The organism is Parabacteroides sp. APC149_11_2_Y6, assembly GCF_054506995.1.
Genome location: NZ_CP173709.1, coordinates 692,057 through 749,727 on the forward strand (window position 1 = coordinate 692,057; position 57,671 = coordinate 749,727).

Sequence of the window (57,671 nt, forward strand, 5' to 3'; positions counted from 1 at the left end):
CAGCATGAGCAGGATGTACGCATACTATCGGATCAGGAATATCTGGATCGTCAGGATATGTACACCATTCTCCTTTATCTTGACGGCAATCGTTGGTTCGATAGCTTGATTATCATAAATGGCTGGGCATTGCGTCCCGGTTCCGTAGATTTGTAAGCGTATGGAAAAGTTTCGATATAGATTGCTTCGTTTGTTACCAGCAGGATTCATATGCCTCTTGCTGTCATGTTCCAACGAGGTCCCTATGGAAGAAGAGGATAATCATAGCAGTCTTGTTCCCGAAGGCAAGGTCATGTTGACAATGGCGGTACGGGCAGCTACACCTTTCGGTTCCGGCGATTCCAGTTTGGGAACCGAAGCGGAAAGAACTATCAATTCGCTCTATGTTTTTGTTTTCAATATCGGTACCAGCCAATATTGCGAAGCGAAAAGGTTTAGTACCTACGACATGGAACAAAAAGAGGACGGAAGTTATACGTTTAGCATGCAGGTTACTCCTGGAAATAAACGTTTTTACCTGGTGGCGAATCCCCTGATTTCTTTTCGTGATGATCTGGCTGGTTATACACAGGCAGAATTGCAGGATCTGAAAACGATAACACTTGATAATCATGCGGATGGTGTGACAGAATATAATCCTTCTTTTTCTTCCGGACATCTTCCTGACCAGATGGAGCAAGCCCTTAATACCGGGAAAGGTATTCCGATGTCGATGAGTGTGACCGGGAGAATAGAACTGGATAAAAGTAAGCCACAGGGAGCCTCAGGCTATCAGGGAAATCTGACATTGGATGACGGCTCGGCAAATTTCAATCTGGTACGTGCTGTAGCTAAAATAAAATTGGTTTGTCATGTTCAAAATTATTTGTATGGTTCTAATTTTTCTTTGGAAACACTTGAAATAATACGAAGTAACAGGAGTACTTTTTTGTTTCCCAAATATGATGTGCAAGCGGGTAAATGGGTGATTGATTTTCCTTTTATGATGGAAGGATGTCTGCTGAATAGGACTGTCGGTTTTGAGTCTGGCAAACTGGTGTATGCTAATGATGGGCAATGGAGAGAGTTTGAGCGTGGAACTCATTACTTTTACGAAAATTATTTTGGTCCTACTTTGCCGGATGATACGTTGCAAGGATTGATAGATGAAACGAAGTATACCCAAATACATGTTGTGTGTAGTGACGGGCGCGACAAAATATTCACTCTTCCATACCTGAAACGGAATGACTTCTTGATCGTTACGATAAATATTACTCCCTCTATGATTATTTGTGATGTTAGTCCTTGGGAGGAAGAATCTATTTATCCGGATTATAAAGATGAAATTACAGGAGAATAAGTATGAAGAATCGGATACGATATAAGTTAAGTTTATGTTTGGCAATCTCTTTATTGGTGGTCGGGTGTACAAAAGAGTTGACGGGTGATATTGATTCTGATAAAAATGATGGCTTCATCCGGATTGTATTTGCTTCTTCTGGCTTTACGAAAGCGGATACTGATTTGCGTGCTCCTACGGCCGGTAATGAAGACGGCATACAGTCGTTGGAGCTTTATGGGTTTGCCTGGGGGCCAAGTTATATTTCCGGAGGTGGTATGGCAATCATAAATATATTCCATATACCTGGTAAAAGTCCGATAAATCCATCTGAGGATTGGGGAGTGATTAAAGGGGATACCGCTATTGTGATGAGTACTCTTTTTAGATTGAATGACAGGGGTGAAAATATTAAATATGTAAATTTGTATGCAATAGCCAATATTGCTCAAGTAACTTCGGTCGATGAAACTGCGTTTGCTTCTTTTAAGGCATATAATGATCAGATAACAACAGCAGTGCAGGGCTATATGAGAAAAAGCCAGCCCATCAGCCCGGACGTTGAAAATAAACTGAAGAACTTGGTTGTACAAGTTTCCGGCCTTTCAGCTCCTCTTGAGTATCCGGTAATGGTGCGGACGATGAAAGTGGAAGGAGGCGCTTCTTATATGCAGATGCCATTAGAAAGGGTCTATTGCCGCATCGGATTTTCATTCTTGTTTACCGGAAATTCAGCAGATCAAATTAAAATCAATACGATTACTATCGATAAGACCAGTGAGCAGGGGTATTTGTTTCTGGAAGAAAATGTTTCGGATACTCCTCCTGCGGGAGTTCTTAGATGGTCTGCCGAAAAGGAGATGGTCTCAGGTGTATTCAAAACTGCTAAAGGAGCTGTCTATACGAATGGGGAGCAGCCTACGGGAGGAACCATGCTTACTCTCTATGCAAATCAGGAAAGTAAGGCTCCTCTTTATTTCCGTACTTGCCAGTATCTTTGTGACAGTGAGGAGAACGCGCCTTCCATCACTCTGGAAATAGTTGTTACGAGCGGGGGAAAAACAATCACCCGCGAGTTGACAGCTCCTCTGTATAATTTTGAAGGAGTTGGCAATAAGAAACATTACGGTTTCCTGCGTAATCATTCCTATCAGGTAATCTCCACAATCAATACAAGTACGCTTCGACTGGAAGACGTGACGGTTGAGACGCATGACTGGAACGATCGGCCACCGGTTGATTTTCCCGATTTTAAATGAACATAACGTAATTCTCAGGCAATGAAATACAGCAATATCCCTATTTTATCGGTTCTCCTTCCGTGTCTTTTCTTTTTTGTTTCGTGCCGTGACGATATGTTGGGCCATGGCGCCGGTATGTCCATCGAGGTAGAAGAGGGGATTCCCGGTATATTGACGCTATCGGTGGGTTCCGACGAGCCGGTTTCGCATGTTGTGACACGGGCTACCGAAAAAGAGGAAAAGAATATCTCGTCGCTTTATGTTTTTGTCATAGACGTAACCGGTGAAGGGAATCCGGCAAACTGTCGGATACTATCAAAAAAATGGTTTCCCGACACTCAGAATTTATCTCGTGATGCATCCGGTAAGCTACAGGTCAGTATTCCGGCGGTTTCTTGCAATTCTGTCCGGATATTTGCTGTTGCGAACCTGAATACAGCCAACCAGTTGGCAAACAATGAAGATATGCTTGACCAGTTCCATAATGTAACTACTGAAGCGGAACTGGAAGATGTAACGGCTGAATTGGATTTGATGCGTAATACGGAAAATGCTTTGGTCGATCGTGTACAGGGTAGCCTGCTTTCTTCCGGCCACTTCTATTGTGTGCACCAGAATACATCATCGGCCGGAGAAAATCAATACCCACTTTATACAGACGGGGTAAAATTAGCATTGGAAGAAGATGCCGGCAGATTAATCTTAAAACATAAAGAAGGAGGCAGTAATGCTAAAGGTGAGAACTGGGTTGCAGGTGAGGCGGTTAACGGCAGTATCTGGCTCCATCATCTTGATGCTAAGGTGACTTTTCATGTGAAGCTGGCGAAAGATATGCCTGAAGGGGCTTATTTCAAACTGAAATCCTGGAAAGTGAAGAATCTGCGCAAGCGTTCTTTTGTACATTGGCAGGCAAATGATCCGGTAGGCTCCGGAGATGAACTGGCAGGGACGTCCGACTTGAAAGGAGATTATATCGTTGAGGAAGCCTCTGCTGAAAATAACGATATCGTCAGCAGCTTTTCATTTTATGCTCTGGAAAGCAGGAAGGGAACAAGTACTATTCCTTTTCCGGACATAGAGGCTGTAAAGAGTGCGATGGGAATCTCGGATTTTACAAATGCGGACCAGGCTTTTGCCTTGCGTGAAAAGAAGAAGGGAGACGGCTCTTTCCTTTATGCTCCTTCTGATGCCGCTTATGTGGTGTTAAAAGGCGAATACTATAATCCGGAAGAAAAACTGGAAGATGAAGGCGGATTGATACAACAACGTGCTGCAAATGTCACTTACCTGATTCACTTAGGGTATATCGGCAGGGAAAATATGGAAGATATCTCCTCTGCATCCGGCAGTGATGCCTTGAATAAATTGAACGATTTCCGAATTTTACGTAATTCGTCTTATGTTTATAATGTTACGGTGAGTGGTGCCGATAATATCCGGGTGGAGGCAATGAACGGATTAGAAAACCAGCCGGCTGCCGAAGGGACTGTTGTAGATTCGGAATTTGATCTGCAGGCGGATGCGCATTATGAACAACGTCTGATCGTATTAAATCTCCAGACAGTGGCAGAACATATAGAAACGACGAAAGCACAGTATCTTTATACGGTGAATACACCTTTTACCGGGGGAGCGGTGGAAGTTAAGTTGTTCGATGACGGCAATGATAACCGTTCGTCTACATTGGATGATGGTTGGGTTCATTTTGCATATCTGGGTAACGGTTCCCCCGGAGCTATGACGGAGGTTATGTTGGGGCGCATAGCAGAGGGCGCAGGTTATGGACTGCCTTATACGTATACCTATGATGTAAACCCGGAGGAAAGCTCAGCCCGCAATCCTGTACAGTTGTGGGGGCCTCTTACCTTATTGAAAAACCTGCAGTTGTGGGTGAAGACATATAATGATGCAATTGAAGCCGGAAAGTCTATAAATACAACGAACTCTGAAAATCCGTATATCGAGCTGGACGGAGGTCAGAAATTCTATCTGAACCGTTATTTTACTGTTTATGTGGATGAGTACTATTATACCCAAAATCCGGTAACGGGCACGACCTCCAATACTTTGTGGACGCGTTTTTGTAACACGGACGACCGTACGATGAGTATTTTCCAGGAGAATTATTCAAGCTCTGATACGCATAGTTCTTTCAGCCGTTCGGGGTTGAATATCAGGCAGCGTTCTATCCAGACAATTTATTCCCCTTTGCAGTCTGGCCAGCAATTGGCTATGAAGGCTTATGGGATAGAACATACGGATGAATATGGGGGAAATTACAATGTAGATAAGGAAAAAAAGCATCCTTTTACTCAAAATGATCTAAAAGGAGATATCGACGGATTGGATAATACGTTGCGGGGGCTTTGGGTAAATTCTGTTGCGTCGTCTGTTATCGGTAGTGATTTTGCCTGGAAAGGAGCAAGCCTTCTTTTCCCGTATGACGACCGTACTTCTAACGGGGGAAAAGGGGAAAAGAATAAATGGAGCAGCCGCTATATTACGGTAGCTGCACTTTCCCGTAATCGTGATAATAATCGTAACGGGATTATCGATAAAGAGGAAATCTTGTGGTATGTTCCCGCCCGTTTCCAGTTGATGAATCTTTATATGGGAACATTTCTGATGGATGACCCGCTTTATCAGAGTAAACTTTTGAAAAAAACGAAACAATGCTATGTGACCAGTACGGGCACTAATACAAAATGGCAGTGTTTCCTGATGGCGGATGAAGGTCCTTCTGTGAAATGGTTGAAACAGGACAACACTTTGTTGACGCAGGAGTTTTTGCACGGGAGTTATATCCGGTGTGCCCGTAATCTGGGAATTCCTCCGGTTTTGAGGAATACTCCCCCTTATACAGGTTCGGTTAGCGACTATGCGCATGAGGATATGACAATTACCAGCCCTCAACCGGATGCGGCGAATGTGAATTATACCATTACTTTTAATAAGTACAATACAGCCGGTATGCGTTCATATATCGGTGTAGGAGGTTTGGGCAGCCATACCTTGTTTCAGGCTGCCGCCCGTCCGTTCCATGGTTTTGTTACAGCAAAAAGTCTTTTGGCAACGGATGGCGTTACTTGGGAGGAGGCTTCCCGTTTATGCCGTACTTATTCCGAGCGGGAAGACCGTTCGGATAAGGAAACATGGCGTTTGCCGAACGCGAGCGAAGCTCTGGCGATGTTGCAGAATCTGACCCCTTCTTCAATATGGCTTTCCTCCTCGGATTTAAAGATGTGGACATGTACATTGAGCCTTCATAGTACATCTGTAAACCCTGAATATTTTTGTGTCGATTATGGTGAAAAGAATATGTTCAGTGTGTCATTCCGGGAAAAGGGCTATGTAAGATGTGTCCGGGATACGAATAGCTAATAGAATTAAAAAGAGTATGATTCAAATTGAAACTGTTGGTTTGCAAATGAAAAGCTGTTATCTTTGAAAATCAAAAGATAAGCATCTGCTTTATGAAGGGAAAATGCATATATATGAGAGGGTTGCTTTTGTTCTTATACCTGTTTTTATTGGGGACAAACGCCTATGGCTTGGAAGAGATATCCATTGAAAGTCAAAGTAAGTCAAGGATGGATAGTCTGTCGGTTGTTCTTCGGAATGCAACCGATGTGGATACAAAATTAAAGTCTTTGTACAAACTGTCCATGTTGTCTTGGGAAACTTCTTCCGAACCGGCTTATTTGATACAATTGGCGCAGTTGGCGGAAAAAAACGATTCTATGTCTTATTTTTATCATGCTGTTTCTTCTTTGGGACGCTATTATTGTAATAGAAATATACAGGATAGCTTGTTGTATTGGGGAGGTGTTTTGGATTCGGTCATAAAAAAACATGGAGAAATACCCACAGCCTCTTTTGACTTCCTTAATTATTATTGTCGTTTCTATTTGGTAAGCGGAGAATATGAGTTGGCAATGAATGAAGCTGTTCGTCTTCAGATGTTGGCGGATGAAACCGGTAATCAGCAAGGGGCTGTTTCCAGTAATGAATATTTGGGAATGATTTATTTGATAATAGGTCGTGACCGTGACGCTGTTTCTGCTTTTGAAAAAGGTCTTGCCCTTTTAAAAGAAATGGGAGGACAACCTGATTATGAAATTCAGATAATGTCTTATCTGTTAATTTCTTATTTAAGGCTGAATGAATTGGATAAAAGCCGTTCCACGCTTGAATATTTCAAATATTTATTGGGAAAAATGGAAAAAGAAAAAGATTCCAGTTGGATGAATTATCCGTTCCGGACTAAATATTGTATTTTATATTCCAATTATATGGATTTGTATGTGGCTGAACACAATCGCGCTAAAGCGGAAGAAGCCATGAGAAAGGCAAACGCTTATTTGCATGAAAAAAACAGGAATGATGGTTATTTGATTTCTATTCATAATCTATCATTGGCACGGTATTATTTTTATATAAAAGATTATCCGAGGGCTATCAGAGAAATCGACAAGGTATTGGAAGTCGATTATTCCACGGATCCCCTTAAATTGAAGGTGGAGATATTGAAAGGTGCCGGAAAAAAAGACGAGGCTCTGGCAATAAGTGCTGATTTATTGTCCTTTATCGAGCAATCCAATATTATGTCTTTTACCCGCCAGTTGAATCAACTTCAAACGTTGCATAATTTGAATGAGAAGAAGATGCAGGAACAGAAGTTGTTGTATCAAAATGAAAAGTTGTCTCAAAAACAACGCCAGTTGACAGGCTCTCTTATTTTTTCTTTACTTTTATTGGTTCTGCTTTATTTTTTGTTCCGTTATGTCCATCATGTCCGTCGGTTGAAAGATGATTTGCAAAAGGAGCGGGAGGTTCTGATAGACACATCCGATAAATTGCGTGTAGCGAAGGAACATGCGGAAGAGTCGAACCGGCTTAAAACAACCTTTGTTGCAAATATCAGCCATGAAATACGGACGCCTTTAAATGCGATCGTCGGTTTCTCCGCCTTGCTGCCGGAAGCGGATGACGAAGAGAAAAAAGAATATATCCGGATTATCAGTGATAATACAAGCTTGTTGTTGGATTTGGTAAATGATGTACTCGATTTGTCGCGGATTGAGTCGGAATCATTTACTCTTATACTGCAAGAGTCTTCTATTTATGATTGTTGCCGGAAGGCACAAGATAGTATGCGGCAGAGAGTAAAGCCGGGTGTGAACCTGACGCTGACATTTTCAGATAAGGATTTTATTATGAAGACCGATGTTTTGCGGTTGCAACAATTGTTATTGAATCTGCTGACCAACGCAGCCAAATATACGGAAAAAGGAGAGATTAATCTCGATTATCGAGTAGACCGTGCGAAAAAACAGGTCGTCTTTTCCGTGACCGATACGGGAAGCGGTGTTCCTTTGGACAAGCAGGAGAGCATATTCGATCGTTTCGAAAAGGTCGATGAATTTAAGCAGGGGGCCGGATTGGGATTGGCTATTTGCCGTACGATTGCTGCCTGTTTTGGCGGGACGCTTAGTATCGACTCTGCTTATTCCTCGGGAGCGCGGTTTGTGTTTATACATCCGTTTGGAGAGTGAACAAGGATTTGCTATCTTTGTTTATATGAAGCAAAGTAAAGATTGGTTGAAAAAGATACGTATCCGTTGGATTATCCAGGCTGTTTTACTGGTTGCAATCTGGGTTGTGATGAGGTCTCCGGTTTTAGGAGAATGGTATGCCCGGAAGATATATCCTTTTTTCTCGGCGGTATTGTCCCGTTTTTCTTCTCTATTCCCCTTCTCCGTGGGGGATTGTTTTATTTATGGGAGTGTAGCCGGATTATTGATTTATCTTGTCTATGCCGCTGTAAGGCGACGTTCGTGGAAAACAACAACCGGACGTATGTTGGAATATTTGTTATGGGTATATATATGGTTTTATCTGGCATGGGGATTGAATTATTTCCGGATGGATTTTTATGCCCGCACGCAAATACCTTATGCGGCATATTCTGAAGAAGATTTCCATGCTTTTCTTACTGCTTATACGGATTCGTTGAATAAATCGTATCTTTCGTTTGAAGAAATAGCTCCGGAAACAGTGGCGGAAGAAGTAAAAAAAGAATATAAGGAAATCGCGCCGTTTTTTGCCTTGAACCAACCAGGCGGGCATTTACGGATGAAACCAATGTTGATTTCTTCGTTGATGAGCAAAGTGGGAGTGTTAGGGTATATGGGGCCGTTCCTGAATGAGTTTAATATGAATCGTGACTTGCTGCCGGTCCAGTACCCGTTTACTTACGCCCACGAAATGGCACATGTATTGGGCATAGCCAGTGAAGCGGAAGCAAATTTGTATGGTTATCTGGTTTGTGTCGGTTCGGATATCCCGGAAATACGTTTTTCCGGTTATTTCGGATTATTCCCTTATGTGTTGAGTAATGCCTATCAATTATTGGGAGAAGAAGCGTTTAAAGCGTGGGTACAAACGGTTTTACCGGAGATAAAAGACCTATATAATGAAAAAAATGCCTATTGGCAGGCTTTATACAGCCCTTTTATCGGAGAGATGCAGGATACCGTTTATAACTGGTTTCTTAAAGGAAATAACATACCGACCGGACGGCAGAACTATTCGGAAGTGATAGGACTGTTAATGGCACTGCAAAATCAGGAGGAAAATTAGTTGAAATCTTTTCAGTGGACAAGCTCTGTACAAGCATTGGCAATTGAGCTTTATAATTTGTTAATTAATTAGCGGAAAACTCAAATAACTGTCAACTGTCACATGTCAACTGTCAATTCTTTACCGCTTTGTCTATTTTGAATAAAATCACTACCTTTGCAACATTTTTAGAAGAAAGATAAATATAACGCGATATGAGTAAAAAATTTGCCGAATACTCTAAATTTGACTTATCGAATGTCAATAAAGAGGTGCTGAAGAAATGGCAGGATGGCGACATCTTCCACAAGAGTCTTGAAATCCGCAAAGGACATCCATCGTTTGTGTTTTACGAAGGTCCTCCTTCCGCAAATGGTATGCCTGGCATTCACCATGTTATTGCCCGTTCGATTAAGGATATTTTCTGCCGTTACAAAACGATGAAAGGTTATCTGGTGAACCGTAAAGCCGGATGGGATACACATGGGCTTCCGGTTGAACTGGGTGTTGAAAAAGCATTGGGTATTACGAAAGAAGATATCGGCAAAAAGATATCCGTTGCCGAATATAATGCAGCATGCCGTAAGGATGTGATGAAGTTTACCAAAGAATGGGAAGACCTTACACAGAAAATGGGTTACTGGGTGGATATGGAAAATCCGTATATCACTTATGATAACCGCTATATCGAAACTTTATGGTATTTGCTGAAAGAATTATATAAGAAAGGTTTACTGTATAAGGGATACACGATTCAGCCGTATTCGCCGGCTGCTGGTACTGGGTTGAGTACACACGAGTTGAACCAGCCGGGTTGTTACCGGGATGTGAAGGATACGACTTGTACGGCGCAGTTCCGCATATTGGATCCGAAACCGGAAATGACAGAGTTCGGGGAACCGTTCTTCCTGGCATGGACGACTACGCCTTGGACATTACCTTCCAATACCGCTCTTTGTGTGGGTCCGAATATCTCTTATGTAGCTGTCCAGACTTACAATTCATATACAGGTATGCCGATGACTGTTGTATTGGCAAAAGACCTGTTGAATGCTCATTTCAATCCGAAAGCGGCTGATTTGGCTTTGTCCGATTATAAACCGGGCGATAAATTGATTCCGTTTAAAGTTGTTGGCGAGTGGAAAGGTCCGGAATTGGCAGGTATGCATTACGAGCAGCTGATTCCATGGGTAAATCCGGGAGAAGGTGCTTTCCGTGTTATCACCGGCGATTATGTAACTGTTGAAGATGGTACAGGTATTGTACATATCGCTCCGACATTTGGTGCGGATGACGACCGGGTTGCAAAAGCAAGCGGTATACCTCCGTTGATGATGGTGGATAAAGACGGATTACGCCGTCCGATGGTTGATATGACCGGTAAATTCTATTTATTGGAAGATCTGGATCCGGAATATGTACAAACTTGTATGAATGCTGCTGATTATGATCCGTGGCAGGGTAAGTTCGTAAAGAATGCTTACGATCCGACAAAAGGCGAAAAAGACGAAACACTGGATGTGGAAATCTGTATGATGCTGAAAGCACAGAACCGTGTATTCCGTATCGAAAAGCATGTTCATAATTATCCTCACTGCTGGCGTACGGACAAGCCCGTATTGTATTATCCGCTGGATAGCTGGTTTATCCGTACAACTGCTTGTCGCGAACGGATGATTGAACTGAATAATACAATTAACTGGAAACCTCAGAGTACCGGTACGGGACGTTTCGGCAAATGGCTGGAAAACCTGCAAGACTGGAATCTGAGCCGTAGCCGCTATTGGGGAACTCCGCTTCCTATCTGGCGTACAGAAGACGGTAGCGAAGAAAAGTGTATAGGTTCCGTAGAAGAATTGTATAATGAAATCGAAAAGGCTGTTAAAGCCGGACTGATGGAATCCAATCCTTATAAAGGCTTCCATCCGGGTGAATATACGCAGGAAAACTACGAAAAGATCGATTTGCACCGTCCTTATGTGGACGATATAATTCTCGTATCCGAGAACGGAAAGCCGATGAAGCGTGAAACGGACCTTATCGATGTTTGGTTCGATTCAGGTGCTATGCCTTATGCACAGATACATTATCCGTTTGAAAACAAGGAAGTTTTAGACAACCGTGAGGTTTATCCTGCCGATTTCATTGCCGAAGGTGTGGACCAGACGCGTGGATGGTTCTTCACATTGCATGCACTGGCAACAATGGTATTCGATAGCGTTGCTTATAAAGCTGTTGTTTCCAATGGTCTGGTGTTGGATAAGAATGGTAATAAAATGTCCAAACGTCTGGGTAATGCTGTCGACCCGTTCTCAACAATCGAGCAACACGGTTCCGACCCGTTGCGTTGGTATATGATTACGAATGCTTCTCCGTGGGATAATATCAAATTTGATATAGATGGTATTGAGGAAGTTCGTCGTAAATTCTTCGGTACATTATATAATACGTATTCATTCTTCTCGCTGTATGCTAATGTGGACGGATTTAATTATTCCGAAGCAGATATTGCATGGGCGGAACGTCCTGAAATCGACCGTTGGATTCTGTCATTGCTGAATACTCTGGTAAAGGATGTGGACAGTTATCTGGAAGCATACGAACCGACTCGTGCGGGACGTGCTATCTCTGATTTTGTGAACGACAACCTGAGTAACTGGTATGTACGCCTGAACCGCCGTCGTTTCTGGGGTGGAGGTATGACTACCGATAAGCTTTCTGCTTACCAGACTTTATATACTTGCCTGGAAACGGTAGCCAAACTGATGGCTCCTATCGCCCCGTTCTATGCAGACCAGTTGTTCTTGGATTTGATTGCTGTTACCGGACGCGAAAATGTAGAATCTGTTCACTTGTCTGATTTCCCTGTTTGTCATGAGGATATGATAGATAAGGATCTGGAAGAACGTATGCAGATTGCACAGGATATCTCTTCTATGGTACTGGCTTTGCGCCGTAAGGTAAATATTAAGGTGCGTCAGCCGCTACAGACGATAATGGTTCCGGTTCTGGATGCACACCAACAGGAAAGTATCGAAGCAGTGAAGGCTTTGATTTTGAATGAGGTGAATGTGAAAGACTTGAAGTTTGTCGGTAATTCCGCAGGTATCCTGGTGAAGAGAATCAAACCGGACTTTAAGAAATTAGGCCCGCGTTACGGGAAAATAATGAAGAGCCTTGCTGCTGCTATTCAGTCTATGAGTCAGGATGATATCAATGCTTTTGAAAAAGCAGGCTCATTCTCTTTGAACATTGAAGGTCAAGAGGCTGTTGTAGAATTGGCGGACGTTGAGATCATCTCAGAAGACATACCGGGCTGGCTGGTAGCAAATCAGGGACGCTTGACAGTCGCATTGGATATTACTGTAACGGATGAATTGAAAAAAGAAGGTTTGGCACGTGAATTGGTAAACCGTATCCAGAACCTGCGTAAGAGCAACGGATACGATATTACGGATAAAATTGCGGTAACTGTTCTTTCTTCGGACGAAATGGATGAAGCAATCAAGGATTTCGGTTCATACATAGCAAACCAGGTGCTGGCTGTAAGTGTTGAGATTGAAGAAGAAGCGATTAGCGATGCAACGGAGCTGGATTTTGAAGATTTTAAACTTTCAGTCCGTATCGAAAAAGTATGAATATAGAATGAATAATTAATGATGAGGAGTGAATAATTCAAGAAATGCACTATATTTGCCTTCAAGTGAAGGTTATTAACATTAGTTTGTTCTTCATTCTTCATTGTTGATTAATTATTATTAATTTAAAAAACCATGGCAGAGAAAACGAGATATTCGGATGCTGAACTCGAGGAGTTTCGCACCATAATATTAGAGAAGCTGGATAAAGCGAAAAAAGATTATGATTTGTTGAGGTCCGGTGTAACTAATTCGGATGGTAACGACGTGGCTGATACATCTCCTACATTTAAGGTTTTGGAAGAAGGTGCTGCTACTTTATCAAAAGAGGAAGCAGGCCGTCTGGCACAGCGCCAGATGAAGTTTATTCAGAATTTACAGGCGGCTTTGATTCGCATTGAAAATAAAACGTATGGTATCTGCCGTGAAACGGGTAAGTTGATTCCAAAAGAAAGACTACGTGCGGTACCTCATGCAACTTTGAGTATTGAAGCTAAACAAGGAGGCGCTAAGTAAATGAAATATTCCAAAGGTTGGGGAGCAGTGTTAATTGTAATGCTGCTCCTTCTTCTTGACCAAGTTTTGAAAATATGGGTGAAGACCCATATGCAATTACACGAATACAAGGAAATAACTTCGTGGTTCTATATTTATTTCACGGAGAATCCAGGTATGGCGTTCGGCATTGAAGTAATAGGAAAATTATTTTTGTCCGTTTTCCGTATTATTGCAGTAGGGTTTATCGGTTATTATCTTTACAAATTGGTGAAAGACAATTATAAATTTGGTTTTATAGCCTGTGTTGCACTGATATTTGCCGGAGCTATCGGAAATATAATAGATTCAATCTTTTATGGTGTCGTATTCAATCATAGTTTTGGTCAGGTAGCAACCTTTATGCCAGAAGGTGGAGGATATGCACCCTGGTTGCATGGAAAAGTGGTGGATATGTTTTATTTTCCTTTAATTAAAACTACTCTACCGGATTGGTTGCCCATTTGGGGCGGACAGGATTTCGAATTTTTCCGTCCTATTTTTAATTTGGCAGATTCTGCTATTTGTGTGGGTGTGTTTTTGTTACTGATATTTTACCGTCACACTTTATCGGAAAGTCTTTCTAAATCAGAAAATAAAAAATAATAGTATGCGGAATTGGCTGCATAAATATGGTTTTGTCATATTTTTGGGTATGATAGCGGTGGCTTGTAGTAAAGTTCCCGGCGGGCTTCTGTCGGAGAAGGATATGCAGTCCGTGCTGATTGATATGCAATTGGCAGAAGCCATGATTTATCAGTATCCGGATAAATTCCCGGACGAAGCTCATAAAAAAGCCGTGTTCCAGTCTGTTTTCCAAAAGCATGAGATAACGGAAGCTGTTTATGATTCTTCTTTGGTTTGGTATGGCCGCAATCTGGATATTTATATGGGGGTATGCGACCGTGTACTTGCCGAATTGAACAAACGTCAGAAGGCTCTTGGTGACGTACAGATTAATGTAACTGTCGATAAAGAAGATTCAATAGATATATGGCCACGCCGCAGGTTCCTGACTTTAGAACCGGATGCTATTTTTAATGGAGTTGCATTTAATGTGGAGCCTAAAACCAGTTATTCTTCGGGAAGTGCGTTTGTTCTTGGTATGAATGTCTGGGGTATTAACGAAAAATGGAAATATAAACCGGAGGTTCGTTTAAGTGTATTCCAGGGAGATACAACTATAACTGTGAATAAGAAAATATCGAAGGACGGTTATTATGAAACGATCGTAAAGAGTCTTCCAACCAAGCGGGTGAAAAGTGTTTATGGACATATCTTTATGAATAATGCAGATTCGGCTTCTTATTATAAAGTATATGTGGATAGCCTGAGCCTGATGAAATATAACTACGGGCGATTGGATGAAATAGCTAAACCTGATAGTACCAAAAGCGAGTGATGCGGCGGGTAGCTTCACATTATACATATTACCGGCAACTTTATCGTATGCATTATGTCGAACTGGATAACCAGAGGGCTTTTACTGGTGTTTTCCCTTTGGATGGGGAAATTGCAGGTACGGAATTTTATGATGGGCTACTTGTTCCAGTCGCATGTGGTGAAGAAATGAAATCTTTGGAAAAAATCTCTGTTTCTATCCAATGGGAGACAGGAAAGTCCCGCACCGTAATACTATCCGATGTCTTAAAACAAAACGGTTTTTCTTTGGATATAGAGGCTGGTGATTCGGTACAACTCCTTCTTTTAACCGGCATTTCCTTGCCGCCGGCGGAATTCTGCACAGACAACAGCCGTAGCAATGGCTACATTAAGCGACTCTGAGGTTTCTCTTTCCGGCGGAAAACTTGGAATATATAGTTTCTCGTTTATCAATGCTTCGATTTCAGGGCGTATGCCGTTGCCTTCATTTCCCATTATAAGAATACCGTTGCCGGATAATTCTTTGGTATACATATTTTCCCCATCCAAAAAAGTCCCGAATAATGGGATACCTTGTTGTGACTGCTTTTTGAGATATTCCTTCAGTTGGGTATAATGTACGTTGACATGCGCTAAAGCTCCCATTGTTGCCTGTACCGTTTTGGGGCCGAATACATCGGCTGTATCTTGGCTGCAAACGATGTGCTCGATGCCAAACCAGTCAGCCAACCGGATAATTGTGCCTAAATTTCCGGGATCTTGTATGCCATCCAAAGCAAGGACAAGGGATGTTTCGGGATGTACGTCTTCCAGTTTCCATGTCGGATACTTAAATACGGCTAATACATCCTGGGGATTTTTCAGGAAACTGGCTTTCCGGATATCATCTTCTTCTGCTACAAGCAATTCTTTTGCCGGGATGTCGCCTTGGGTAGCCATCCATGATGGTTTAGCTACTAAAAGTTCACATTCGAAGGCGTTCATCATGTCGGCAACTAATTTATTCCCTTCTGCTACGAAGGCATTTTCTTCGTTTCTGTATTTTTTAAGTTCAAGCGAACGGATATATTTTACTTTAGCTTTACTTAGCATATTTGTTCTTTTTACAAAACAAATGTACAGGAATTTATTTAATTTCAACTACATTTGCGTGCGTAAAAGCTCGAAGAATGAAGGGAAACCTCCGTATATTATATTTCATAAGTCTTGCATGGATACTGGCAGCCTGTAGTTCGACAAAGTTTGTTGGCGACGGGGAATATTTGTTGGATAAGGTAGAGATAGAAACGAAAGGTAAAGTCTTTAAAACATCCGACGTAAAACCTTATTTGCGGCAACAACCGAACTTTAAAGTGTTCGGCTTGATGAAATGGCAGCTTTTTGTCTATGATTGGTCCGGAAAAAATGAAAAGAGATGGATAAACAAACAGCTTCGAAGGATAGGTGAACCTCCTGTTATACTCGATACTTTGTTGGTAGACCAGTCGGTTAACGAACTTCAACGTTTTTGCATCAATAAAGGCTATGTCAATGCAGAAGTCTCTGCTTCGATTGATACATCCAGGCATAAGAAAGCTGTCGTAACGTACAATATAGTACCGAATGAACCTTACCGGATTAATCATTATAGAATGTCATTGGATGATCCGGTAATTGACAGTATTGCCAGAATGAAGCCCCCGCACCGCTCTATGTTATCATCTGCATTCCGTACTTATTCGGATGATTATACTTCGCTGATAAAAGACAGTGCACTGTTTGACCGGGATGTGCTGGATAAAGAGCGGCAACGTATCACTACATTATTGCGTAGACGCGGATATTATGCATTTAACCGGGATTACCTGTCTTATGTTGCGGATAGCTCTTTTAATCGTAATATCGTTAATCTTTATATGCTTCTCAAGCCTTACCGGCTTCAACAACAGGATGGAACCATTGCGGATACTTTACACCGTCCTTATTATATCAAAGATGTAGCAATAGTAACGGATTATGACCCGCTGACGTTGGATGAAGATGCATCCTTTGTGCGTGATACGGTAGATAATAAAAGCGGCGTAAAGATCTTGTACGGTAAAAGAGGGCATTCCATTCGTCCGAATGTGTTGAGAAGAAGTAATTTTATCACTCCTGGAAAATTATATAATGACCGGAGTGTGGAACAGACTTATTCGGCCTTTTCAACATTGAGGTCTTTGAGGAATGTAAATATCCGTTTTTCGGAAATCGAGGAGAATGATACAATGAAACTAAATTGTACAATTCTCACATCCCCAGCAAAATTGCAAGGATTCGGGGTAGATGTTGAAGGAACTAACTCTGCCGGTGATTTGGGATTTGCTTCCAGTTTGAATTATCAGCATCGTAATATATTTAAAGGTTCCGAAGTTTTCTCAGCAAAAATCAGGGGGGCTTTTGAGGCTTTATCCAAGCAAACGAGCAGTTATTGGGAGTTGGGGGCCGAGACTTCTATTTTATTCCCCCGGTTTTTATTTCCATTTGTTACTGATAATTTTAAGCGCAGGCTCAGGGCGACAACTGAATTAAAACTTAGTTATAGTTTTCAGACGCGTCCGGAATTTCAGCGTGCCATTCTTTCCGGGGGATGGAGTTATATATGGCAGGATAGGAGTAATTCGCAGGCACGCCATGTCTTTAAATTGCTGGATGTGGATTATGTACAATTGCCTAATATAGATTCTACATTTAAGTCTACATTGCCGGAATCTACATTACTGTACAATTTTACCGACCAGTTTATTGTTGGTGCGGGGTATACTTATTCGTTTAATTCTTACAATCCGGAAAACCGGCTCAGGAATACACATTCTATGCGTTTTTCTTTTGAGATGGCCGGAAACTTGTTGTATGCATTATCTAAGATGACAGGTTCTGAAAAAGATGCAGAAGGACGTTATAAATTTTTTGGTATCAATTACTCCCAGTTTATAAAAGGAGATGCGGATTTCAGTAAGCGAATTGTTCTGGATAGCCGTAACCATATCGCTTACCATATTGGGATAGGTGTAGGATTTCCGTATGGAAATTCAAAAATGTTACCTTTCGAACGTAGTTATTTTTCCGGTGGGGCAAACAGTGTGAGAGGCTGGTCTGTACGTTCACTCGGACCGGGTGGCATGCCGATAGATTCAGTTAAATCATTTGCCCAGCAGATTGGTGATATCCGTTTGGATTTGAATGTGGAATATCGAACAAAGTTATTCTGGAAATTCGAAATGGCTGCGTTTATTGATGCAGGCAATGTCTGGACATTCCATAAATATGAAGATCGCCCGAATGGTAATTTTGATTTTTCCCGTTTTTATAAAGAGATAGCTGTTTCATACGGACTGGGTCTTCGTCTGGACTTCGATTTCTTCCTGGTTCGTTTCGATACCGGTATGAAAGCATACGATCCTCAGCGTTCGGGTAGAGACCGCTGGGCTATCCTGTCCCCGAATTTCAAGGACAATTTCGCTTGGCATTTCGCCGTTGGTTATCCGTTCTGATAAAAAAAGATATGAAGTCTTTGCATAATTAAATAAAAATGCTACCTTTGCACCGCAAATAAGGATGGTTCCGTAGCTCAGCTGGATAGAGCAACGCCCTTCTAAGGCGTGGGTCGAGCGTTCGAATCGCTCCGGAATCACAAATTAAAATTAAACCCCTCTGTAAATAAAAAAATTACAGAGGGGTTTAATTTTGTACTGGCAAATTTACTGGTAAAATGGGATCATACCGAAATCCTGAGGGAATTTAATTCTAATGGATTATGTTGAGTAAATTCAAAAATCAATGTAAATAAAACACATTCTCTTAATTATTTAGTAAGATGTACCCATTCAAATATGTTGCAAAATAAATCCAAAGTAAATAAGGCAGGAATAAGAAAGAGCTGACTTTTTTGATTGGATAGCTCTTAATCGCATACATTGTCACACATATGTCGAGTATAAGAATATCGATGAATCCTAATAAAGGATTTTGTAAATAGAAAAATAGGATACTCCATGCAAAATTGAAAATTAACTGGATACCAAAAAGCCTGATCAATGTCTTTCTCTTTATTGAGTCAGAGACTGATATTATTCCGATAGATATTCCAATACAGAGGTAGATAATGCTCCACGCAATCGGAAATACTATATTTGGAGGTGTTAGAGCCGGTTTATTGAGAAGCGGGTACCATGTTTTAATAGCATCTGCCTGAAAATAACTTGCAGTCAATCCGACAAAGAAACATATCAATATCGGAATAATTATTGCGACAACCTTTCTCATGTTCTTGTTGGGATAATATCATTTAGCTTTCTTGTATAACAAGGGAAGAGTCGTTCTGGTTTTAATTTCCACTTACAATCAACAGTTTTGCCGGTTATCGCAAAATTGGATTATATTTGCGGGGCAGGATAAAGATGGAAAAGGATGGATTTTGAGCATTTTTACATAACATGGTATTCACGTGCGAAGTGTTTTGCACGGGAATATGTACTCTCGGAAGAAGACGCTGAAAATATTACACAAGATGTTTTTCTGGATCTCTACCAGAAACAATCTTTATTAAATGACCAGATAAACAGGGTTGCCTATCTGTTTACGGCTGTGAAGAATAAATGCATCGATTATCTTCGGCATAAACTGTTGGAACAGGAAGCCGCTAAAAAAATGCAGGAAGAGTTCTCTTTATCCCTTCAGATGAAATTTGATTCGTTGGAATCTTTTGATACGGATTGGGGCTCGGAACGAAAATTGGAAAAAATAATTCAGAAAGCCCTTGACTCTTTACCGGAGCGTTGCCGTGAAATCTTTATAAAGAATAAGTTGGAAGGGAAAAAACAAAAGGAGATAGCCGATGAATTATGTATCTCGGTGAAAACCGTAGAAAGCCAAATGACAATTGCTTATAAAAAGTTGAAAGAAGAATTGAAGGACTATCTGCCATTACTGATTTTCCTTTTTTAATCGTTTTCAAAAGAAATATAAAAATCTTTTAGGGGATTCTTTTAGCCTGTTCGTTTACTTAATAAAAAGAAAAGAGAAGTGGACGAACGAATCATCAAATATTATCAGGGAGAGTTGGAAAGAGCAGAGGAAGAATCTCTATTAAAAGAAGCCTGTCATGATTCCACATTAAAATCCCGTATGATAGCATATCAGCAGCTGTACAGTTTAATGGGATTGCAAAGTGCTGCAGCGGATATATCACTTGGAAGAGCAAAATACAAACAATTTAAACGGCTTGTAGAACGGCAGAAAAGAAGATTCTTTATCCAACGTTGGGGACGGTATGCCGCTATATTCATCATCGCGATACTCTCTTCCTGGATAGTGTCATTGTATTATTATTCCTACCATATGAAACCGGAAGCGATTGCCATGCAGCAAGAACTCTATGTGCCGCCTGGCCAACGTGCCGAACTGACATTGCCGGATGGCTCAAAAGTGTGGTTGAATGCCGGTTCAAGACTTACTTATCCTTCTACTTTTACAAATGAACGGAGAGTTTCCCTTTCAGGAGAAGGGTTCTTTGTTGTGGCACCGAATAAACAGGTCCCTTTTATCGTTTCTACATCTACGATCGATGTAAAAGCATTGGGTACCGAATTTAATGTATCTTCCTATCCGGCAGCCGGATATACGGAAGTGTATTTGCAAAAAGGTTCAGTGAAAACCTATTTTCCGGATATGGAATCCACTGGAAAAATATTGTCTCCGGGACAATGTTTAGTCCAGAATGGATATAAACTTGAACTAAAGGAAATGGACCCGGATATGTTGCTTTGGCGTGAGGGACTTTACACATTCAAAAAACAAAAACTGGGTAGTATTATTGAGAAGCTGGAATTATATTACGATGTAAAAATCAATGTGAAAGATCCGGAGATTTTAGATTATGAATATGTCGGTAAATTCCGCCAGCGAGATGGCATCTTAACCATCCTTCAAGTGATACAGAAAATACATAAATTTAAAATAGAGAAGAATGAAGAACTGAACCAAATCACATTATCCAAGTGATAAAATCGAATCATTAGTTGTTAACACTTAAAACAGAAAAGCCTATGAGTCCGTGAAAAGTATAAAAAGAGAAATCGGCAGATGTTCCCGCACCTACCGATTTGACAAGTAAACCCATTGAGATTAAAAATAGTATTTACTTAATAAAGCAAAGGTATGAAAATAAATTCTTTGTTAACGCATATAGTGTGCCACAAAAAAAGCAAAAAAGCATTCAGAGTTATGAAAATGACCTTTCTACTTATATTAGTGTTTGCCTCCCATCTGTTTGCTGTAAAAGGTGAGGCACAGAATGTGATAGTTGAGTTCCGGTCAAATAATCTTTCGATAGAAGAACTGTTTAAAGAAATAGAGCAACAGACCGATTATCTGATTATTTACAGCACAAGCGAGATCCGTTCGAACTTCAATGTTACATTGAGCAAGAAAAAAGCAAAAGTTTCAGAGATTCTGGATGAAGTATTAAGCGGTAGGAAGCTGAAATATGAATTTACGGATAATTACATTGTCCTATCGGAATCATCTCCGGATGGAATGCCACAGCAAGGGAAAAGAAAAATCTCAGGAAACATTAAGGATGAATACGGGAGTCCGGTTATAGGAGCCAATGTCGTGGAGAAAGGGACAACAAATGGAACGATCACAAATGTAGACGGAGATTTTAATTTGACAGTATCGGATCATGCTGTTTTGGTAATTTCTTACATTGGATATGAGGCCAGGGAAGTTTCCGTAAAAAATCAGCAAACAATGGATATCGTTCTTCATGAAGATACGGAAGCCTTGGAAGAAGTTGTTGTTGTGGGTTATGGAACACAGAAGAAAGAGAACCTGACCGGGGCTGTCGATGTAATCAATAAAGAAAGCCTGTCGCAACGCTCATCCGGTAATCTGTCGCAATCGATCCGCGGATTAGCTCCCAGTATGAATTTTTCATTGAATTCGGCAGGATTCCAGCCCGGAGCGGATATGGATGTTTCTATTAGAGGTATCGGCTCGTTGAACGGTGGTAGTCCTTATATCCTGATAGATGGTTTTCCGGGCGATATGAATCTGGTAAATCCGGAAGATGTTGAATCCATTTCCGTATTGAAAGATGCTGCCGCTTCAGCTATTTACGGTTCACGTGCTCCCTACGGCGTAATTCTTATCACAACAAAAAGCGGAAAGAAAAGTGAGAAAATGAGCATAACCTATTCAGGGATGATGATGATTAATTCGCCACAGAAATTACCGAAATCTCTCGACTCATATACCTATTCCCGTGTGCAGAATGAAGCAGGACGTAATTTAGGCGGAGCACCGATGAGCGAATCGGCTATCGACCGTATCATTGCTTTCCAGAATGGCGACTGGGATGAACTAAGGAGACTTATGCCTAATTATCCGGCAGGAGCAGATATAACATCCGGTGCTTATCCGAATGGAGATACATGGGATAGTGCCAACCTGAATTATGCGGATAACGACTGGTGGGATATTCTTTTCGGGAGCAGTGTAAACCAAAAGCATGATGTATCGATACAGGGAGGAACGGAGAAAGCTTCTTATTATTTCTCCGGAGGTTATCTGGACCAGAAAGGCGTATTGAATTATGGAAAAGATGTGTTCCGCCGCTTTAATTTGTTGGGAAAGATGAATATTGCCATTACGGATTTCTTTGATGTCAGTTGGGAAACCCGTTTTTCACAAAAATATAGGGAACGTAGCAGCCATTGGAATGGTGCGGATTATACCAATACCTTTAAATATGTGACTCGCTGGCTCTACCCATTCTCTCCGCTTTACGATGGTTGGGGAAATATTTCACGCGCGTCTATGTTGCCTTTTGTTTTGTCCGGAACAGAAACCAGCAAGAATCTTGATTACTGGAATAATTTGAGAGCAGAGATAAGACCGTTGAAAGGATGGAAGATTAATGTGGATTTTGCATATAACACCCAGTCTTATAATACATCCAATCTGCACCGGGAAGCGATTGCTTATACTGTTGATAATAAGCCTTACGCAGCAGCGGAAACAAATCCGAATAACCTGACGAAGCAGAAATATGACAATTATTACTGGAATACTAATATATATACGACCTATACGTTCAATATAAAGAACGAACATAACTTCTCGGTGATGGCAGGTATGCAATTGGAAAAAGGTATGAATGACCAGATTTCTGCATATAAAACCAATCTTATCGTAGAAGATATTCCTGCATTCCAAACGGCAACCGGTGCGATTACGCTTAGTGATATTTTGGGACATAATGCAACGCAGGGCTATTTCGGACGTATAAACTATAACTATAAGGAAAAATACTTGCTGGAAACCAATATGCGTTATGATGGTTCGTATGTATTCAGACAGGGAAACAGATGGGGATTTTTCCCGTCGGCTTCCATTGGATGGAGCGTACACAGGGAGTCTTTTTGGAAGCATGTCCAGCCTTATGTAAATACACTGAAAATTAAAGCCTCATGGGGGCAGTTAGGCAACCAAAATGTAAATCCTTACACCGACCTTTCACTTATCCCTTTGCAAACAGGAAAGTTGAACTGGATATTTGAACCTACCGGAGGAAGAAGAATCGGATACACGACTGCTCCGGAGATTGTGAATAGGCATTTAACCTGGGAAACGGCAACTACAACCAATCTGGGACTGGAGACTTCGTTTTTCGATAATAGATTGCAAGCTACTGTAGACTTATTCGAGAGAAGGACAACCGATATGGTAGGACCTTCGGAAAGTAAGCCGGGTGTATTAGGTGCGAACGCCCCGAAAATGAATAATGCTACGTTACGGACACGCGGTTGGGAAATCTCTTTAAACTGGAAGCATACTATCAATAAGGACTTTTCTTATTTCGTAAATCTGAATCTATCTGATTACAGGTCTGTAGTTACGAAATACAATAATCCGACCGGAACACTTTCCACCTGGTACGAAGGACAGGAAGTTGGCGATATTTGGGGATATACGGTTCATGATTTATTCCGCACCCAAGCTGAATTGGACGATTATTTGTCGAAGAAAGACCTTTCTTTCCTTGGTGCGACCTGGCGTACGGGGGATGTAAAGTTTGAAGATACCGATAATAATGATAAAGTGAACAATGGGAAGAATACGGTTTCAGACCATGGCGACTTGTCTGTTATTGGAAACGACCAGCCCCATTATATTTTTGGCATTATGCCTGGATTTAGCTATAAAGGATTGGATTTCTCCATGTTATGGTCCGGTGTGATGAAAAGGGATGTCTTCTTTAATTCGGATGCCAACCTGTATTGGGGATTCCATTCTATGTGGTGGGAAGGAAACCTGCAACCCCGGAATTTAGACTATTTCAGGGATGAACCGGGTACTAAATATGTCGGCCTGTATGAAGGTGACGCCAATATAAATACGGATGCATTTTGGCCGAGGCCTTATTTGAACGGGACGGAAATAGATAAGAACTACAGCCATCCTAACACAAGGTATCTGGCAAATGCAGCTTATATAAGAATGCAGAATATCCAACTGGGATATACGTTCCCTAAAAAGTGGACGTCAAAAATAAAGCTCGAAAAAGTCAGAATCTATTTTTCAGGCGACAATTTGCTCACGTTTACTTCACTCCCGAATGGTGTGGATCCTGAAATACCCAATAATGCAAATCTGACTTATGGTGCAGACCGGGTATGTTCTTTTGGTATAACTGTTTCCTATTAAACTTACATGATAATAAAATAGAATAGATATGAAAAAGATAACAATATATATATTCTTCATTTTAACGGGATTCACTTTGAGTTCGTGTGAAGGTTTTATTGATTTGTCTCCGCTTGATAAAATTAGTACGGACGATTATTGGCATGCTTCCAATGATCTGGAAAATTATATAGTTCAGTTTTATCCGGGTTTGGTAGGTTCCGAAATGGTTCAGTTCGATGCCGGAAATTCAGATGATTTGGTTTACCAGAATTTGAGTGTTATTCTGCATGGACAACGTACGCCAACTACCGGAAACTGGATTGGCGAATGGACTAATATACGCAATGTCAATATATTCTTTGATAATTATGGAAAGTGTAAAGACCCGTTCGACCAGTATAAGCATTATGTAGGGGAGGCGCACTTTCTCAGGGCATGGTACTATTTTGGCTTGTTAAAGAAGTATGGGGACTTGCCTTGGTATTCAAGCGCTTTGGATATTGACGACGAAGAAGGGCTGATGCGCCCGAGAGATTCGCGTATATTAATTGCAGATAGTATTTTAGCTGATTTGGATAGAGCCATAGAATATTTGAATGTCCGTTCGGCAGTAGGCAATCTCCGGATAAATAAAGAGACTGCTTTAGCATTTAAAACACGTGTCGCTTTGTATGAAGGAAGTTGGCAGAAATATCATGCCGGCGATGATTTCGGAACAAAAGGTGCCGATCCGGATAAGTATTTCCGCCAATGTGTGGATGCTGCCGAAGAATTGATACGGGGAGATTATACAGCAGGTATTTATAATACGGGAAATCCGGATAAGGATTACTATAATCTATTTGGATTTGATAATATGTCTGCTATCAATGAGGTATTGTTATATCGTGCTTTTAATATGGCGGACGGATTGACGAACCTGACACAACATTATGTTACGGAAAGGAATACATCGAAGGGGGCAACTTGGGACCTGGTATCTTCTTATTTGGGAAAAGACGGCAAGCCTTATAATTATCTGGATGCCAGCTCTGCTAATAAAGGAAATAAATTCCTGACAAAGATAGCAACGGACTGTGACCCGAGATTGAGTTTTACAATCTGGATACCCGGTGATTTGATGAGTGTAGCGTTTAACAAATATTTTAGCCGTCCGGATTTGAACGAAGGGTTGAACTGGCTATGCCAGACCGGATTCCAGCCTAAGAAAACATCTAATCCGTCTTCCCAGGGAGCAGGAGATCCGGCAAACCATACATCCCAGACCGGTTATATTATTTTCAGATATGGAGAGGTATTGTTGAACTATGCAGAGGCAAAATATGAATTGGACGGAACCATAGTTACCGAACAACTTAATTTGCTTCGCAAACGGGTTGGAATGCCGGACTTTACAGTTAATGCACAGGCTACAGACCCGAATCGTATCGATTATGGTTATCCCGTATCAGATGCTTTATATGAAATTCGAAGGGAGAGACGTGTGGAAATGGCATTTGAAGGACATCGGGAAGAAGACCTTATGCGTTGGGCTGCTCATAAACTGTTTAAAGATAAGAGACCTAAAGGATATCCGTTCGATAAAAGTGAGTTTCCGGAATATTCTCCGGCATTAGACGGAAACGGACTTATCGATTATTGGGCAGACTTGCTGCCTAAAGGTTATAAGTTCCGGGAAAAACAAGATTATTTGTATTCTATCCCACAGGATGAATTAACATTGAATCCGAATCTGGAGCAGAATCCGGGTTGGTAAGAAATTGGTAATTTTTTATCAGAAAAAATCATATGGTAAAAAAAATAATTTTAGCTGTAGTCGCTTTTAGTCTTTTGTCTTGTCAGGATAACAGGACGCAAAAAAGCAAGGATGTATTCGAGCCGCTTCCTCCGAAATGTGTTCAGTTAAACGGTTATCTGGACAATTATATAGAAAACTCGATTGAACACTGGAACAAAGGGGTTATCCCTTATGACCGGTTGGTCGGTTTTTTCAGAACAGGGAGACCTCAGTTTGCTTTAGGGGAAATGTGGGGCAAAGCCGTTCGTTCGGCCTGTATGTTTTATCGTTATACACAAGATGAGGAATTAAAAGCGATTATAGATGAAACAGTGAAAGACATCCTTTCCACCCAGCGTGAAAACGGTAGTATCAGTTGTGTCGAGATTGAGAATCAACCGGAGGAGAGTGAACTGTGGGAACGAAAGTATGTGATGTTGGGGCTTGAAGAATATTATGATTGGGTAAATCCGTCTCCATTGGTGCTTGATGCGTTGAAAAAGCAGGCGGATAATATTATCTCCATCATAGGACATGCTCCCAAAACGGAAATAGTAGATATAGGATGGAGTGCTACGAATATCGGGCATGAACCCTGCCATATTGAGTCGAGTACATTGCTCGAACCATTCATGCGTTTATATAAGATGACAGGCGAACAGCGGTACCTGGATTTCGCAACCTATATCGTGGAAATGGGAGGAACGAAACATTATAATGTTTTTGAAATGGCTCTTAAAAATGTAGAACCTTATAAAATGGCAGGTCATTATCCGAAAGCGTATGAAATGTTATCCTTATTTGAAGGTTTGGTAGAATATTACCGTGTGACGGAAAATCCTACGGTTAAGCAAATATTGCTGAATTTTTATGAGAATGTCAGGAAAAAAGAAATAACAATCATTGGCAACGGCGGTTCGGATCAGCCTTATCATCCGCAGGTAATGGGCGAGGCTTGGGGAAATACCGCTATCGAACAGACAAATCCGGATATTTCACGTATGATGGAAACCTGTGTAGGTGTCACATGGATAAAGTTCTGTAGCCAGATGTTACGGCTTACCGGCGATCCATCCACAGTGGATGAGATAGAAAAATATGTCTACAACGGATTGATTGGGGCGATGAAACCAACCGGTGATGGTTTCAGCTATGTTAATCTTTTGAACGGTCCTAAAGTAAATGGGCATGGCTGGGGATGGAAATTCGATGATTTGCATGTGACCTGTTGTAATCTGAACGGTCCTATGGGCCTGGCATATATTCCGTTTGTTGCAGTAATGAATGCTGCGGATGGTCCTGTCGTGAATTTATACAATGCCGGTACGGCTACAGCGAAATCTCCCGGAGGCAAAGAGTTGAAGTTGCAATTAGTCACAGATTTTCCCGAATCCGGAAATGTTCGGATACATGTAAATCCATCCGGAAAAGAGAAGTTTAATTTGAAACTGCGTATTCCGGAATGGAGTGAAAATACAGTTATTAAGGTCAATGGGGAAACACTTGGCAAAGTCAAACCGGGTGCCTATTTCGATATTTTGCGGGAGTGGAATGTGGATGATAAAGTCGAAATAGTGTTCGATATGAAATGCCGGATTATAAATGCACCAAAGGGTAGTAATCCGGCAGGATATAATTTTCAGGCATTAAAATGGGGACCGCTTGTGATTGCGAGGGACGAAAATCAGGATTCCAATTATAATAAACCAGTGCGGGTGGTTTCAGATACCGGCGGTCTGGTGAATATACGGAAAGTCCAGCCTTCGCAGCCTGGAACACATCTGGAGTTTATAGTTCCTACTACTGATGGGGAAATCCGTATGTCGGATTATGCATCCATCGACGGATGGCACGGTTCCGGTGTTTGTACCTGGTTGCCGCTTAAGTGATATCTAAAAATAAAGTAGAACCACTTTGATATAAAATAAGCTATTGTATGAAACTAATTATAAGTACTCTATTCGCGTTCCTGTTTTGGGGTACGTGTATAGCGAAAGACGATATGGTTTATTCGAACCGTTATTATCGATTGGTTGTGGACTCCGGTTCGGGCGCGATAAAAGCGATAGAAAAAAACGGAATGAATCTGATAGCCGATGCAAATCGGAAGGAACCTCTTTTTACGGTCCGGTTCAGGCATCAGGCAGATTCAGGGAAAGTGCATGAATATAATGCGTTGCAGGCCGGGAAAGTCAGTGTGGAACACGAAAGGAATGTCATAAAGATTCTATTCTCTGATTTTCCGGGTAGTTATATGGATGCCGCTGTTTCTATCAGAACGGACGACTCTTCTCCGCTTATCTGCTGGAATATATCAGTGGATAATAAAAGTCCTTATACACTTGAACATATCGATTTCCCTAATGTAACGGTTCGTAATGATTTGGTAGGGAATGGCGGTTCCAGCCGTATCTTCTGGCCGGGAAACGAAGGGTGCCTGATAGAAGATATGGAGGTAAGGGAAAGAGGAGGCTTCAGATATGCACCTATAGAATTTCCTTACATGGGGTGTGGCGGCATATATCCTACGGCTACCCAGATGCAATATATGGCCTATTATACCAGTCAGGGCGGATTGTATATGGCGGCGCACGATGAACAATGTAATCCGAAAGGCATAGAGTTCTTCCGGGTTGCGGAAAATCGGATCAAACTGAACTTCCGGTTGTTTACAGGCGGGGCGGCTAAAGGGCGGTATACGATGCCTTATGATATGGTATTAGGTGTTTTCGACGGGGATTGGTATGACGCATCTTCCATATACCGGGACTGGCGTGGATCTTCCGGTATGCCGGTACCTCCGAAAATAAAAGAGAATGAGATGCTACCTGAATGGTATTTTGAATCTCCTGTCATTGTATCCTACCCGGTCAGAGGAAAAAAGGATTTGGGAGATATGACCCCTAACGGGATGTATCCGTATGTCGAGGGAATCAAAGTTATCAATAAATTGAATCAAGATTTTGATAACAAGATAATGGCATTGTTGATGCACTGGGAAGGCTCGGCTCCCTGGGCGCCCCCTTATGTATGGCCTCCGTTCGGTGGCGAAGATAAATATCTTGCTTTCGTTGATGCGTTGCATAAACAGGGAAATCTGGTCGGTTTGTATGCCAGTGGTATCGGTTATACGTTGCGTAGTAATACGGATACGACCTATAATAAATATGACGAATACAATAAGATGCATCTTTCCGGAATAATGAAAGTGGCTCCTGATGGAACATTGGCAAATAACGGAACCTGTGCAGGACCACATGCACAACGTATCGGATATGATATGTGTCCGGCAAATCAGTTTGTGGAAGATGTGGTTGTAGACCAGATTACAAAAATAGTAGAGAGCAATACCGATTATATTCAGTATTTCGACCAGAATCATGGAGGAAACTGCTATATGTGTTATGGTACAAATCATGGTCATGGTTACGGACCCGGTCTCTGGCAGGTTGAGGCGATGAGAAAAATTTATGAGAAAGTGGAACCTGTCTTAAAGTCGATGCCCAATAAACCGTTGATAGGTTGTGAAAGTGCTGCGGCGGAAGGTTTTATCCCTTATCTTTTATTTAACGACAACCGGTTCAATCTGAATCTCAGTATCGGGGCGCCGGTGCCTGCATATGCCTTTGTTTATCATGAATATATCAATAATTTTATGGGAAACCAGGTTGGGGTGAGCTGGACCGTAAAGCTGGATAAGAATCCGTATAATTATTTGCAGCGGCTGGCACATAGTTTTTGTGCCGGCGACTTGATGACGGTCGTGATAGATGATAAGGGTGACGTTATTACTTCATGGGGGGCTTCGTGGGAAGAGGAAAAGCCGAATCAACAAGACATCCGGGCACTTATTCGTAATCTGAGTGCATGGAGAAAAGGTGTCGGAAAAGAATATTTAATTGAGGGCAGGATGTTGAAACCGCTACCGGTTAGCGGTTTGCAAAATGTCCCAATGACAACTACTACCGATAAAACGATAAACTTTGATTCTGTTTTTATGTCTAACTGGCAACTTGATAATGGTTCAAAAGCCCAGATTTTTATCAATTATCTGCCCTATGAACAGGAAATATCCCTGGATGTGAAAAGTCTGAAAGGTGTCAGGTTACATAATCTGCCACAGGATTATAAAGGAGTAAAAGTTTCCGCAGGAAAAATCGTTCTTAAAATTCCGGCGTTAAATGCAGTGATGCTTTCTTATGCCTGAATAAAGATTTTTAAAGACTGGTATTACCGATAGAAGAGTGTAGCAAAACCGATATTACAGGTTGCTGCTACACCCTTCTTCTTGTTTGTTTGAAAAGCCGGAGATGCTAATCTGAATTAAATCTAGTTTCAATTTTTTTTTCTGTTTTGAAACTCTTTGTTTCAAAGGCTGAAACTTTTTGTTTCAACGTGTGGAACTTATAGTTTCATCGGCTGAAACTTTTTGTTTTATGCTGTTGAAACTTTTAATATGTGAGTAGGAACTTTTACAGACCAGGGGGCTATTGTTTTTTTTACCAGTTATATTCGTCGGTATAGTAATCGTAGACTGGCTCTTCGGTGATTCCCTTTTCTTTGAAAAGCTGTAAGATGTAACGTTGGTCGTCGGGCGAAAGCGCATGTTCTTTCCGGTAAAAACGATAGTAGAGGGATTTGTTGAAATGGTTAATCATTTCGTTCCTGAGTTCTGTGGCATCTTTGTGGGGGACATTATCAAGTAAATGGGTGATACCCCATGCCATATGGCTTTTTGACTGTGGTTTGAAATGGGGGCAGGTGTGCCCATTTGAAAGGAAACATGCCGGATTCACAATCGTGATGAAACTTCTGTCCGGTGTATTGTTTATAGCAGCTAAACGGCGTAGGCAATCATTTGTTTTCGGGCATTGGTCATTGAAGCAATGCGCGAAATAACGAGGCACTGATTTGTAATCGAAGCCATCTTTCCTGATTTTCATAACTGAGTCTGTTTTACGTTAGATTTTTATGTGTAAGTTTCGAAATATGAATGGTACAAAGGTAGCAACAATCTGAACAAATTGTCCCATTTAGCGCAGAGATAGCCAAAGAATAATGAGGTCTTTTATTCCCAGTCGCTGAACTCGAAACTCAGTTGTTCCCATTGTGCTTTATCCGCTTTCTCTTCATGCGGGTTGGAGACAGAAAGCCCGATCAGGCGGATCGGGTGGGTTGTATATTCTATATCATTCAGTAGTTGTTTGGCTAAAGGCAGGATGTCTGCCAGTACCGAAAGCTCTTTAGGTTGTGTGATACTACGGGTTTTCTGGCTGAAATCGTGGAATTTGATTTTCAAAGTTAACGTATTCCCTTTAAAGCCGGAATGTTGCAAGCGTTCGATAAGTTCGGTTGCCACATGGTAAAGTTCTATGATGACGGACGAGCGGATGGAGATATCTTTTTCGAGTGTATGTTCGCAGCCTACGGATTTCCGGATACGGATGGCTTCGACCGGGCGTAAGTCTATCCCTCTGGCAAATTCATAATATAATGCTCCGGCTTTGCCGAACTGGCGCGTCAGCATTTCTAAGGAACAGGTCTTTAAATCTGTTCCGTTATGGATACCTAGCGTATGCATCTTCTTGGCTGTTACCGGGCCGATGCCCCAGAAGGATTCGATAGGTAGTTTATTAATAAACTTTTCAGCCTGTGCCGGATGGATGGTACAAAGACCGTCCGGTTTGCGGAAGTCGGATGCTATTTTTGCAAGGAATTTATTGTAGGAAATCCCGGCTGATGCAACCAAATGGAGTTCTTCCCGGATACGGCGTTTGATTTCTTTGGCTATATCTACGGCAAGTAGGATTCCTTGCTTGTTTTCGGTTACATCCAGAAAAGCTTCATCTAAAGAGAGTGGCTCTATTATATCCGTATAGTCGTGAAATATTTCGTGGATTTGCCGGGAGACGGCTTGGTATACATCCATTCTACCCGGAACAAAAATCAGTTGGGGGCAGAGCCGTTTGGCTTTTTGTGAAGACATGGCGGAACGTACGCCGAATTTCCGTGCCTCGTAGCTTGCTGCTGCAACGACACCCCGTTCTTCGGCATGTCCTACGGCAATGGGTAAGCCCCGTAATTCAGGGTTATCCCGCTGTTCCACAGAAGCGTAGAATGCATCCATGTCGATATGTATGATTTTTCGTTCCATTAAAATCCGTTCATCGGAATCAGTACTGTCGGAATTAACAGCAAGAACCCGAGAATCACCAGCAATAAAATAAATTTCCATGCCCACCGGAACCATTTGTCGTAAGGAATACGGCTTACTCCCAGAACGGCAATCAGGACTCCGGAGGTCGGAGTCAGAAGATTGGTAAATCCGTCACCGAACTGGAATGCCATTACCGTAGCCTGTTTGGATAGACCGATTAAATCCGAAAATGGTGCCATAATAGGCATTGTCAAAGCAGCCTTGGCACTTCCGGACGGAATAACCAGATTGATAAGCGTTTGTATAACATACATCATACCGACTGTAGCTACCTGTCCGAGCCCGTCCATTCCTTGGGCAAGACTGTGGAGGATTGTGTCTATTACAAGCCCGTCTTTTAAAATCACTATAATTCCTCCGGCTAAACCTACCACCAGAGCGGCACTCATAATATCTTTACACCCCTCCATAAATAACTTAACAAGTTCGTTAGGGGTTCGGTTGTTGGAAATTCCAGCCGCCAGTCCGAGGGCAAAGAATAAAGTGGCAATTTCCATGATATACCAGCCATATCCCATTACTCCGGTAATCAGATAAAAAATAGTGAAGAACAACAGGTTTAATATATACAGATGTACTGTTTTCCGGAGAGCGGCAACAGATGTTATAACAAATGCAACAGTCAACAGGGGTAATAATGGTAATCCTTCTATTATACTGTTCCCTATTTTTAAACTGGTGACCGGGTAGCATATAGAAAATATAATTTGTATGATAGTGAGTGCTCCAAAACAGCCCCAGGCTGTTTTAGGAGTATGGTATTCTATTTCAAACGAGTTGTTGCCATGCAAATCCCTCCAGTACTGGTCTTCTTCATATACCAGGGAAAGGCGGGGGGTTTTCTTTACTCTGGCTGCATATCGTAGTATATAGGTAAAGCCTACCACATTAATGACCAGCCAACAGAATATGCGGTATTCAATACCGGAAAAGAGAGGGATTCCGGCTAATCCCTGGGCTATTCCTATGGTAAAAGGATTGAGTATCGCTCCGGCAAATCCTAATCCTGCCGCGACGAATACCATGCAGACACCTGTTATAGAGTCGTATCCCATTGATATGGCCATAGGAACCAATACCATACAGAAGGCAATGGTTTCCTCACTCATTCCGAATACAGCTCCGAAAATACTGAATAGAAGCATGATGGAAATCAGGAGGAAGTTTTCCACTCCGATTTTCCGGAGAAAGCGGTTGTTTTCCATTCTCCGGGCGCGGCGCAGGAAGCTGATTGTGCCGATGTCGAAGGCTTTACTATCATTTACAATCCAGAAAGCTCCCCCGATTATCAGGATAAAGACAATAATATCCGCTTTATCAACGAAGCCTTTATAGAAAGCAGCGAATACCTGCCAGGTTTGGGGTACATGTTCGACAGCCTGGTAGACTACTGTTTTTTGTCCTTCAGCATTAATTATTTCAGTGTATTGCCCTCCCGGTATAAACCAGGTTAAAGCAGCACAAAAAAGTATGATATAAAATATAATAACGTAGGTATGGGGGATTTGTCTTTTCTTCATGATTTATTATTTTCTTCTTCTGTTATTTCCTCATCGTTGGTGAAAGCTCCGATTTCCGGAATGATTGCACGTGCTTCGCGGTCGCTTAATGTATCCACATCTTTTAGTTTACGTTGGATAGCACGGGTGCGGGTTCCTAATACTTCTTCTATTTGCCCGCTGGCTGTTTGCAGGTTTTTCTGGGCTTTTTCCAGCATTCCGCCGACTTTTTCAAATTCTTTTTTGACTGCACCAAGGATTGTCCAGACTTCTCCGGAATGTTTTTGGATGGCAAGTGTACGGAATCCCATTTGCAAGCTGTTGAGGATGGCTGCTAATGTCGTAGGACCGGTAACAACTACTTTATAATTACGCTGTAAATCTTCCAAAAGGGAAGAACGGCGTACTACTTCGGCATAAATTCCTTCGAAGGGCAGGAACATGATACCAAAATCGGTGGTTGCCGGAGGGGCAAGATATTTGTCGGAAATGTCTTTTGCCATTTTCTTTATGGTAGTTTCCAGTAATTTGCCGGCAGCTTCTATAGCAGAAGCATCAGTCTGGTCGTATGCGTCTAATAATTGTTCGTAGACATCTTTGGGAAATTTAGCGTCGATGGGCAGGTAGACAAATTCGTGCATGTCGTCCCGTCCGGGTAACTTGACTGCAAACTCAACAACGGCGTCTGAGCCTTTCTTTGTATGTACATTGGCGTCATATTGCTCGGGGGCAAGGATTTGTTCCAATAACATGCTTAGTTGGATTTCTCCGATATTTCCCCTTGTTTTTACGTTACTGAGTACCCGTTTTAATCCACCTACGTCTTGTGCCAAGGTTTGCATTTCTCCTAATCCTTTTTGTACGCTTTCCAACTGTTCGGTAACCAGGCGGAAGGATTGCCCGATTCGGTCGTTCAGCGTTTTTTGCAGCTTTTCATCTACGGTAATACGGATTTCTTCCAACCTTTTCTCTGTATTTGCCACTAAAAAACGCTGTTGTTCGTCCAGATTTGCGAACTTTTCCCGCTGTAGATTGTTGAATGATACGATACCACGATCGAAAGCTTCACGAAATTCGTTCATGGAACGTGTTAGCTCTTCGCGGTTATCCCGGGCAACGATACGGCTTTCTTCACGGTTAAGTCGGAAATCTTCACGGAAATTTTTTTCTATACGGTCGAAAGAACGTTGCATTTCGTCAAAAAGGCGCTTCAGTTCATCTGTCGTGTCCGACTTGTCTTGTTTGGGTCGTAAAATAAGTTGTAAAATAATGATAATAACGAGTATACATACAATAAGCCAGTCCATGTTTTTCTTATTTTTCGCCAAAGATAGGAAAAGAGTTTTTGTGTTAAGTAATTAAAAAACATTAAAAAGGGAAACTTTCTTGCATATACATTGGTTTACATTGCGCAAAGCAGCTTATATTTGTATGCCGCTTTGAGAGTAAGGAACATAAAATACTACAAAAAATGGCAAAAATTACATTTAAAGGTAATGAGGTAAATACCAATGGTACTTTACCAGCAGTAGGAGCAGAGGCTCCGGATTTTAAGGGTGTAAAAAATGATTTATCAGAATTATCCCTGAAAGATCTGAAAGGAAAGAATGTTGTAATTAATGTATTTCCGAGTTTGGATACAGCAGTTTGTGCCGCCTCGGTAAGACGTTTTAATAAAGAAGCTGCTTCTCTACCCAATACAGTAGTTTTAGCAGTATCAAAAGATTTACCATTTGCGCAAGGACGTTTCTGTACTACGGAAGGTATAGATAAAGTGGTTCCACTTTCTGCATTCCGTTGTTCTTGCTTCGAAAATAAGTACGGGATGCTTATGGTCGACGGTCCGCTTAAAGGTTTATTAGCCCGTGGCGTGATAGTAGTTGACGAAACTGGTAAGGTTGTTTATGAAGAACTTGTTTCCGAAATAACAAACGAGCCAAATTACGAAGCCGCAATCGCTTCGCTAAAAAACTAATAAATTTGATTATTGTTTTTCATTGGTTAAAGTTAAGGGTTAGTGTAGGAGGCTGTCGGATGTGAATCTCGCAGCCTTCGTTTTTTTAGTTGACAGTTGACAAGTGACAGTTGACAGTGTTTTTAGCTGACTAAAAAAATAAACGTGGGTTCTTTTGTTACTTGTCAATTATCAATTATTTTATGAATAACTGGAAAAGAGTATTCGCTATTATATGGACCGGGCAGTTTTTTTCCATACTAACCAGCTCGATTGTCAATTTTGCAATTGTTTTGTGGCTTAGCTTTGAAACGAAATCTGCTGAGGTACTGGCTTTTGCAACGATAGCAGCTATGCTTCCCCAGTCGATATTGGGATTGTTTACCGGTATTTTTATCGACCGATGGAAAAGGAAGCGGGTGATGATTTTGGCTGATAGTTTTATTGCTTTTTGTACAATGATTCTGGCTGTCTTGTTTTATCTGGATATAGCCCGGATAGGACATGTGTATATTTTGCTGGCAATGCGTTCGGTGGGTTCTGCGTTTCATATGCCGGCGATGCAGGCTTCCGTTCCTTTACTGGCTCCAAAGTCGGAATTGATTCGTATTGCCGGGATAAACCAGATAATCCAGTCGGCATGTAATATTGCCGGACCGGCTTTAGCTGCTCTTTTTATCTCGTTTATGAAGATGACGAATATCCTTTTACTGGATGTGATAGGAGCGGCATTGGCTTGTACTTCGCTTTTGTTCGTGACGATTCCTGACCCGGAAAACGAAGAACGAACGCAAAAAGTCCGGTTGCTGAAGGAGGCAAAAGAAGCGTTTACGGAAGTACGCAATCAAAACGGGCTGTCCTGGCTGTTCATCTTGTCCATTATAGGTACATTCTTTATTATGCCGGTGAGTGTGTTGTATCCGTTGATGACTCTTAATCATTATTCGGGAAATGCATATCAGATTAGTCTGGTAGAGGCAGCCTGGGGAACAGGGGCTTTGTTGGGCGGAGCTTTTCTGGGAATGAAAAAATTCCGGATCAATGAAATATCATTGATTAACTGGATGTATATTTTATTGGGTTCCACATTTCTGTTTTCGGGAGTCTTGCCGGTTTCAGGGTATCCGTTGTTTGTCATATTGACAGCTATAGGTGGTATTTCGGGTTCCCTTTATATGGCATCATTTACAACCGTAGTCCAAACCCGTATTAATCCGGCTGTAATGGGACGGGTATTTTCTTTTTATATGAGTGTAAGTATGCTTCCTTCTATGATAGGTCTGATGAGTACCGGATTCCTTGCCGATACGATAGGTATTGGGCATACCTTTATAATCGGTGGAGTTTTGGTCGGGATAATAGGAGTTGTCTCTTTCTTTATTCCTTCAATAATGGCGTTGAGAAACAGTTTCCGGAAATAAACCAATCTGATTTGTAGAATGCTGTTGGTTTATATCAGAGTTGCTCGCAAATTAATTTATAGCCGATACCTCGTACGTTCAGTATCTTGATGCGGGGGTCTTTTTCCAGTTTATGGCGTAGTTTGGTAATAAATACATGCAGGCTGCGTGCATTGTAAAAGCTATCGTCTCCCCATAAATTGAGAAGAATATCTTTACTGTAAATAGGTTGGGTTTCGTTTTCGCATAAACGCTTTAATATTTCTGATTCTTTGAAAGAGAGTGTATTGCTTTCTCCGGCTATTAATAAGGTTTGAGTTTTAGGATAGAAAGTATAAAGCCCTATTTCATAGAATCCGGCCTTCTCTTCTTCTGCTTTACTTTTGCTGAGAAGAGCTTTCGTGCGAACAATTAATTCCCGTAGGCTGAAAGGCTTGCGTACATAATCGTTTGCTCCTGATTCGAACCCGGAAACAATATCATCGGTAGAGGAACGGGCACTGAGAAACAGAACCGGAGTTTCTTTATCTTCTTTCCGGATCCGGCTTATCATTTCAAAACCATCTATTCCCGGCATCATAATATCCGCAATAATTAAGTCGGGGTGATATTTATAATAAGAATCGATTCCTTGTAAACCGTTGTTTGCAATCACCGCTTCATACCCCTCGGCTTCGAGCGCATCCTGGATAATCATAGCCAGGGTAACTTCATCTTCAACAATTAGAATCTGTTTTGTATTTTTCATGTTTTTGTGGTAATATGATAGTGAAACTACTGCCTTTTCCGGGAATGCTCTCTACTTCGATTGTTCCGTTATGCTTTTGAACCATTGTCCTGACATAAAATAATCCGATTCCATATCCTTTTACCGGATGGCCTTTTTCGTTGGGTATGCGGTAAAATTTATCAAAAATGTGTGGCAGGTTTTCTTTGTTGATACCTATGCCATTGTCTGTTATCCTGATTTGAATATGGCCTTCTGTACCTGTGGCACTTATTCGGATGACCGGATTATCTCCGGAATATTTGATTGCATTGTCTATAATGTTACTGATAACATTATATAAATGTGTCCGGTCTGCATCCAAACAGATTGTGTCCGGTTTGATTTCTAACTCAGTTTGGAATGGCTTGGACGACTTGATTGTTTGTTGTTCTATGATTTTGTCAATCAGTTCCTTTAATTGAGTTGGCTCGAATTTGAGTTTGAAATCTTTTTTGTGTTCCAGGCTTAAAGAAAGTATTTGCTCTACCATACTGCTGAGTCGCTGAAGTTCTTCGTGGCAGATGTGAAGGTATTTGTTAGTCTTTTCTTTGTTTTCAATAATGTTATAATGAATCATGGCTTCGATTGCCGCATAGGTAATGGCTATCGGAGTTTTTAATTCATGGGTGACATTATGGGTAAAATCATCTTTTAGCTGTTCGACTGTTTTCTGGTGAAGAAGGAAACGAATCATATAAGTAAACGAAATGACCAGAATCAGGAGGATAAGGAATGAAGATAATAAGATACCGGTCATCATCCGGATGGTACTCCATTGGGTGGATTCTGCATAGATGTAATAGGCTTTGGGCTTATATGTCGTGTATTTCCACTGGTAGAGTTCATAGTTTGATAAATCGGTATTTTCAGGAATGGAAGAGGCAATAATAGAACTGTCTTTTAAATCGATTATTTTAGTAAAATGCCGGATATCCAGACCATTATTATGCAAATGAGAGGTTAGGATACTGTCAAAACGGGCAATGCCAATCGGGGCAATTTTGTTGTCGATGATTTCATGAAGGGACTGTTGCATTTGTAATCCTAAAAGACCGAGGGAGCTGTATGCTTCTCCGACTTTTACCGCGGTACTTTTCAGCATCCACTGGTTTTCTTCACTGATATTTTTGTATAGGTTCGTGTCTAAAGGAAGGATTTTATAGGTATCGGATTGTACTGAGTCTTTACCTGGAAACTTAGTCGAAATACCAAAGTTCCCTTCAGAATCAACAATACTGCTTGTTTCCCGCTGTTTTTTCAGAATTTTACTAATCCGGTCGGCACGATCGAATAGCTCTATATGATCGGCATCTTTGATCGCCTGCATGATAGTTTCTTTATTCCGTTTTTGGTAAACATGATATAAATCGGTTATCCAGAATAATTGATAGACAAATATTCCGGACAGGGAAATGATGACCAATAGAACAATGTATTTGAAGGACGATTTCATATAAACAAATTTAAGGAAAGTTTGATTATGCCGGTTTATTTAGTAAGACTAAATAACATTCAATGGACAGGTGTTATATACTCTTATCAAATAAGAGGAAAGTTTGGAAGTTCCGGCAGAACATCTCAATTTTGACAAAAAAGAAAAATGCCATGAAATATATCTACTCTTTGTTGATAATCCTCTTTGGTGTTTCTAATGAGTTGTATGCACAAGAAACGAAAGGTTCAGGGCGCATTGTCATGAACGATAGTATCGAAGTGGATTTGCCCGAAGTTTTTATTAAAGCTGAACATCCTTTGGTGAAAATATCAGAAGGCAAATTACAGTTTGACGTGCCGAGTCTGATAAAGAGTAAGCCGGTGGATAATGCCTTTGATATATTAGGAGAATTACCAGGTGTACAGAAAGAGGGGGATAATGTTTCTATTATCGGAACGCCAGTTACGGATATTCTGATAAACGGGCGGAAAAGTTCAATGAGTACTGAACAGATAATCGATTTACTTAAGTCGACATCGGCCTCCAAAGTTCGCCATGTGGATGTTTTGTATAGTACTCCTCCTCAGTATGGGGTACGGGGGGCTGCGATTAATATATTGATAGAAAATGACCGGAACTTGAAAGATGTGCTGAAAGGAGAGGTTACTTTCGTAGGAAAACAAGGCTATTATTTTTCTCCATCCGGTAGGGCAAATCTGTTTTATATAGGAAAAAGATACTCGGTAGATGCTTCTTATTCTATTGGTTATAATCAGGGGAGGAATGAAGAGGAAATGTTAGCTCAGCCCACAGTAAATGGCGAGTTGTATGATATAAGGCAGGACAATTGGTATAAAACGCATAGTCTGTCTCATAAGGTGAGGACTTCTTTGGATATCGATTTGAAAAACCGGGATAAATTATCTTTTTCTTATACCGGCAGCTTTTATGATCCGAACCAAATTTCCCGGCGTGGAGCTGTTACGGAGTTTATGGGATTGAACCGGATAGAGACAGAGAGTGAGTTATATTCTCATTCATTGATGCATAGTGCACGTGCGGATTATGTGGGGCATTCAGGTTTGAATATAGGAGTGGATTATACTTTCAGCCGGGATAAAGATATTCAGGTGCTTGTGAATAAATTGGATAAAGGTGGCGAACAATCCATTTATACCTTATTCCGGCAGCGTGTGAACCGGGGAAATTTGTATCTTAATAAAAGTCATAAGCTACCTCAGGGGTGGGTTTTGAATTATGGGATTGAAGGTCCCTATTCGGATACTTGGAATGAATCCGGACAGGTATTTAAAAACGGAGAAGGGGAAGATGATGTTTCTTTCAGTTTACAACAAAAGGATTATGCGGCGAATGGCTTCATCGGTTTTACGAAGAAGTTTGGGAAAAAAATATCTTTGGATGCTTCCGTCTCTTTACAATACTATCGGGCTACTGTTGATTCGGCTGGGGAGAAAAGGACGCTATGGAACCGGATTAGTCCGTTTCCTCAGTTGACTTTTACTTATCGGAGTACCCCTTCCGGTGTATGGATGATTTCTTTTTCAAGCGATAAATCGTATCCTTCTTATTGGATGACAACTCCGAATGTCCACTATATGAATGTATATACGTCTATTGTCGGCAATACGGATTTAAAGCCGCAATATACGTATACAGGAGTGGTGAATTATATTTTGAAAGGGAAGTATGTCTTTGGTGCGGTTGCTTCGATACAACCGGATAAGATATTGCAGCAGACGTATCAATATCATGACCGGATGCAATCTGTTTTCCGTACAATTAACCTGGATGTTTATAATACATTCCTGCTGATGGCTGTGATACCGTTTAAAGCCGGAAATTTTATGAGTTCAAAATTAACTTTATCGGGAGCGGTATTGCATCAGAGAGGTGTTTTGTATGATATTTCATTTAATCGTACGAAATTGTTTGGAAGAGCCGCTCTGACCAATACATTTTTCCTGACAAAAGACAAGAATGTATCTTTGGAACTGAGTGGTTATTGTATCTCGCCTGTTATTCAGGGATTATATGATATTGAGCGTATATCGAATGTCTCTATGGGGCTGGTCTGGACTTTTGCAAAGAATAAAATGCGGTTGACTTTGAGAGGGGAAGACCTTTTTCTCGGGCGTTCTCCGGTTACATGTATTGACGAACAGGGGCAAAAGAGCCGGATGAAGCTATTTCAGGATTCCCGGAATGTAACGTTAACGTTACGTTATAGTTTTGGTGGTTATAAAGAGAAAAAAGTGAAAGCGGTTGATACCTCCCGTTTTGGAACCGGAATGTAAGGGATAGGCGGTTGATGTATTATTTTTTATAGCTATCTTTGAATTCCTATTCAGATATGGTTTCATGAACAAAAAGATACTTCAACTGGCATTTCCTTCCATCGTTTCTAATATAACGGTACCCTTATTGGGGTTGGTGGATGTCGCAATTGTAGGACATTTAGGCTCAGCGTCTTATATCGGAGCAATTGCGGTAGGAGGGATGTTATTCAATATCATTTATTGGTTGTTCGGCTTTCTCCGTATGGGAACGAGCGGCATGACTTCACAGGCTTTTGGGCAGAGGGATTTGAAAGAGGTTGCGCGTATTTTGTATCGGGCTGTGGGAGTGGGGATGTTTATTGCATTATTTCTCTTGCTATTACAGTATCCGGTCCGGAAAATAGCATTTGAGCTTTTGGATACGACACCGGAGGTGGAGCAATTGGCTACTTTATATTTTCATATTTGTGTTTGGGGAGCACCGGCTGTTTTAGGCTTATATGGCTTTTCAGGCTGGTATATAGGAATGCAGAATTCCCGTTTCCCTATGTTTATTGCTATTACACAAAATATTGTCAATATTGTGGCAAGCCTATGTTTTGTGTTTTTCTTCGGAATGAAGGTCGAAGGGGTTGCCTTAGGAACATTAATTGCACAATATAGTGGTTTTCTGATGGCTTTATTACTCTGGTTCCTTTATTATGGACGGTTAAAGATTCGAATGCGTTGGAAAGAGATAATGGAACATGGCGCTATGCGCCGTTTCTTTGGAGTGAATAGTGATATCTTTTTTCGAACGCTTTGCCTTGTTGCCGTAACAACCTTTTTTACTTCGACCGGAGCCCGGCAAGGCGATGTTGTGCTTGCAGTGAATACATTGTTGATGCAATTGTTTACCTTATTTTCTTATATAATGGATGGCTTTGCCTATGCGGGCGAAGCGCTTACCGGACGGTATATCGGTGCACGCAACTATGCTGCCCTTAAGCGTATGATACATTTATTATTTGGCTGGGGAATAGGGCTATCGCTTTTGTTTACTTTGCTTTATGGTGCCGGCGGAAAGAGTTTTCTTAGTTTATTAACAAATGATTTGACAGTAATAGGAGAAGCATCCCATTATTTTTATTGGGTATTAGCAATCCCTCTTGCAGGTTTTGCTGCATTTCTGTGGGATGGCATACTGATAGGTGCTACTGCCACCCGCCTAATGTTGTATTCCATGTTAGTAGCTTCCGGAATATTCTTTTCCGTCTATTATCTTTTTTATGGTATAATGGGCAACCATGCATTATGGCTGGCATTCATCCTTTATTTACTGTTACGTGGTATCATGCAATGGGCTTTATGGCATCAAAAACAATCGGCAATTTCATTATCGTAACCTATCGTGTGCCCATTGCTCAGGATTGTTTAAAATATAATTAGATATATTCCAATAAGCCGTCTCATTCCGTATAATATGTTCATAATAATTCCGTTGCCATAATTTTTGATTGTGCAAATCAACCAATTTCGTTGATTGATATTTAAAAAACGCAATAATCCGCCCCAACGTCACCTCGTAGGGGCGGGGTTCGCCCGCCTTTTCCCTGTTCGCCATTTCCGCATCGCCATTAATTTTAATAATCGCATGAAAATGATTGGGCATGACAATATATTCAAAACATTCGATGTTTGGAAATTTGTATTCCAAACCCAAATAACATTGTTCAATTATTTTACCGTGATTGTTTAATATCATTTGGGGGATTAATATGGGGTGGGCGGACCCCACCCCTACGTGGGGAACGTTTTTGATCTCGCCGAATAAATGTTGGCGGGCGTGGGTGCATATTGTTACAAAATATAATCCTTCTTGGGAATAATCGTATCCTTTCAAACGGATGCTGTGGCGATGGTGGATTTGTGGATTGTAATTCATAGTTTGGTTTTGTTTAAATTGTGATAATGGCAAATGTATATAAAAAAACCGGGAATCCTTGTGGAGGCCCGGTTTTTTATGGGATAGAAGCTGGTTACTGTCTGTAATTAGCTAATTCGTCAGCATTGAATTTATTGATGAAGTTGCAGTGTTTTTCCACTTCTGCTTCCGTATAATTCAGATAAACGTTTGCTGATTTGGCGAACATTTCCGGTGCTTTGGTTGCATCTTGGATTAACAGGTGAGCCATGATACAATCAGCAGCCATTTCCATCAGACGACGGGCTACAAAATCAAGTAATTCCTGGTTCTGTGTTTCTTTAACTGCATTTGTACAAGCTTCAAACTTGTTAGTCATTTCTTTCAAACGTCCCATCAGACCTTCCATTTCCGGAGAGCATGGGATAGTTTCAAATTCACGGAGAGTAGCCAGATAAGAACCATTGGTTACATAACGGATGGCTGCAACCGTCTGCAACTGAGTAGTACCTTCATAGATAGAGGTAATACGCGCATCGCGATAAATACGCTGGCAAGCATATTCCAACATGAAACCGGAACCGCCATGGATCTGAATACAGTCATAAGCATTCTGGTTGGCATATTCGGAGTTCATACCTTTAGCAAGCGGAGTGAAGCTGTCAGCCAATTTAGCGAATTTTTTCTGTTCCTGACGTTCTTCAGGAGTCAGTTTGCGTTCGCGGCTGATATCGTCCAATGCCTTATAGATATCAACATAACGAGATGTCTGGTATAATAAGGCGCGACCGGCATCCAATTTAGCTTTCATTATAGAAAGCATATCATAAACAGCCGGGAAATCAATAATAGCTTTACCAAACTGTTTGCGGTCTTTTGCATAAGCCAAACCTTCGTTGTAAGCAGCTTGACTCAAACCTACGGATTGAGCAGCGATACCTAAACGGGCACCGTTCATCAATGCCATTACATATTTAATCAAACCTAATTTACGGTCTCCGCAAAGTTCAGCTTTTGCATTCTTGTAAACTAATTCGCAAGTAGGAGAACCATGGATACCCAGCTTGTTTTCGATACGGCGTACATTTACACCCCCTTCACGTTTGTCGTATACGAACATAGACAAACCGCGTCCGTCTTTTGTCCCTTCCTCAGAACGGGCCAGTACAAGATGAAGATCTGCATCACCATTGGTAATGAAACGCTTCACACCATTCAAACGCCAACAGTTTTCTTTTTCGTCGAAAGTTGCTTTCAACATTACAGATTGCAGGTCGGAACCGGCATCCGGTTCGGTAAGGTCCATAGACATTGTTTCTCCGGCGCAGATACGCGGGATAAAACGGCTATGCTGATCTTCATTACCAAATTCATATAATGTTTCGATACAATCCTGTAGTGACCATATGTTGCCAAATCCGGCATCGGCAGCAGCAACGATTTCTGCACACATCGTGTACGGAGTGATCGGGAAGTTCAAACCACCGAAGCGGCGCGGCATAGTCATACCGTTCAGACCGGCTTTGACCATGGCATCCAGATTTTGTTTCGTACCGGAAGCGTATTCTACACGGCCATTGGCACAATGAGGACCTTCTTCGTCAACGCCTTCTGCATTGGGTGCAATAATCTCTCCGGTGATTTCACCGGTGATTTCGAGTACTTTGTCAAACGAATCCATTGCATCGGCATAATCTTGCGGTGCATAGTCAAACTTATCTTTATCGCTGTAATTGCGTTCTTTCAGTTCGCAAATACGTTCCATCATCGGATTATTCAAGTGATACTTGAGTTCCGGAATGTCTGTATAATAATTTGCCATCTCTTTACTTGCTGTTCTGTTTATAATACTTAATCATCTTAGGAATAACTTCTTCCACACTACCGTTAATCACATAATCGGCAATCGTGTTGATAGGAGCATTCTCGTCGTTATTGATAGAGATGATGATACCGGCATCCTGCATACCTGCGATATGCTGAATTTGTCCGGAAATACCACATGCGATATACAGTTTAGGGCGGACAGTTAAACCTGTCTGACCAATCTGACGGTCATGATCGCAGTAACCTGCATCTACAGCAGCACGGCTGGCGCCAACTTCAGCATGAAGTTCTTTTGCCAATTCGAACAGCATGTTGAAATTTTCTCTCGAACCTACACCATAACCTCCTGCTACTACAATAGCAGCACCTTTCAGGTTATGTTTAGCTTTTTCAACATGGCGGTCGATTACTTTAACGATATAGTCTGCTTCGCTAACATATTTGGCAACATCATGTTTAACAACTTCACCTTTATAGTTTGCATCTACTATTTCTTTTTTCATTACCCCTTCGCGAACAGTTGCCATTTGAGGGCGGTGTTCCGGGTTAATAATGGTAGCTACGATATTACCGCCAAAAGCAGGACGGATCTGATATAAAAGGTTTTCATAGGTTACTCCGGCTCTTTTGTCTTCATGAGAACCGATTTCAAGTGATGTACAGTCGGCTGTCAGACCGCTGGTTAATGCGGAAGAGACACGCGGGCCCAAGTCACGGCCTATTACTGTTGCTCCCATCAGGCAAATCTGAGGCTTTTCTTCTTTGAATAAATTAATCAAAACAGAAGAGTGGGGCAGAGATGTATAAGGGAATAATCCCGGAGCATCAAATACATGCAGTTTATCTACTCCGTAAGGCAAAACTTGCTTTTCGATGCCTTCCAGACCGGAGCCTGCAACAATAGCTTCAAGCTGGCAGTTTAACTGGTTTGCTAACTTACGTCCTTTGGTAAGGAGTTCAAGGCTTACGTCAGCAACAGTTGTGCCTTCAAGCTCACAATATACAAATACATTATTCATAATTTTATCCGATAGTGTGGTTAGCTAACAGTTCAACAATCAAATCTTCAATTTCCTTGTCGGAACCATTCAGCGTTTTGCTTTCTTTTGCCTGAAATACGATATTCTGGATGGCTTTTACTTTTGTAGGAGAACCGGATAAACCGCATTGTGCAGTATCTCCGTTAACATCAGCAACGCTCCATTCCTGAATATTCAGGTAAGGGCGGGTTTCATATAGTTCCGGGTATGGGAGTGCAGTCAGACCTTCCGGGTGACAAGCTGCAGAAGGATTCTTTTCCTGTGCACCTAAAGCCCGTTTGTATTTCATCACCAATTTGGCATTGCGCGGACGGCAGGGAGCAGCGGATCCGTTTACCGTAATAACGATAGGTAGCGGGCCTTCTACAGTTTCCACTCCTCCGTCAATATGGCGTTTTACTGTGATACGTTTAGCACTTTCGTCAACATTCAGGATTTCTTCCGCGTAGGTAATCTGTGTTAATCCTAACTTTTCGGCAACCTGAGGGCCTACCTGTGCTGTATCCCCGTCAATAGCCTGACGACCGCCGATAATGATGTCGTAATCTTTGATTTTCTTAATTGCCGTGGCAAGCGCATAAGAGGTAGCCAGGGTATCGGCACCGGCAAAGGCACGGTCTGTTAATAAATAACCGCCGTCCGCTCCACGGTATAAACCTTCGCGGATAATTTCGGCAGCACGTCCCGGCCCCATGGTCAACAGCGTAACTGTAGTTCCGGGGTAAGCATCTTTCAGGCGCAAAGCCTGTTCCAATGCATTCAGGTCTTCCGGGTTAAAGATTGCAGGAAGAGCAGCACGATTGATAGTCCCGTCTTCTTTCATTGCATCCTTTCCCACGTTGCGTGTGTCCGGAACCTGTTTCGCTAATACAATAATTTTTAAACTCATATTATAGGAATATTAGATTTCTATTGACTTGCAATATTCTTTGATATTTAATTATCAAATCCTTGTCAATCTTACTATATATTGAGTTGCAAAATTAGTCAAACATTCTTTATCTCAAAGAAATTGTGGTTGGAAAGTGCACACTTTTGTTTTTTTTGAGCAGCATATAGAGAACCTTATAATTCATAAACATTTCTATATTTTCCGGTGTTGGATTAATAAAAGGTAATATGAATATCAATATCGGCAATATCCGCAGAGAATATACTAAAGGTGGGTTAAATGAGAAAGACACCCCTTCCGATCCCTTTGATTTATTTGAACATTGGCTTGAGGAAGCTATAAATGCGAAAGCCAATGAACCTACGGCGATGCTGGTTGCAACAGTATCACCTGAAGGAAGACCTTCTGCCCGTACAGTTTTATTGAAGGAATTAAAAGAAGGCAAATTTATTTTTTATACAAATTATAACAGCCGGAAAGGAAAGCATATCGCAGCTACTCCTTTTGTCGCTTTGAGTTTTGTGTGGCACGAATTAGAACGCCAGGTACATATCGAAGGGGCGGTTGAAAAGTTACCTCCTGAAATCTCAGATGCTTATTTTAAGACTCGTCCTTATAAAAGCCGTATTGGAGCCCGTATTTCTCCGCAAAGCCAGCCGATAAGGAGTAGAGCTGAAATCGTGAAACATTTTATTCGTGAATCGATGCGTACATTTCCTAAGGAAGTGGAGCGGCCTGCCAATTGGGGAGGATATGCTGTAACGCCTGTGCGCATCGAGTTCTGGCAAGGGCGGGAAAGCCGTTTGCACGACCGTATCCTTTATACTTTAGAGCAGGATGGAAATTGGAAGAAACAGCGGTTGGCACCATAAATAAAAATAACCGGAGCTAATATCACTATCAACTCCGGTTTTTAAAAGTGTGTACTTTATCTTTTTTATTCGTCAGATAAAGTAAGGTTTTGGATTATATATTTGTAATAATTTGTTTTTTAGTTATTATCTGCAACATCCCACCATACACGTGTATCCAGATTGTCGGCACCTTGTGTTGCAATAGCTGTGTCATAATTCGCTTTATTCGTATTGTAATCATCCGGGTAATATACACGGCGATACGGAATATGTGAAATTGTGGCAGAAGGTCCCGGTTTAATGTTCGGAACATTTAAGCGGCGCCAATCAGACCATGCTTCAACTCCATTTTGCATAAAGTTTGCCAGCCAGCGTTGCATAGCGATCTTTTCAATTTTTTCAGTAGGAGAACCGGTCAGTTTGATTACATCTTGTGCCATATATTTATCGAATTCAGCAGAACTTATGCCATATTGATCGAAAGAAGCTTTTATACCAGCTTTGTATAAGTCTTCTGGATTTTCATTGATCCAACCGCGGACAGCAGCTTCTGCTTCAATAAGTAAAATATGAGACGGAGAAATTACAACAATAGGAGCATTTTGCTTATAATATCTTTTGTTAAAGAATGCCATATCCTCATATTTTGCAATTTCAGATTGAGTGATCCCGAAAGGAACACCTTTGTATTCACCTCTGGAATTCGGTTCTGCATATTCAGCTAAACGTGGATCTTTATATTCTATAAGTTGATCCAGGATAGTTTTAGAAGGGGCAAAGTCTTTACGTCCGCCTGAAACGATATTTGTATATAATGGATTTTCGTTGTCTGTTTCTTCCAGGAATTTATATTCAAGAAGTTCACTGTTCTGAGTCATTCCACCATCTGCATAAGCTTTGGCAAAACGAGCTTTCCCTGTTTCAGGAGCGACATCGGATAGTTTAATAGCCATCATCATGCGTAAAGAAGCATTGAGCTTTTTCCAATTACTGACATTGCCCTGATATAAGATATCATTTGTTTCATTTAATGACCCGGATTCTTCGAACTGGCTGTAAGCCTCGGTAAGTTCTTTATCCAAGTCTTGATAAATAAATTCCTGAGTATCATATTTGGGAGTAAAATTGGCATCGTCTCCTTTCAATGCTTCTGTATAAGGAAGCATACCCATAATATCAGTCAGGTGCATGTAGTAAAATGCGCGTAATGTACGGCTACTGGCCAACTGGTTGTTAGTACTTCCTAAATAAATAACGTTAGAAGCATTTTTTGTCGCTTCATCCGTATTCATTTTGATAATAGTTTCCAGATTCCTGATATTATCATAGTAGTAGGGGCCTGTATTAAAGTCTGTTATACCAAAATCGGAGTATTGGATATTTTGACGTTCAGACAGGTATTGTGGAAACAACTGTGTCCATGGATTGTAATTGGCAACATAAGAAAATGTATAAACTCTCTTACAGGCATATGTGAACAGATAGCGTGTATCTGCCTGTGAAGGGTTATTCGGGTCAATGTTGTCATCTCCGAAATCCCCGCAACTATTAAAAGATAATAGTCCGATTAATGCTAATGCAAATAATTTTATTTTTTTCATAACTTAATCCTTGTCTTTAAAATTAGAAGGTAAGATTTACAGTAAAACCAAATGTGCGAACAGAGGCTGCTTGGCCACCTTCCACATAATTGTAACTAGCTGCACCCATTTCTGATGGATCGATATTTGGTACTGCAGAGTAAATTAGCCAAGGGTTCTGAGCAACGAATGATACGCTGGCTTGTTTAACACCACAATTGATTCTCTGTAAGAAAGCACGTGGAACATCGTAACCTACGGATAATTCACGCATTTTTAAGTAGCTTGCTTTGTATACATAATCTTCCCAAATTGTACCTTTACGACTCTGGTAGTAATAGTTCGCATCCACATAAGCTGTAACCGGAGTGTAAGAACCATCTTTGTTTTCGACAACTCCATCTACGCGTACACCACCACCATCTGCTACGCTTGAACGAATAGGATTTCCTTTATCATTTACACCAGTTGTTGATTTTAGCAAACCAGAACTTTCACCGAACATATTTGTTGCGGAAGCAATTGCTCCTCCAACCTGGAAGTCGAAAGACATGCCTAAATGGAAATCTTTGAAACGTAATGAAGTGGAAAAACCACCAGTCAAATCCGGTTGAATATTACCTAATTCTTCCTGGGCTGTTGTTTCCAATAAAGGAGCATATGGTCCATTTTTATGATTCGGATCACTTCTTTCTTGTAAAATAATGCGTCCTTCAGGATCTTTTTTCCAAGTTGAACCACGAATTACGCCGATAGGTTTTCCAACTTCAGCATATGAATAAACGCGTGTAGACCAACTTCTCCAATAAATCTGGTAAGTATCCTGTCCTTCGATTAATTCTTCCAATGTGTTGCGGTTGTGGGATATATTGGCATTTAGTTCCCATGTCCAGTCTTTTGTCTGGATAATCTGGCCTCCCAAAGACAATTCAATACCCCGGTTTCTAATTAAACCTGCATTCATTTTACGACTTCTGTAGCCACTGGCTGGAGTTGTATTTACATTAATAATCTGGTCTTTTGAGTCACGGTTATAGAAGTTGAAATCTCCCCATAAACGATCTTTAAACAGACGGAATTCGGTACCTATTTCGTAAGAAGTGGAAATTGTCGGTTTGATATATGGATCTTTTAAATTGGTAGGACTCCAAAGGTTTGATATTTGTCCGTATTTTACCAAGTTCCCATCACTGTCTTTTAATACATAAGTCGGGTAGACATTGTAAGGATCCATTGTAGAACCAACCTGTGCCATAGATGCTCTCAGTTTCCAGAATGATAACCACTCTGCATTTTTAATCCAATTGCTGGCGATTGCAGCTACAGAAACACCACCATACAGGAAACTGTTTTTGTCCGGATGTAATGTAGAGGTCCAGTCATTACGCAAAGAGAAGTCAAAATAATAAGTATTGTCCCAGCCTACAGTAGCAGTACCATAAACACTTTGGTCGTGTTGTTTTGTTTTTTTGCTGCTACCACCCGGCAAACCGACAGAAGCTGCAGTATTGAAAAATCCATCCATAAACAGACCATTACGTGTAAAAGCGCCTAATTCGTCCAGATTATATACGCGATCTTCAAAAAATAAAGCTGCATCTACTGATAGTTTATCTTCAACAAAACGATTACCCCATGTTAAACGGCCCTGGGTTTGGATATCTGATAATTGACTTTGATCCTGAGTATATTCCGAAACTTCTCCATGGATGTGTTCCGGTAGACGTAATTCTTTTTTGTAACTACGTATATTTCCATTCACCCTGATACCGGCTTTCAGGTTAGCTATAATATCTAATTCAGCATCTCCACTAAATACATTCCATTGATAAGTCTCATCATTATTTATTTCATTGAATAAAGCAAATGGATTTTCATGAAATGCAGCTGTCAGATTTGTTGGACTGGTAATATTCCATGTACGGAATGAACCGTCTTCACGTGTATAATTCTCTTTTAAATCTTTCAGATTCACATTTGTATGTCCCCATTGTTCATAAGAGTAAAGCGCATTACCTAATTCCTGGTATCCTTCTGCTGCAGCATTATGATTCTTACGGTAGGTATACTTATAATCCAAAGAAACTTTTAAGCGGTCAATAGGTTTGAAACTTACTTTTGCGGATAAGAAACGACGTGCAGCATCACTATTTGGAGTAACGCCATTACGAGAGACATTAGTAAATGATATACGACTTGAGTAATCTTTTCCGGATTTGGAGAATGCAACATTAGTTGTATTGCTGATGCCTGTTCTAAACAAATCGTTCAGGTTCATCTGTGGAGTCCACTGAGCTGTTTGTCCGAACCGGGGATCTGTCGGGTCCCAAGAATACCAAGGTGCATATTCACGTCCATCCAGTTTAGGTCCCCAGCTGGCATCATTGTTATAGTCATAGTAGTTAACGCCGTCCATCTTTTGCAAATAGGAAGGATGTTTGCTTGAGTCGTATTTGAATACTTTCATATCAGCATCGGCTCCTAAGTAACCTCCGCCATATTGATCCTGCAAATCGTAGCGGATATTGGCTTTATCCCATGCAAGCGTATGGCTTACTGTGATTTCACTATGTTCTCCAGTTCCTCCTTTAGATGTAATAATAATTGCACCATTACCACCGCGTGCTCCATACAAAGCTGTTGCGGCCGGACCTTTCAATACGTTTACAGAAGCAACATCATCCATATTAATAGATTGGTTGCTGGTAATAACTCCATCAACAACATAAATAGGTTCATTACCTCCAGCATTTGTTAGAGAAGAAGTACCACGTAATACAATTTTACCAGCATCAAATGTTGCACCGGAGGAACCTAAAAAGCGGACTCCGGATACTTTTCCTACTAATGCATTATTTAAATCTGTTTGGCGGGCTTGTATCAACTCATCAGCTTTCAGTTGCTGGGTTGCATAACCTAAAGATTTCTGTTTACGAGTTAATCCTTGTGCGGTAACGACTATTTCTTCCAAATCTTGTGTGTCAGACTGAAGAACGACATTTACTCTTGGCTTTACAGCAACATCTTGTGAATTCATACCTACAAACGAAATTTGAAGGATTTTACCTCCTTCCGGAACATCCAGAGCAAACTTGCCGTTGGCATCTGTTACAGTTCCTACTGTTGTACCTTTAACAACGATAGAAGCTCCGATAACTGGTAGCCCGTCATCAGCAGAAGTAACAGTCCCTGTTACTTTTGTTGTTTGGGCAACTGCTAATCCTGTACATATAATAAAGGATAGCAAACTGAAAATCAATTTTCTTATCATATAAATAATAGATTTGTTTGGATATTGAAATGAATAGTAGACACACTTATTTTGACCAATTTACATTTTCTTATATGCAATAGTCTTTGCAGAACGAAGTCGGGAATAATTCGCTTAAAATCAGTATGTTATGATATTCAAAGGAGAGGGTAAAAGATAAAGAAATCTATTGTACAAATATATTTTTAAATCAGAATTCCGGTTTAAGTTGCAGTTATACAGTGGATTGGTTTGTTTAAGTATAAAAAAGGGTAGAATCAGATTGATACTCTCATTCTACCCTGAAAATATAACCAAATGTAAATTATAGCTATAAATAATAATCGTATTTTAATTAAAATTCAGTAAAAATTTCCGTATGGGAATTTGCTTTATACCTTCATTTGAATTTCCTTCTATTTCATCCATCGTTATAACCATTTTGGGATAATTATCTTTAATAGCAAGAAGGTTGCCAAATTCCCGTTCATACGTTTTAGGGTCCATAACTGAATATGCCACCTGTATATAAATTTTTTCCCCGTTTTTCTCTCCTACGAAATCAATTTCTTTATCTCCGTCTCTGCCTATAGATAGGTTGTAACCATGGACAAGAAGATGATGGCAGACAATATTCTCCAAAACTTGCGCAATGTCATTCGCTTTGAAAGGACGGATTGCATGGCGTATACCTAAATCTTCAAAATAATATTTTTCTCCTATCTGGAACTGTCGTTTTCCTTGAATATCAAAAGGACGAAGTCGTTTTACAAAATAAGCATTGTTGAGATAATTCAGATATTCCAGTATTGTTTTAGGAGGAAGTTCCACACGCTGGGATTTGAGATATTCACTGATTTTATTGGCAGAAAATAAATTACCGATTGTATCTGCAAGATATACAGTTAAATCTTGTAGCTGTCTGACGTTTCTGATATTATACCTGTTTACCACATCCTTTAAAATAATCGTATCATAAATACTTCTGAGGTAATTGGAAACCAATAATTCATCAAATGGTAAATTGACCAGATATGGTAATCCTCCGAACTTATAGAACTTAGTAAATGAGTCAGAGCTATCTTCCAGTTTGTGGAATTGTAAAAATTCATTGTAAGTCAGGCTGTACACTTTAAATTCGATATAGCGACCGCTTAGATAAGTTGCTAATTCACCAGATAGCATATTGGCATTACTTCCAGTACAATAGATATCAAAAGTCCCTTCGGCAAAAAAATGTCTCAATGCTTTTTCAAAACTTGCAATATCCTGTACTTCATCGATAAACAGGAAGCATTTATCATTAAAATTTTTACGTTGTTGTGTTACATAGTTTATCAAGTCTGCGTAATCCTTTAAAGTATCAAACTCAAATAGTTCCTTATTTATATAGATGAGGTCGGAAGACGGATACAATACATGTATGTGATCCATTAACTGGAAAAGTAGAAAGCTTTTCCCAACACGGCGCTGCCCTGTCAATACCTTGATCATTTGTGTATTGATAAATGGTTTAATACGCCCAATATATAATTCTCTTTTATAATATTCCGGAATCTTCATATTATGTTACTTATAAGTAAAACGTATTGCAAAAATAGGAATTTTATTTCTTATAAGAAACAGAATTATATTCCTTAGATGTTCAGATACAACTAAATTGTCATAAAAACTCTTATTCGGACAGATAAATATAAAACCGGTCAAGAAATAATATCCGGACCGGTTTTTTGTTGAAGTATGTTTTATGAAAAAGTAAGGCTTATCGGACTGTTACTATAAATAATGCATAATTAAAATTGCCGCTAATTATATAACCTTCCGGCACACTCTTTATTACTACCGGCAGGGAATATTTGCCGGCTGCCAATCCGGTAACGCTGACCTTTAAGTCGGTCGTAGTTAACTGAGTCTGTTTAGCAATAGTCATAGTAGCCGGTAGCGTGTAAGCTGATGCCGGTAATAACGTATTATTTCCTACCAGACTCTCATCCACCCCTAAACCAACTACAATATCTTCATTTTGATCTCTCCAATCAATGATGGTGTAGTTTACCATTAACTGGAACGTGACATCCTCGCCCTTTGAACTGGTAGCAGTGCTACTGTGGCTTGATACATAGGGCAGTTCAATAACCGGTTTTACTCCACTGAAGTCATCTAACGGCTCATCTTTCAGACACGAGGGTAGTAATAGTGTCATACATGTCATCATCAGAAAAAAATATATTTTTGTTTTCATACTTGTATGTTTTTAGATTTTACAGATAAATAGGTGCCTTCTCTACATCATCATTTTTCTTGTCCCAGAAGATTAAGGAATTGAAGATGTCAATCTCTCCTTGTGCGTCAAAATTGTTCGGATTGATATTTTGTTCATTGCTGGGATAAGGGAATCGTGCTATAAGCTTGCTCCCTTTTACTAAGCTATGTGATGCATGCAAGACCGGATAGTCTGTTCTTCTTTGTTCGGACCAGGCTTCCTGTGGGTCGATCATATACAGGCTCAACCATTTTTGTGTTTGAATGGCACACATCTTTTCTTCTGTGGTAGCCATCAAGTCCCAATTGACGGTCTTTTTATTCTGTGCCAGATAGATAGCGGCTGCTTCTGCTGCGCTGGTGGTGATTGCCGGTTTGGTTCCCGGTTCTTTGAATCCTTCATCTTGCATGGCTTTTTCATACATCTGCATGGCTCCCGTCACTCCTGATTCATAATATTTTTTGGCTTGGGCATCACCTCCGGGAATCATACCGCGCAAGGCGGCTTCTGCCAAAAGGAATTCGGGTAATGACCCGGATATGACGTAAAGATCGCTACTGGGAGCATCTATCAATGAGGAAGAGTGTCCTAATACGCCATAACCAATTTTGCTGGCATATTCTGCCCTAGCTGGTTGTGATTGACCAAAAGGAGTACCGATATAATATTCATTTTCCAAACCGAATTTTGAGTACATTGTATGATTGGTATTATCATCGCCCAGATTTTTACGTGGTTCAGCATATACGCGTAAACGTGGATCTTCATTATCACGCAAAAAATCAACAAGTTGCGAAGAAGGCATATACTCCCGGTGGCGGGATAATTCGTTATCCAGATAGTTTCTTGCCCAATATTCATAAAGAAGGTTCATTTTGCCGCTTGCTTTGTAAAAGCCAGGATTAGCTGTTATTATTTCAGACGCAGCCAGGCATTTATCTTTAATGGCATTCACCTGCTCAGATACGTCTTGTACATTTGATATACGCATAAGCAAACTCAACTTGATTGTGTATGCATAACGTCTCCATAGCTGTAAATCGCCTCTGCAGTTGATATCGGACTTCTTTAAACTCCCTAGATCCAATAGTGGGTCGCTTATAGCTTCGTCAAACTGTTGAATCGCATAATCAATTCTTTTAAGAAGGTCAGCATATATATCTTCGGCTTTATCATATTTAGGGGTGGTATTCTCTGCTCCCAGCAAAGCTTCCGTATAAGGGACATTTCCAAATAGGTCCACCAGTTCACGGAATTCGATAATAGTCAATGTCTCTGCGATACCAATGTAGGCGGGATTTTTATCTTCAATTGCTTTATTCTTGATTACCAGTAAGTTTTCCGATCGGGCATACCTATAAATCCAATAGTTATTTACATCCTTCGGGTTTAATGTTCCCAATAGAAAAATGTAATTTCCCGAAAATGAACCCGATTTGGTGATTTGTCCGCATACCTGATTAAGCCCCAGATATCTCACCCTGTCATTATTTATGTCGTTCTCCACATAGGTTAACAACTGATCCATAGAGACTGCTTCCTGCGAAACATTATTCGGTGTATAGTTGATGTCCAGCCAATCAGAGCAGCCGCTACAGAGTAACCCGCTTAATGCTAATGTATATAATGCTATTTTTTTCATGAGTCTGTCCTTTTAGAATGAAATTAATAAATTGAATCCGTAGCTTCTTGAACCAGCAGCTCTTGTTCCTGATATACCACTTACATTACTGCTACTTGCCGTGGTATAGTCGGGGTCTCCCCAAACATTGGTACTGGGGGTCCACATGAACAGGTTGCGTCCTACTACGCTCAACGATGCTCTTCGGATGAATTTTACTTTCCTTAATAAGATGTCGGGAAATTCATAGCCCAAAGATAATTCACGCAATCTCCAGGATGCACCACTTACGGTTATCGGGCTGCTTATGGCCTTATAAGTGGTGGCCCAGAAGTTCTTACCGCCGGTATTGACTGTGATGTTTGTGTTTTCCTGATAGCTGACATTTCCTGCCGCATCTGTCACTTCAATAACAGAATTCGGGAATACGAAACGTTGGCGGCCCATTAAGCCGGATGCATACGAAGTTCCGGTAAACAACATGTCATCTTCAATTCCAAAATAAGTAGAATGGCCACCACGGTAGTCGAATGTAGCACCCAGTGAAAATCCTTTCCATTTCATTGTCGAGTTCAAACCGATACGTATAGTCGCATCTGAAGTGCCTAAGCCGATCTGTTCGCCGGTTGTAGGCAAACCTGTTT

Annotated in this window: 40 protein-coding genes and 1 tRNA gene (2 of these 41 running past the window's edge); 23 read left to right on the forward strand and 18 right to left on the reverse strand. The window is 40.9% G+C overall.

What is annotated here, in order from left to right:
* From ACGE0T_RS02880 to ACGE0T_RS02925, 10 genes are all read left to right on the forward strand, one after another.
* On the forward strand, window positions 1-156 hold the final stretch of the coding sequence (locus ACGE0T_RS02880; protein ID WP_459189036.1) for a FimB/Mfa2 family fimbrial subunit. Its footprint begins 885 nt before the window's first position; 156 of the gene's 1,041 nt are visible here — the last part of the coding sequence; the start codon falls outside the window, past its left edge; it ends in the stop codon at window positions 154-156.
* Between the two features lie 4 nt (window positions 157-160).
* Complete coding sequence (locus ACGE0T_RS02885) at window positions 161-1,342, forward strand: fimbrial protein (protein ID WP_459189037.1); 1,182 nt, start codon at window positions 161-163, stop codon at window positions 1,340-1,342.
* Between the two features lie 2 nt (window positions 1,343-1,344).
* Window positions 1,345-2,580, forward strand: coding sequence for a hypothetical protein (locus ACGE0T_RS02890; RefSeq protein WP_459189038.1), 1,236 nt, complete (start codon window positions 1,345-1,347; stop codon window positions 2,578-2,580).
* A 21-nt stretch (window positions 2,581-2,601) separates the two neighbouring features.
* Entirely contained in the window at window positions 2,602-5,943 is a 3,342-nt protein-coding gene (locus ACGE0T_RS02895; protein ID WP_459189039.1) for an Lcl C-terminal domain-containing protein, read from the forward strand.
* A 113-nt stretch (window positions 5,944-6,056) separates the two neighbouring features.
* On the forward strand, window positions 6,057-8,117 hold the full coding sequence (locus tag ACGE0T_RS02900) for a tetratricopeptide repeat-containing sensor histidine kinase (protein ID WP_459189040.1): 2,061 nt from the start codon (window positions 6,057-6,059) through the stop codon (window positions 8,115-8,117).
* A 25-nt stretch (window positions 8,118-8,142) separates the two neighbouring features.
* Window positions 8,143-9,204, forward strand: coding sequence for a DUF3810 domain-containing protein (locus tag ACGE0T_RS02905; protein WP_459189041.1), 1,062 nt, complete (start codon window positions 8,143-8,145; stop codon window positions 9,202-9,204).
* A 194-nt stretch (window positions 9,205-9,398) separates the two neighbouring features.
* Window positions 9,399-12,821, forward strand: coding sequence for an isoleucine--tRNA ligase (ileS, locus tag ACGE0T_RS02910; protein WP_459189042.1), 3,423 nt, complete (start codon window positions 9,399-9,401; stop codon window positions 12,819-12,821).
* Between the two features lie 135 nt (window positions 12,822-12,956).
* Window positions 12,957-13,337, forward strand: a complete 381-nt coding sequence (locus tag ACGE0T_RS02915) for a TraR/DksA family transcriptional regulator (protein WP_459189043.1) — start codon at window positions 12,957-12,959, stop codon at window positions 13,335-13,337.
* Entirely contained in the window at window positions 13,338-13,961 is a 624-nt protein-coding gene (locus ACGE0T_RS02920) for a lipoprotein signal peptidase (RefSeq protein ID WP_459189044.1), read from the forward strand.
* 4 nt (window positions 13,962-13,965) lie between these two features.
* Window positions 13,966-14,757 carry a DUF4296 domain-containing protein gene (locus ACGE0T_RS02925; protein ID WP_459189045.1) on the forward strand — a complete coding sequence of 264 codons (792 nt, stop codon included), beginning with the start codon at window positions 13,966-13,968 and terminating at the stop codon, window positions 14,755-14,757.
* A gap of 305 nt (window positions 14,758-15,062) precedes the next feature.
* Here ACGE0T_RS02925 and ACGE0T_RS02930 read toward each other — a convergent pair whose 3' ends face one another.
* Window positions 15,063-15,830: a TrmH family RNA methyltransferase gene (locus ACGE0T_RS02930; RefSeq protein WP_459189046.1), complete on the reverse strand. Its 768-nt coding sequence runs from the start codon at window positions 15,828-15,830 to the stop codon at window positions 15,063-15,065.
* 77 nt (window positions 15,831-15,907) lie between these two features.
* Here ACGE0T_RS02930 and tamL point away from each other — a divergent pair, with 77 nt between their 5' ends.
* Window positions 15,908-18,250, forward strand: coding sequence for a translocation and assembly module lipoprotein TamL (gene tamL, locus ACGE0T_RS02935; protein WP_459189047.1), 2,343 nt, complete (start codon window positions 15,908-15,910; stop codon window positions 18,248-18,250).
* Window positions 18,251-18,316: 66 nt separating this feature from the next.
* Window positions 18,317-18,390: transfer RNA gene (locus ACGE0T_RS02940), tRNA-Arg, on the forward strand.
* Window positions 18,391-18,557: 167 nt separating this feature from the next.
* On the opposite strand, the gene ACGE0T_RS02945 is transcribed toward ACGE0T_RS02940, so the two are convergent.
* Complete coding sequence (locus tag ACGE0T_RS02945) at window positions 18,558-19,022, reverse strand: TspO/MBR family protein (RefSeq protein WP_459189048.1); 465 nt, start codon at window positions 19,020-19,022, stop codon at window positions 18,558-18,560.
* 144 nt (window positions 19,023-19,166) lie between these two features.
* Between ACGE0T_RS02945 and ACGE0T_RS02950 the strand changes: the two genes are divergently transcribed.
* The 6 genes from ACGE0T_RS02950 to ACGE0T_RS02975 all read left to right on the forward strand — a co-directional run bounded on the left by ACGE0T_RS02950 (window position 19,167) and on the right by ACGE0T_RS02975 (window position 30,433).
* Window positions 19,167-19,703, forward strand: a complete 537-nt coding sequence (locus ACGE0T_RS02950; RefSeq protein WP_459189049.1) for an RNA polymerase sigma-70 factor — start codon at window positions 19,167-19,169, stop codon at window positions 19,701-19,703.
* 78 nt (window positions 19,704-19,781) lie between these two features.
* A complete protein-coding gene (locus tag ACGE0T_RS02955) occupies window positions 19,782-20,759 on the forward strand; it encodes a FecR family protein (RefSeq protein WP_459189050.1) in 978 nt (325 codons plus the stop codon).
* 222 nt (window positions 20,760-20,981) lie between these two features.
* Complete coding sequence (locus ACGE0T_RS02960) at window positions 20,982-24,467, forward strand: TonB-dependent receptor (protein WP_459189051.1); 3,486 nt, start codon at window positions 20,982-20,984, stop codon at window positions 24,465-24,467.
* Between the two features lie 28 nt (window positions 24,468-24,495).
* Window positions 24,496-26,205, forward strand: a complete 1,710-nt coding sequence (locus ACGE0T_RS02965; RefSeq protein ID WP_459189052.1) for a RagB/SusD family nutrient uptake outer membrane protein — start codon at window positions 24,496-24,498, stop codon at window positions 26,203-26,205.
* 32 nt (window positions 26,206-26,237) lie between these two features.
* Window positions 26,238-28,115, forward strand: a complete 1,878-nt coding sequence (locus tag ACGE0T_RS02970; protein ID WP_459189053.1) for a glycoside hydrolase family 127 protein — start codon at window positions 26,238-26,240, stop codon at window positions 28,113-28,115.
* A 47-nt stretch (window positions 28,116-28,162) separates the two neighbouring features.
* Window positions 28,163-30,433, forward strand: coding sequence for a DUF6259 domain-containing protein (locus ACGE0T_RS02975; RefSeq protein WP_459189054.1), 2,271 nt, complete (start codon window positions 28,163-28,165; stop codon window positions 30,431-30,433).
* 292 nt (window positions 30,434-30,725) lie between these two features.
* On the opposite strand, the gene ACGE0T_RS02980 is transcribed toward ACGE0T_RS02975, so the two are convergent.
* From ACGE0T_RS02980 to ACGE0T_RS02995, 4 genes are all read right to left on the reverse strand, one after another.
* Entirely contained in the window at window positions 30,726-31,169 is a 444-nt protein-coding gene (locus ACGE0T_RS02980; protein WP_459189055.1) for a DUF6078 family protein, read from the reverse strand.
* A gap of 125 nt (window positions 31,170-31,294) precedes the next feature.
* On the reverse strand, window positions 31,295-32,380 hold the full coding sequence (dinB, locus tag ACGE0T_RS02985; RefSeq protein ID WP_459189056.1) for a DNA polymerase IV: 1,086 nt from the start codon (window positions 32,378-32,380) through the stop codon (window positions 31,295-31,297).
* Window positions 32,380-33,963 (reverse strand): YfcC family protein, encoded by a 1,584-nt coding sequence (locus ACGE0T_RS02990; protein WP_459189057.1) that lies wholly within the window; start codon window positions 33,961-33,963, stop codon window positions 32,380-32,382. Before ACGE0T_RS02990 ends, dinB begins: the two co-directional genes overlap by 1 nt.
* A complete protein-coding gene (locus tag ACGE0T_RS02995) occupies window positions 33,960-35,249 on the reverse strand; it encodes a DNA recombination protein RmuC (protein ID WP_459189058.1) in 1,290 nt (429 codons plus the stop codon). The genes ACGE0T_RS02990 and ACGE0T_RS02995 overlap by 4 nt, the downstream gene beginning before the upstream one ends.
* 164 nt (window positions 35,250-35,413) lie before the next feature.
* Between ACGE0T_RS02995 and tpx the strand changes: the two genes are divergently transcribed.
* Window positions 35,414-35,917 (forward strand): thiol peroxidase, encoded by a 504-nt coding sequence (gene tpx / locus ACGE0T_RS03000; RefSeq protein WP_459189059.1) that lies wholly within the window; start codon window positions 35,414-35,416, stop codon window positions 35,915-35,917.
* Window positions 35,918-36,099: 182 nt separating this feature from the next.
* Window positions 36,100-37,317: an MFS transporter gene (locus tag ACGE0T_RS03005; RefSeq protein WP_459189060.1), complete on the forward strand. Its 1,218-nt coding sequence runs from the start codon at window positions 36,100-36,102 to the stop codon at window positions 37,315-37,317.
* Between the two features lie 34 nt (window positions 37,318-37,351).
* On the opposite strand, the gene ACGE0T_RS03010 is transcribed toward ACGE0T_RS03005, so the two are convergent.
* Window positions 37,352-38,044: a response regulator transcription factor gene (locus ACGE0T_RS03010; protein ID WP_459189061.1), complete on the reverse strand. Its 693-nt coding sequence runs from the start codon at window positions 38,042-38,044 to the stop codon at window positions 37,352-37,354.
* Window positions 38,013-39,518 carry a sensor histidine kinase gene (locus ACGE0T_RS03015; RefSeq protein ID WP_459189062.1) on the reverse strand — a complete coding sequence of 502 codons (1,506 nt, stop codon included), beginning with the start codon at window positions 39,516-39,518 and terminating at the stop codon, window positions 38,013-38,015. The genes ACGE0T_RS03010 and ACGE0T_RS03015 overlap by 32 nt, the downstream gene beginning before the upstream one ends.
* 152 nt (window positions 39,519-39,670) lie before the next feature.
* Here ACGE0T_RS03015 and ACGE0T_RS03020 point away from each other — a divergent pair, with 152 nt between their 5' ends.
* Together ACGE0T_RS03020 and ACGE0T_RS03025 are read left to right on the forward strand one after the other, a co-directional pair.
* Window positions 39,671-41,815: an outer membrane beta-barrel protein gene (locus tag ACGE0T_RS03020; RefSeq protein WP_459189063.1), complete on the forward strand. Its 2,145-nt coding sequence runs from the start codon at window positions 39,671-39,673 to the stop codon at window positions 41,813-41,815.
* A 64-nt stretch (window positions 41,816-41,879) separates the two neighbouring features.
* Complete coding sequence (locus tag ACGE0T_RS03025) at window positions 41,880-43,181, forward strand: MATE family efflux transporter (protein ID WP_459189064.1); 1,302 nt, start codon at window positions 41,880-41,882, stop codon at window positions 43,179-43,181.
* On the opposite strand, the gene ACGE0T_RS03030 is transcribed toward ACGE0T_RS03025, so the two are convergent.
* The 4 genes from ACGE0T_RS03030 to ACGE0T_RS03045 all read right to left on the reverse strand — a co-directional run bounded on the left by ACGE0T_RS03030 (window position 43,173) and on the right by ACGE0T_RS03045 (window position 47,456).
* Window positions 43,173-43,721, reverse strand: coding sequence for a transposase (locus ACGE0T_RS03030; protein ID WP_459189065.1), 549 nt, complete (start codon window positions 43,719-43,721; stop codon window positions 43,173-43,175). The genes ACGE0T_RS03025 and ACGE0T_RS03030 overlap by 9 nt on opposite strands.
* Before the next feature lie 94 nt (window positions 43,722-43,815).
* Complete coding sequence (locus tag ACGE0T_RS03035) at window positions 43,816-45,522, reverse strand: acyl-CoA dehydrogenase family protein (RefSeq protein ID WP_459189066.1); 1,707 nt, start codon at window positions 45,520-45,522, stop codon at window positions 43,816-43,818.
* Between the two features lie 4 nt (window positions 45,523-45,526).
* Window positions 45,527-46,546, reverse strand: coding sequence for an electron transfer flavoprotein subunit alpha/FixB family protein (locus tag ACGE0T_RS03040; protein ID WP_459189067.1), 1,020 nt, complete (start codon window positions 46,544-46,546; stop codon window positions 45,527-45,529).
* 4 nt (window positions 46,547-46,550) lie between these two features.
* Window positions 46,551-47,456, reverse strand: coding sequence for an electron transfer flavoprotein subunit beta/FixA family protein (locus ACGE0T_RS03045; RefSeq protein WP_459189068.1), 906 nt, complete (start codon window positions 47,454-47,456; stop codon window positions 46,551-46,553).
* 230 nt (window positions 47,457-47,686) lie between these two features.
* Here ACGE0T_RS03045 and pdxH point away from each other — a divergent pair, with 230 nt between their 5' ends.
* Window positions 47,687-48,331: a pyridoxamine 5'-phosphate oxidase gene (gene pdxH, locus ACGE0T_RS03050; RefSeq protein ID WP_459189069.1), complete on the forward strand. Its 645-nt coding sequence runs from the start codon at window positions 47,687-47,689 to the stop codon at window positions 48,329-48,331.
* 119 nt (window positions 48,332-48,450) lie between these two features.
* On the opposite strand, the gene ACGE0T_RS03055 is transcribed toward pdxH, so the two are convergent.
* The 6 genes from ACGE0T_RS03055 to ACGE0T_RS03080 all read right to left on the reverse strand — a co-directional run.
* On the reverse strand, window positions 48,451-49,914 hold the full coding sequence (locus ACGE0T_RS03055; protein ID WP_459189070.1) for a SusD/RagB family nutrient-binding outer membrane lipoprotein: 1,464 nt from the start codon (window positions 49,912-49,914) through the stop codon (window positions 48,451-48,453).
* Between the two features lie 22 nt (window positions 49,915-49,936).
* Window positions 49,937-53,164: a SusC/RagA family TonB-linked outer membrane protein gene (locus ACGE0T_RS03060; protein ID WP_459189071.1), complete on the reverse strand. Its 3,228-nt coding sequence runs from the start codon at window positions 53,162-53,164 to the stop codon at window positions 49,937-49,939.
* Window positions 53,165-53,494: 330 nt separating this feature from the next.
* Window positions 53,495-54,706 (reverse strand): ATP-binding protein, encoded by a 1,212-nt coding sequence (locus ACGE0T_RS03065; RefSeq protein WP_459189072.1) that lies wholly within the window; start codon window positions 54,704-54,706, stop codon window positions 53,495-53,497.
* Window positions 54,707-54,905: 199 nt separating this feature from the next.
* Window positions 54,906-55,385: a DUF1735 domain-containing protein gene (locus ACGE0T_RS03070; RefSeq protein ID WP_459189073.1), complete on the reverse strand. Its 480-nt coding sequence runs from the start codon at window positions 55,383-55,385 to the stop codon at window positions 54,906-54,908.
* 19 nt (window positions 55,386-55,404) lie between these two features.
* Complete coding sequence (locus ACGE0T_RS03075) at window positions 55,405-57,048, reverse strand: SusD/RagB family nutrient-binding outer membrane lipoprotein (RefSeq protein WP_459189074.1); 1,644 nt, start codon at window positions 57,046-57,048, stop codon at window positions 55,405-55,407.
* A gap of 12 nt (window positions 57,049-57,060) precedes the next feature.
* On the reverse strand, window positions 57,061-57,671 hold the final stretch of the coding sequence (locus ACGE0T_RS03080; protein WP_459189075.1) for a SusC/RagA family TonB-linked outer membrane protein. Its footprint extends 2,518 nt past the window's final position; 611 of the gene's 3,129 nt are visible here — the last part of the coding sequence; its start codon lies beyond the right edge, outside the window; it ends in the stop codon at window positions 57,061-57,063.

What these genes read in the sequence shown, in the direction of transcription:
- ACGE0T_RS02900 (WP_459189040.1), top strand. Translation starts at nt 6,057, where the DNA reads ATGAGAGGGTTGCTTTTGTTCTTATACCTGTTTTTATTGGGGACAAAC.
- ACGE0T_RS02965 (WP_459189052.1), top strand. Translation starts at nt 24,496, where the DNA reads ATGAAAAAGATAACAATATATATATTCTTCATTTTAACGGGATTCACT.
- ACGE0T_RS03075 (WP_459189074.1), bottom strand. Translation starts at nt 57,048, where the DNA reads ATGAAAAAAATAGCATTATATACATTAGCATTAAGCGGGTTACTCTGT.
- ACGE0T_RS03035 (WP_459189066.1), bottom strand. Translation starts at nt 45,522, where the DNA reads ATGGCAAATTATTATACAGACATTCCGGAACTCAAGTATCACTTGAAT.
- ACGE0T_RS03025 (WP_459189064.1), top strand. Translation starts at nt 41,880, where the DNA reads ATGAACAAAAAGATACTTCAACTGGCATTTCCTTCCATCGTTTCTAAT.
- ileS (WP_459189042.1), top strand. Translation starts at nt 9,399, where the DNA reads ATGAGTAAAAAATTTGCCGAATACTCTAAATTTGACTTATCGAATGTC.
- tamL (WP_459189047.1), top strand. Translation starts at nt 15,908, where the DNA reads ATGAAGGGAAACCTCCGTATATTATATTTCATAAGTCTTGCATGGATA.
- ACGE0T_RS03040 (WP_459189067.1), bottom strand. Translation starts at nt 46,546, where the DNA reads ATGAATAATGTATTTGTATATTGTGAGCTTGAAGGCACAACTGTTGCT.
- ACGE0T_RS03070 (WP_459189073.1), bottom strand. Translation starts at nt 55,385, where the DNA reads ATGAAAACAAAAATATATTTTTTTCTGATGATGACATGTATGACACTA.
- ACGE0T_RS03015 (WP_459189062.1), bottom strand. Translation starts at nt 39,518, where the DNA reads ATGAAATCGTCCTTCAAATACATTGTTCTATTGGTCATCATTTCCCTG.
- ACGE0T_RS03055 (WP_459189070.1), bottom strand. Translation starts at nt 49,914, where the DNA reads ATGAAAAAAATAAAATTATTTGCATTAGCATTAATCGGACTATTATCT.
- ACGE0T_RS02930 (WP_459189046.1), bottom strand. Translation starts at nt 15,830, where the DNA reads ATGCTAAGTAAAGCTAAAGTAAAATATATCCGTTCGCTTGAACTTAAA.
- dinB (WP_459189056.1), bottom strand. Translation starts at nt 32,380, where the DNA reads ATGGAACGAAAAATCATACATATCGACATGGATGCATTCTACGCTTCT.
- ACGE0T_RS02905 (WP_459189041.1), top strand. Translation starts at nt 8,143, where the DNA reads ATGAAGCAAAGTAAAGATTGGTTGAAAAAGATACGTATCCGTTGGATT.
- pdxH (WP_459189069.1), top strand. Translation starts at nt 47,687, where the DNA reads ATGAATATCAATATCGGCAATATCCGCAGAGAATATACTAAAGGTGGG.
- ACGE0T_RS03065 (WP_459189072.1), bottom strand. Translation starts at nt 54,706, where the DNA reads ATGAAGATTCCGGAATATTATAAAAGAGAATTATATATTGGGCGTATT.
- ACGE0T_RS03030 (WP_459189065.1), bottom strand. Translation starts at nt 43,721, where the DNA reads ATGAATTACAATCCACAAATCCACCATCGCCACAGCATCCGTTTGAAA.
- ACGE0T_RS02925 (WP_459189045.1), top strand. Translation starts at nt 13,966, where the DNA reads ATGCGGAATTGGCTGCATAAATATGGTTTTGTCATATTTTTGGGTATG.
- ACGE0T_RS03005 (WP_459189060.1), top strand. Translation starts at nt 36,100, where the DNA reads ATGAATAACTGGAAAAGAGTATTCGCTATTATATGGACCGGGCAGTTT.
- tpx (WP_459189059.1), top strand. Translation starts at nt 35,414, where the DNA reads ATGGCAAAAATTACATTTAAAGGTAATGAGGTAAATACCAATGGTACT.
- ACGE0T_RS03010 (WP_459189061.1), bottom strand. Translation starts at nt 38,044, where the DNA reads ATGAAAAATACAAAACAGATTCTAATTGTTGAAGATGAAGTTACCCTG.
- ACGE0T_RS02945 (WP_459189048.1), bottom strand. Translation starts at nt 19,022, where the DNA reads ATGAGAAAGGTTGTCGCAATAATTATTCCGATATTGATATGTTTCTTT.
- ACGE0T_RS03045 (WP_459189068.1), bottom strand. Translation starts at nt 47,456, where the DNA reads ATGAGTTTAAAAATTATTGTATTAGCGAAACAGGTTCCGGACACACGC.
- ACGE0T_RS02915 (WP_459189043.1), top strand. Translation starts at nt 12,957, where the DNA reads ATGGCAGAGAAAACGAGATATTCGGATGCTGAACTCGAGGAGTTTCGC.
- ACGE0T_RS02890 (WP_459189038.1), top strand. Translation starts at nt 1,345, where the DNA reads ATGAAGAATCGGATACGATATAAGTTAAGTTTATGTTTGGCAATCTCT.
- ACGE0T_RS02885 (WP_459189037.1), top strand. Translation starts at nt 161, where the DNA reads ATGGAAAAGTTTCGATATAGATTGCTTCGTTTGTTACCAGCAGGATTC.
- ACGE0T_RS02970 (WP_459189053.1), top strand. Translation starts at nt 26,238, where the DNA reads ATGGTAAAAAAAATAATTTTAGCTGTAGTCGCTTTTAGTCTTTTGTCT.
- ACGE0T_RS02980 (WP_459189055.1), bottom strand. Translation starts at nt 31,169, where the DNA reads ATGAAAATCAGGAAAGATGGCTTCGATTACAAATCAGTGCCTCGTTAT.
- ACGE0T_RS02995 (WP_459189058.1), bottom strand. Translation starts at nt 35,249, where the DNA reads ATGGACTGGCTTATTGTATGTATACTCGTTATTATCATTATTTTACAA.
- ACGE0T_RS02950 (WP_459189049.1), top strand. Translation starts at nt 19,167, where the DNA reads ATGGATTTTGAGCATTTTTACATAACATGGTATTCACGTGCGAAGTGT.
- ACGE0T_RS02960 (WP_459189051.1), top strand. Translation starts at nt 20,982, where the DNA reads ATGAAAATGACCTTTCTACTTATATTAGTGTTTGCCTCCCATCTGTTT.
- ACGE0T_RS02975 (WP_459189054.1), top strand. Translation starts at nt 28,163, where the DNA reads ATGAAACTAATTATAAGTACTCTATTCGCGTTCCTGTTTTGGGGTACG.
- ACGE0T_RS03060 (WP_459189071.1), bottom strand. Translation starts at nt 53,164, where the DNA reads ATGATAAGAAAATTGATTTTCAGTTTGCTATCCTTTATTATATGTACA.
- ACGE0T_RS02990 (WP_459189057.1), bottom strand. Translation starts at nt 33,963, where the DNA reads ATGAAGAAAAGACAAATCCCCCATACCTACGTTATTATATTTTATATC.
- ACGE0T_RS02920 (WP_459189044.1), top strand. Translation starts at nt 13,338, where the DNA reads ATGAAATATTCCAAAGGTTGGGGAGCAGTGTTAATTGTAATGCTGCTC.
- ACGE0T_RS02895 (WP_459189039.1), top strand. Translation starts at nt 2,602, where the DNA reads ATGAAATACAGCAATATCCCTATTTTATCGGTTCTCCTTCCGTGTCTT.
- ACGE0T_RS03020 (WP_459189063.1), top strand. Translation starts at nt 39,671, where the DNA reads ATGAAATATATCTACTCTTTGTTGATAATCCTCTTTGGTGTTTCTAAT.